Raw genomic sequence first — 57,671 nt, forward strand, 5'->3', positions numbered from 1 at the left:
CAGGTTGCCGTACAACGCGTGGTCACTGACGTTGCCGCCAACCTGGCCGCTATACGACAGCCCCACCGACAGGTTCTTCGTAACGGCCGCATCGACGCCGACCTCGAGCACCGCGGCATCCCGCGCGACCGGCACGCCGACCACGCTGAACGGCGACCCGCCGCTCGCGAACGACAACGTCGAACCCGGCTGCGTATTGCCGAACGCATGCCGCCAGCCGACCGTGCCGTACGCGGTGACCTTGCCCTTCGTCGTGACCGCCACATCGGTCGAAGCCCTCACGCCGAGCGTCGAGAAGCCGAGCCCGCTCGTGCTCGATTCGCCCTGCAGCGCGGCCGCGCCACCGTTCTCCTTGAAGCCGCCGGTGTGCACGCTCGCGTAGGCGAGGCCGACGAACGGCTCGAGCGCGACGTTGCGGATCGCGGTCGAGTAGCCGATCTCGGTGAACACCTGCGTCGCGTTCGCGTCGTAGCTGGCGGTGTCGTGATCGGAGAAGCCGCCGAACGACGGATTGCGCTCGCTGTGCACGCGGTACCACGACTGCGCCAGGCCGCCGCGCACGTTCCACGCGTCGTATCGGCCGCTCGCGTACAGCGCGATCGTCTCGCCGTTCACCTTCGCCGATTCGTTCTGGTCGGTATTGAGCTGGCTGCGCGACGCGCCGCCCGCGATACCGATGCGCCAGTGGCTGCTGACTTCCGCGTCCGTACCGACGACGAAGCCGTACAGGTTGCGATCGATCGACGCCACGTCGTTGCCGTCGAACCGGCTATGCGCACCGTAGATGCGGCCCCATACCGCCGGCTTGAACGACTTCGCCGGCGTGCAGCCGTTCTCCGACGCAAGCCGCCGGTCGAGCGACGCCGCATGATCGTCCGCCGACACAGGTGCCTCGCAGCCGCACAACGCACCGCCCGGTTGCGAGCCGACGCGTGCTCGATCGAGCACAGCATCACGCATGTAACGGCTGTCCGACAGCAGCACGCTGCGTGTGCTCGGATACAGATCGCCGGCCAGTTGCGTGAACGCGCGGTTCGCGGTCGGCGCATCGGCTGTCAGCACCGTATCGAACAGCGGGTTGCCGGCGCCGAGCGTGCCGACCGCGCCCGCCACCAATTGGCCGTCGGGCGTCGTGGCAACCGATGCGAACGGCGTGCCGTTCGGCGCCAGCGACAACAGCACCTGCGACGGGTCGTACTGGAGCGTCGGCGTGAGGAACGCATACGTCGAGTTCACCGCGCTGAATTGCCCTTGCACGCCCGCGCCCGCATTCACGATCGTGTAGAGCTTGCCGGGCTGGTATTGCCCGCTCGCCGCGACGACCTGCACCGTTCCGCCGTTGAGCGCGGCCGAGCCGGTAACGTCGAGGCCGCCGCTTTGTTGTGGCGTGGCGCCAACCTGCAGCGTCGAGCCCGGCTGGAACGTCGCGTTGCCCGCCACCTTCAGCGGCTGCCCGAGCTGCAGCACCGATGCGGTGCCGCCGCCCGCCACCGTGAGGCCGCCGATCGTGCCGGTTCCGGTGACGGTCGCGCCGTTGCCGACCGTTACCGGCGAGCTGGCCAGCGAGCCCGTGACGGCGAGCGTGCCGCCGGTCACGTTCGTCGGCCCGGACAGCGTGTTCGTGCCGCTCAACAGTTGCGCCCCCGTGCCGGCGAGCGTCAGCGGGCCGGTACCCGACAGCGTGCCCGCGAACGTGCTGGTGCCCGCGGTGTTCACCGTCAGCGGCGTGCTGCCGAGGTTCACGTTCGAGCCCGTCGTGCCCGACAGCGCGCCGATCGACTGCGGCGCGGCGGAGCCCGCGAGATTCAGCGTCGCGCCGCTGCCCGCGAGGACCATTGGGCTCGTCGGCGCGAGGGTGCCTGCACCGGACAGCGCGAGCGTGCTGCCGCTGCCGATTGTCGTGCCGCCGGTGTACGTGTTGACGCCGGTCAGCGTCTGCGTGCCGCCGCCCTGCACCGCGAAACCGCCGGTGCCGGCGATCGTGCCGCCGAACGCGCCACCCGCCGGGCCGGCCACGGTCAGTGTGCCGCCGCCGAGGTTCACGGTCGAACCGGCCGCACCGGACAACGCGCTCGCCGTCTGGGGCGTCGTCGCGCCGCTGACGTCGAGCGTGGCGCCATTACCGGCCAGCGTCAGCGCACTGCCGGCCGACAAGCCGCCGTTGCCGCCGACTGCCAGCGTGCTGCCGGTGCCGATCGTCGTGCCGCCGGTGTACGTGTTCGCACCGGTCAGCGTCGTCGTCGACGGGCCGTTCACCGCCAGATTGCCGCCACCCGAGATTGGGCCGCTCAAGCCGAGGTTGTTCGTGCCACCGACCGTCAGCGTCGAGCCCGTGCCGAGGTTCACCGCATTGCCGAGCGTCGTGCCGGCAACGCTGGTCCCGAGCGTGCCGCCGCTGCCGCCAACGCTCAGCGTGCCGCTTCCGAGTGCCGTCGGCGTGCCGGCCACCAGCGTGCCGCCGCCCGTGACGCTGGTGCCGCCGGTGTAGACGTTGGCACCGGAAAGCGTCGTCGTCGACGGGCCGCTGAATGCGAGCGTGCCGCTGCCCGAGATCGTGCCGCTGAGCCCGAGGTTGTTCGCGCCGCCAACTGTCAGCGTCGAACCCGTTCCGAGATTCACCGCGTTGGACAGCGTTGTGCCCGGCGTGCTCGCGGCCAGCGTGCCGCCTGCGCCGCTCGTGTTCAGCGCGCCGGTGCCGAGCGCCGAGCCATTGCCCGCGATCAGCGTGCCGCCGCCCGTCAGGCTCGTGCCGCCCGTGTACGTGTTCGTCCCGGTCAACGTCTCGGTACCCGTGCCGGACAGCGTCAGACTCCCGCCCGCGCCGGCGATCGTGCCGCCGTACGTACCGTTCCCCGTGCCACCCAGCGTCAGGTTGTTGCCACCCAGGTTCACCGTCGAACCCGCGACGCCCGACAGCGTGCCGGTCGTTTGCGGCGTGGTCGCGCCGCTCAGGTCGAAGGTTGCGCCCGCACCGGCCAGATTCACCGGGCTGCTCGACGACAGGCCGCCGCCCGCGCCGATCGCCAGCGTGCCACTGTTGATCGTCGTCGCACCGGTGTATGTGTTGGCTCCCGTCAGCGTTTCCGTCCCCGTGCCCGACAGCGTCAACCCGCCCGTGCCGCCTACGGTACCGCCGAACGTGCCGTTGCCCGAACCACCGAGCGTCAGCGTGTTGCCGCCCAGGTTCACCGTCGAACCGGCTGCGCCCGACAGCGTACCGCTCGCCTGCGGCGTCGTGGCCGCGCTCACGTCCAGCGTCGAACCCGCACCGGCCAGATCGATCGCGCTGCCCGACGACAGGCTGCCCCCCGCGCCGACCGCCAGCGTGCTGCCGCCGCCGATCGTCGTGTTGCCGGTGTACGTGTTCGTGCCCGTGAGCGTCGTCGTCGACGGACCGTTCACCGCCAGATTGCCGCTGCCCGAGATCGTGCCGCCGAGGCCGAGGTTGTTCGCACCACCAACCGTCAGCGTCGAACCCGTGCCGAGATCGATCGCGTTGGTCAGCGTCGTGCCCGCGACGCTGGTGCCGAGCGTGCCGCCCGCGCCGCTCGTGGTCACTGCACCCGTGCCGAGCGCCGAGCCGTTGCCGGCCAGCAGCGTGCCGCCTCCGGTGAGATTCGTGCCGCCCGTGTATGTGTTGTTGCCGGTCAGCGTTTCCGTGCCGGTACCCGACAACGTCAGGCTCCCTCCCGCGCCGGCAATCGTGCCGCCGTACGTGCCGCTGCCCGTGCCGCCGAGTGTCAACGCATTGCCCCCAAGGTTCACCGTCGAACCCGCCACGCCCGACAATGCGCCCGTCGTCTGCGGCGCCGTCGCGCCGCTCAGATCGAGCATTGCACCGGCACCGGCCAGATCGACCGCGCTGCCCGCCGAGAGGCTGCCGCCCGCACCGACCGCCAGCGTGCTGCCATTGCCGATCATCGTGCCGCCGGTGTAGGTGTTTGCACCGGAAAGCGTCGTCGTCGACGGACCGTTCACCGCCAGATTGCCGCTGCCGGTGATCGCGCCACCGAGGCCCAGATTGTTTGCACCACCAACTGTCAGCGTCGAACCTGCGCCGAGATTCACCGCGTTGGTCAGCGTCGTGCCCGGCGTGCTCGCGGCCAGCGTGCCGCCCGCGCCGCTCGTGTTCAGCGCGCCCGTGCCGAGTGCCGATCCATTGCCCGCGACCAGCGTGCCGCCGCCCGTCAGGCTCGTGCCGCCCGTGTACGTGTTCGTCCCGGTCAACGTCTCGGTGCCCGTGCCGGACAACGTCAGGCTGCCGCCCGCGCCGGCGATCGTGCCGTCATAGGTACCGCTGCCCGTGCCGCCCAGCGTCAGGTTGTTGCCGCCCAGGTTTACCGTCGAACCCGCGACGCCCGACAGCGTGCCAGTCGTTTGCGGCGTGGTCGCGCCGCTCAGGTCGAAGGTTGCGCCCGCACCCGTCAGGCTCACCGGCGTCGTCGCCGACAGGCTGCCGCCCGCGCCAATCGCCAGCGTGCCGCTGTTGATCGTCGTCGCGCCGGTGTACGTATTGGCGCCCGTCAGCGTTTCGGTGCCCGTGCCGTTCATCGTCACGCCGCCCGTGCCGGCGATGTTGCCCGCGTAGGTGCCGCTGCCCGAGCCGCCGAGCGTCAGGTTGTTGCTCCCGAGGTTCACCGTCGAGCCTGCCACGCCCGAGATCGCGCCCGTCGATTGCGGCGACGCGGCGCCGCTCAGGTCGAGCGTGGCGCCGGACGCCGTCAGGCTGACCGGGCTGCTTGACGACAGGCTTCCGTTACCGCTGATCGCCAGCGTGCCGCTGTTGATCGTCGTCGCACCGGTGTACGTGTTGGCACCCGTCAGCGTTTCCGTGCCGGTGCCCGACAGCGTCAGCCCGCCCGTGCCGCCGATCACGCCTGCGTACGTGCCGCTGTCCGCGCCACCGAGCGTCAGCGTGTTGCCGCCCAGGTTCACGTTCGTGCCGGTGCCGCCCGACAGCGCACCGGTCGTCTGCGGCGACGTGGCCGCGCTCAGGTCGAGCGTCGCGCCGGCGCCGGACAGGTCGATCGCGCTACCCGACGACAGGCTGCCGCCCGCGCCGACCGCCAGCGTGCTGCCGCCGCCGATCGTCGTGTTGCCGGTGTACGTGTTCGTGCCCGTGAGCGTCGTCGTCGACGGACCGTTCACCGCCAGATTGCCGCTGCCCGAGATCATGCCGCCGAGGCCCAGGTTGTTCGCACCACCAACCGTCAGCGTCGAACCCGTTCCGAGATTCACCGCGTTGGACAGCGTTGTGCCCGGCGTGCTCGCGGCCAGCGTGCCGCCTGCGCCGCTCGTGTTCAGCGCGCCGGTGCCGAGCGCCGTATTGCTGCCCGCGATCAGCATGCCGCCGCCGCTCAGGCTCGTGCCACCCGTGTACGTATTGTTGCCCGTCAGCGTTTCCGTACCCGTGCCCGACAGCATCAGACTCCCGCCCGTGCCGGCGATCGTGCCGCCGTACGTGCCGTTGCCCGTGCCGCCCAGCGTCAGGTTGTTGCCGCCAAGGTTTACCGTCGAACCCGCGACGCCCGACAGCGTGCCGGTCGTTTGCGGCGTGGTCGCGCCGCTCAGGTCGAAGGTTGCGCCCGCACCGGCCAGATTCACCGGGCTGCTCGACGACAGGCCGCCGCCCGCGCCGATCGCCAGCGTGCCACTGTTGATCGTCGTCGCACCGGTGTATGTGTTGGCTCCCGTCAGCGTTTCCGTCCCCGTGCCCGACAGCGTCAACCCGCCCGTGCCGCCTACGGTACCGCCGAACGTGCCGTTGCCCGAACCACCGAGCGTCAGCGTGTTGCCGCCCAGGTTCACCGTCGAACCGGCTGCGCCCGACAGCGTACCGCTCGCCTGCGGCGTCGTGGCCGCGCTCACGTCCAGCGTCGAACCCGCACCGGCCAGATCGATCGCGCTGCCCGACGACAGGCTGCCCCCCGCGCCGACCGCCAGCGTGCTGCCGCCGCCGATCGTCGTGTTGCCGGTGTACGTGTTCGTGCCCGTGAGCGTCGTCGTCGACGGACCGTTCACCGCCAGATTGCCGCTGCCCGAGATCGTGCCGCCGAGGCCGAGGTTGTTCGCACCACCAACCGTCAGCGTCGAACCCGTGCCGAGATCGATCGCGTTGGTCAGCGTCGTGCCCGCGACGCTGGTGCCGAGCGTGCCGCCCGCGCCGCTCGTGGTCACTGCACCCGTGCCGAGCGCCGAGCCGTTGCCGGCCAGCAGCGTGCCGCCTCCGGTGAGATTCGTGCCGCCCGTGTATGTGTTGTTGCCGGTCAGCGTTTCGGTGCCCGTGCCCGACAGCGTGAGGCTGCCTCCGGCCCCGGCGATCGTGCCGTCGTACGTCCCGCTACCCGACCCGCCGAGCGTCAACGCATTGCCCCCAAGGTTCACCGTCGAACCCGCGACACCCGACAGCGTGCCGGTCGTCTGCGGCGTGGTCGCACCGCTGACGTCGAAGGTCGCGCCCGCACCGGCGAGATTCACCGGGCTGCTCGACGACAGGCTGCCGCCTGCGCCGATCGCCAGCGTGCCGCTGTCGATCGTCGTCGCACCGGTGTACGTGTTCGTCCCCGTCAGCGTTTCCGTCCCTGTGCCTGACATCGTCAGCCCGCCGGTGCCGCCGATCGTGCCGGCATAACTGCCGTTGCCGGCGCCGGCCAGCGTCAGCGTGTTGCCGCCGAGGTTCACGTTCGTGCCGGATACGCCGGACAGCATGCCGCTCGTTTGCGGCGATGTCGCCGAACTGATGTCGAGGGTCGCACCGGTACCCGCGAGATCGAGCGGGCTGCCCGACGACAGGCTGCCGCCCGCGCCGACCGCCAGCGTGCTGCCGCCGCCGATCGTCGTATTGCCGGTATAGGTGTTCGCGCCCGTGAGCGTGGTCGTCGACGGTCCGCTGACCGACAGACCGCCGCTGCCCGAGATCCCGCCGCCAAGGCCGAGATCGTTCGCACCGCCAACCGTCAGCGTCGACCCCGCGCCGAGATTCACTGCATTGCCGATCGTCGTGCCCGCGACGTTCGTGCCGAGCGAGCCGCCGGTGCCGGTGACGTTCAGCGCGCCGGTGCCGAGTGCGCTGCCGTTGCCGGCGACGAGCCCGCCGCCACTCAGCGTGGTACCACCGTCGTATGTGTTCGTGCCGGTCAGCGTCGTCGTGCCGCTGCCCGTCTGCGCGAGACTGCCGTTGCCGGAAATCGTGCCGCTCAGGCCGAGATCGTTCGCGCCGTTCAACCCGAGCGTCGCGCCCGCGCCGAGCGTGACCGCGTTGCCGAGCGTCGTGCCGTTCACGCTGGCGCTCAGCGTGCCGTTGCCGGTCACGTTCAGCGCGCCGGACCCGAGCGCGGTGCTGCTGCCGACGCTCAGTCCGCCGCTGTTCAGCGTCGTCCCGCCGCCGTATGTGTTCGCGCCGCCGAGCGTGGTCGTGCCGGTGCCCGACTGCACGATGCCGCCTGCACCGGAAATGATGCCGTTCAGGCCGAAGTCGAACGCGCCGCCGAGATTCAGCGCCGAACCGGTGCCCAGGTCGACCGCGTTCGCGAGCAGCAGGTTGGCCGTACTCGCGCTGAGCGTGCCACCCGCGCCGGTGACGCTGAGCGCGCCCGTGCCGAGCGCCGCGCTGTTGCCGACCGACAGGCCGCCGGCATTCAGCGTCGTGCCGCCCGTGTACGTATTCGCGCCGGTCAGCGCCGTCGTCCCGCTGCCGGTTTGGGCGAGACTGCCGCCGCCCGAAATGATTCCGCTCAGGCCCATGTCGTTCGTGCCGCCGAGCGTCAGCGTCGAGCCCGCGCCGAGGTTCACTGCGTTGCCGAGCGTCGTGCCGGCGATGCTCGCGGCCAGCGAGCCGCCCGCGCCGCTCGTGTTCAGCGCGCCCGTGCCGAGTGCCGATCCATTGCCCGCGATCAGCGTGCCGCCACCCGTCAGGCTCGTGCCGCCCGTGTACGTGTTCGCGCCGTTCAGCGTTTCGGCGCCCGTACCGGACAACGTCAGGCTGCCGCCCGCCCCGGCGATCGTGCCGTCGTACGTGCCGCTGCTCGTGCCGCCCAGCGTGAGGCTGTTGCCGCCGAGATTGACGGTGGAGCCGGCCACGCCGGACAGCGCGCCCGTCGTCTGCGGCAGTCCCGCGCCGCTCAGGTCGAACGTCGCGCCAGCGCCGGCCAGGTTCACCGCACCGTTGGCCGACAGGCTGCCGCCGCCGCCAATCGCCAGCGTGCCGCTGTTGATCGTCGTGCCGCCGGTGTACGTGTTCGCGCCGGTCAGCGTCTCCGTGCCGGCGCCCGACATCGTCAGGCTGCCCGCGCCGCCGATCGTGCCGCCGAACGTGCCGTTGCCCGTGCCGCCCAGCGTCAGGCTGTTGCCGCCCAGGTTCACCGTCGAACCGGCTGCGCCGACCAGGCCACCCGTCGACTGCGGCGACGTGGCCGCGCTCAAATCGAGCGTCGCGCCCGCCCCGGCGAGATCGACGAGGCTGCCGCCCGACAGGCCGCCGCCCGCACCGACCGCGAGCGTGCTGCCGTTGCCGATCGTCGTGCCGCCCGTGTACGAGCTCACGCCGGTCAGCGTCGTCGTCGACGGGCCATTCACCGACAGATTGCCACCGCCGGAAATCGCGCCGGCCAGGCCCAGAGCATTCGCGCCGCCGACCGTCAGCGTCGCGCCCGTGCCGAGATTCACCGCGTTGCCGAGCACCGTGCCGCCGATGCTCGTGCCGAGCGTGCCGCCCGCCCCCGCGACGTTCAGCGCGCCCGTGCCGAGCGCCGACCCGTTGCCGGCGATCAGCCCGCCGCCGCTCAGCGTCGTGCCGCCCGTGTACGTATTCGCACCGAGCAGCGTGGTCGTGCCGGCGCCGGTCTGCGCAACACCGCCGTCGCCCGAGATCACGCCGCCCAGGCTCAGGTCGGCTGCACCGTTCAGGCCGAGCGTCGCGCCTGCGCCGAGGTTCACGGCATTGCCGAGCAGCGTGCCGCTCGCGTTCGTCGCGAGCGTGCCGCCCGCCCCGATCACATTCAGTGCGCCCGTGCCCAGCGCCGAGCCGTTGCCGGCGACGAGCCCGCCGCCGCTCAGCGTCGTGCCGCCCGTATATGTGTTCGCGCCGAGCAGCGTCGTCGTGCCGGTGCCCGTTTGCGCAAGGCTGCCGTCTCCGGCGATCGTGCCGCTCAGGCCGAGATCGGTCGCACCGTTCAATCCCAGCGTGACGCCGGTACCGAGGTTCACGGCATTGCCGAGCGTCACGCCCGGCACGCTCGCGCCGAGCGACGCCGAGCCGTTCACGTCGAGTGCACCGGTGCCGAGCGCCGCGTCGCTGCCGACGAGCAGGCTGCCGCCCGACAGCGCCGTGCCGCCCGCGTACGTGTTGTTGCCGGTCAGCGCTTCCGTGCCGGTTCCGGCGAGCGTCAACCCGCCCGCACCGCCGATGTTGCCCGCGAAGACGCCGTTGCCGCTGCCGGCCAGCGTCAGGTTGTTCGCACCGAGGTCGATCGCCGAACCCGCCACACCCGACAGCGTGCCGATCGACTGCGGCGTGGTCGCGCCGGCGATATTGAACTGCGCGCCCGCGCCGGTCAGGTTGACCGGGCTCGACGCGGCAAGGCTGCCGCCCGCGCCGATCGCCAGCGTGCCGCTGCCGATCGTGGTGCCGCCCGTAAACGTCTCTGCCGCGGTGAGCGTCGTCGTGCCCGGGCCGGTCACCGACAGCCCGCCGGCACCCGAGATGATCCCGCTCAGCCCGATGTCGTTCGCATTCCCAACCGTCAGTGCCGCGCCTGCGCCGAGCTGGATCGCATTGCCGAGCACCGTGCCGCCGACAGTCGTGCCGAGCGAGCCGCCTGCGCCGGTCACGTTCAGCGCACCCGTGCCGAGCGCACTGCCGGTACCGGCAAGGAGCCCGCCGCCGCTCAACGTCGTGCCGCCGGTGTACGTGTTCGCGCCGAGCAGCGTCGTGATGCCCGATCCTGTCTGTGCGAGGCCGCCGTCGCCGCCGATCACGCCGCTCAGACCGAGATCATTCGCGCCGGTCAACGAGAGCGTCGCGCCCGCGCCCAGGTTCACCGCGTTGCTCAATGCCGTGCCGCTCACGGCCGCACCGAGTGCGCCGCCTGCGCCCGCGACGTTCAGCGCACCGGTGCCGAGTGCCGTATTGCTGCCGGCGAGCAGCGTGCCGGCGCTCAGCGTCGTGCCGCCGCCGAAAGTGTTCGCACCCGACAACGTCGTCGTGCCCGTGCCGCTCAGCACGAGGCCGCCGGTGCCGCCGATCGCGCCGCTCAGGCCGAGATCGTTCGCGCCGTTCAGCGTCAGCGACGCGCCGTTCAGGCCGATCGCGTTCGCGAGTGACGCGCCGGCGGCCAGATCCGTGCTCAGCGAACCGCCGAGGCCGCTCACGTTCAACGCGCCGCCGACACCGAGGGCACTGCCGCCTTCGACGATCAGGCTGCCGCCGCCCGTCAGGCTCGCGCCGCCAGTAAACGTGTTCGCGCCGGACAGCGTCGTCGCGCCGGTGCCGCCGAGTGCGAGCGCGCCAGCACCGGCAATCGTGCCGGCCAGGCCGAGATCGGCCGCGCCGTTCAACCCGAGGGTCGCGCCGGCGCCAAGGTTCACCGCATTGCCGAGCACCGTGCCGCTCGCGTTCGTCGCGAGCGTGCCGCCCGTGCCGATCACGTTCAGCGCACCCGTGCCCAATGCCGCTGCATTGCCGGCGACGAGCCCGCCGCTGCCGAGGGTTGTGCCGCCCGTAAACGTGTTTGCGCCGAGCAGCGTTGTCGTGCCCGCACCGGTTTGCGCGAGGCTGCCGTTGCCCGCGATCACGCCGCCGAGGCTCAGGTCGGCTGCGCCGTTCAGGCCGAGCGTCGCCCCTGCGCCGAGGTTCACGGCATTGCCGAGCACCGTGCCGCTCGCATTTGTCGCGAGCGTGCCGCCCGTGCCGGTCACGTTCAGCGCGCCCGTGCCCAGCGCCGCGCCATTGCCGGCGACGAGCCCGCCGCCGCTCAGCGTCGTGCCGCCCGTAAACGTGTTCGCGCCCAGCAGCGTCGTCGTGCCGGCGCCGGTTTGCGCGAGACTGCCGTTGCCGCCGATCGCGCCGCCGAGGCTCAGGTCAGCCGCTCCGTTCAAGCCGAGCGTGGCCCCTGCGTCGAGGTTCACCGCGTTGCCGAGCAGCGTGCCGCCGACGCTCGTGCCGAGCGAACCGCCTGCGCCGCTGACATGCAGCGCGCCCGTGCCGAGCGCCGCGCCGTTGCCGGCGATCAGCCCGCCGCCGCTGAGTGTCGTGCCGCCCGTGTACGTGTTCAGGCCGAGCAGCGTCGTCGTGCCCGTGCCGGTTTGCGCGAGACTGCCGCTGCCGCCGATCACGCCGCCGAGGCCGAGGTCGGCCGAACCGTTCAGGCCCAGCGTGACGCCGGTGTCGATATTGATCGCATTGCCGAGCACCGTGCCGCCGACGCTCGTGCCGAGCGTGCCGCCCGCGCCCGTCACGTTCAGCGCACCGCTGCCGAGTGCCGTGGCGGTCCCGGCGACGATTCCGCCGCCGCCCGTCAGATTCGTTCCCCCCGTGAACGAATTGGCGCCGTTCAGCGCGAGCGAGCCGGTGCCGCTCACGTTAAGCGGGCCGCTGCCGCCGATTGCACCCGACAGCGCGAGCCCGTTTGCGCCGTCGACCGTCAGGCCGCCGGTCAGCGTCACGTTGTTGAGCAGGTTCACGCCGGCCGTGCCGGCCTCGAGCGTGCCGCCGCCGGCGACGATGCCGCCGATGCCCAGCGCGCCGGCGCCATGGACGATCGCGGTGCCGCCGGTCAGCGACGCGTTCGTCGCGGTCGATGCGCCGGTGAGGTCCCACGTGCCGCCCTGTACGGCGAGATTATTGAAGTTGGTGTACGTATCGACCGCGATGGAGCCGTTCGACGCGCTGCCGGTCGCCGTGTTCAGTTGCAGATTCAGCGTATTGTTGCTGCCCAGGCCGGCACCCGCATCGACGCCGAGCCCGACCGACGATCCCGTCATCGCGTTGAACGTGTTCGACACGCCGGCGGCCGCGCCCAGCGACACGTTGCCCGTGACGGTGCCGGCATTGGTAAACGTGTTGCCGGCACCTGCGAGCCCGCTCGGTGCCAGCACGACGGAGCCATTGATCGCGCCGCCGCTCGCGTTGGTGAAATTGACCTGCGCGCCGCCCGACGCGGTGACCACTTGCGCGGTCGGGCCTGCGCCGAAGCCGAGAATGCCGGTCGTGCCGATGATGCCGGCGTTCGTGATGTTCGTCGTCCCGCCGATGCCGTTGTTTACGGTCAATGCGGGCCCGTTGCTCAGCACCCCGCTGGTCGAGCCCATCATCACGCCGGTGCTCGCGTTCGTGACGTTGACCGTGCTCGCGGACGCGACATTGCCGACAACCACGCCATTCGACACGACGCTCAGCCCGCCCAGCGACGGGTCGATCGTGCCGTTGTTGATCAACGTCACGCCGCTACCCATCAGAGACATCGCGGTACCGCCAAACAACGGCGCCACGGAAACGGTCGCGCCCTGGGCAACCGTTACGTTGAGGCCGTTGGTGGCGTTCGTATAGTTGGTGGTCGCACCAGTACAGGTGACGGTGGGTGTCCCGGTGCACGCCGCGAGCGCGTCGGCGGGAATGACGCCGGCGCCAACCAGCGCGACCAGCATGCCGGTCGGAACCAGCAGATTCGGACGTGCTTCCGCGCGCTTCTTATTCGATCCCATGCGCATACGCATAATCACACCTTCCCATAAAGAGAATCGACGACACCGAGCCATTTCTTTCGCGCACTCAAATGCGAAGGAAAATACTTGAACGCGTTATTCGATATTTTTTGAAAAATAGCTTCCCACCACCAATCCGGAACGAATGGCTGGATTAACAACAGGCGAGAATTAATCAACCAGCATTATTTAATCGGCATGTTTTACTTTTACGCCCCCCGCCCGGTAATTTTTTCGCTAATTAAAGTTCACTGTCTCCCGCCAATTGGAATTGCCGTCTGGCGCCGCCGATCACAACGCGTCTGTTTATGTACCTCAAACGGCCCTCGAGCCTGAAGCGCCCGTCCGCAGGGGCGATCCACCCATAAACGAACGCTTAGTTCACCCGTGGAACAACCGGATTTCGATTGTTCCGCATGTCGATTCATCAATAACTGTCACTCGATCCACATATCTCCCGCAATGATCGCGAGTCAAATATAGGCCTGACTCGCAAACGTTTTCCACGGGCCGGAAAACATCTTGTCAAAACTCAACAATCTTTCGCGGATATTTCGCCATTCGTATGCAGTATGTAAATTTCATATTTTAACCAATTGGCCGAGATCGTTAAAAAACGCAAAACATTTCGGTTTTAATACGTCGGGTTTTTCTCCAATCTGCTTTAATTGATTCAGATTCGACGCATTGCGATTTAGTCGTTGCCGGCAATAACAAGGTGTCCAAGGGAGAACTTCACGATGGTGACGTTGAACATCAACAACCGGCCGGCGGAGGTTGACGCCGATCCGTCGACGCCGGTGCTCTGGGTGCTGCGCGACAACCTCGGGTTGACCGGCACCAAGTTCGGCTGCGGGACAGGAGACTGCGGCGCGTGCACGGTGCATGTCGACGGACGGACGGCGCACAGCTGCACGCTGGCGCTGTCGTCGGTGGGGAGCGCGCGCATCACGACGTCCGAACACCTCGCGGACGACGCGGTCGGCAAGGCCGTCCTCGACGCGTGGGTCCGGCACGACGTCGCGCAATGCGGCTACTGCCAGAGCGGCCAGATGATGAGAGCGGCCGGGCTGCTGCGCGGCAACAAGACGCCGACCGATGCGGACATCGACAGCGCGATGGCCGGCAATCTGTGCCGTTGCGCCACCTATCAGCGCATCCGCGCCGCGATTCACGAAGCGGCCAGGGCGCTTGCCTGAGCCTGCCGGGAGACTCCCACCATGCGTATTCGCACCACCGGGCGTGCGGCGAGCACCGCCGCCCTTCACTCCGACGCTTCGCCCGTCACCGGAGCCGCTGCTCCGATGCCCGGCCGGCGCGGTTTCCTGAAGCTCACGATCGCGGCGGGCGGCTGTCTCGCACTCAGCGTCCCGCCGCTGCGCGCCCGCGCCGAAGCCGGCACCGTGCTTCGGACTTCGCCGCCACAAGCATTCCTGATCATTGCACCGGACAACACGGTCACCGTCGCCGTCAACCGGAGCGAGGCCGGCCAAGGCGTCAGCACTGCACTGCCGATGGCGCTGGCCGACGAACTCGACGCCGACTGGCGCAACGTGCGCACCGTGCTCGCGCCGGCCGGCGAGCCGTACAAGGATCCGGTGACCGGTATCCAGATGACTGGCGGTTCGACGTCGATCAACCATTCGTTTACGCAATACCGCGAGCTCGGCGCATCCGCACGCGCGATGCTCGTCGCGGCAGCGGCCCGGCGCTGGAACGTCGACCCGGCCACCTGCAAGACCGCGAACGGAATCGTGACGTCGGGCAGCTACCGCGCGACCTATGGCGAGCTCGCGCCTGACGCGATGGCGATGCCGGTGCCGCAAAACGTGCCGCTGAAGTCGCCCGACCAGTTCCGCCTCATCGGCAAGCCGACTCCACGCGTGGATGCGCGCGCGATGCTCGACGGCACGCTGAAGTACGGGATGGACTGGCGTCTGCCTGACATGATGGTGGCCGTGGTCGCGCGTCCGCCACGCTTCGGCGGCCAGGTCGCGAGCTACAACGCGGCGGCGGCGCGGGCCGTGAGAGGTGTCGTCGAGGTCGTCGAGATCCCGACCGATCGCGGCGGCACCGGCGTTGCCGTGATCGCAAACGGCTACTGGCCCGCCAAGCTTGGCCGCGACGCGCTGCAGGTCACGTGGAAGGACACCGGCTCGACCGTGTCGTCCGTCGAGCAGATGCAGGCGTACAAGCTGCTCGCCGGCACGCCGGGCACCGTCGTGCGCACGGCCGATGTCGGCAACGCACCGCCGGCGGCGACGCACATCCAGAAGGACTACGAATTTCCGTATCTCGCACACGCGCCGATGGAGCCGCTCAGTTGCACGGTCGACGTCGGGCCGCCGAGCTGCGCATGCGGAATCAAGATCTGGGGCGGCTCGTCGATGCAGACGACCGATCGCGCCGCGGTGGCGAAAGCGCTCGGCGTCGCACCGGAGAAGGTCCAGATCTTCACGATGACGTCGGGCGGCGACTACGGACGGCGCTCGACACCGACGTCGGACTACGTGGTCGAAGCGGCGCGCGTATCGGCCGCGTATCTGGCGGCCGGCCACCTGGGCCCGGTCAAGACGATCTGGACGCGCGAAGACGACCTGCGCGGCGGCTACTACCGCCCGATGGTGCTGCATCGCGTCGACATCGGCGTCGACGGCAGCGGCGCCGTGAGGGACTGGCAGCACGTCGTCGTCGGCCAGTCGGTGCTGAAGGGGTCGCCGCTCGAGCGCACGACCATTCGCAAAGCCGGCACCGATCCCGACCTGACCGACGGCGTCGCGAACAGTCCGTACGGATTCCCGATGCAGGTGTCGGTCCATCAGCCGGATGTCGACGTGCCGGTGCAGTCATGGCGCTCGGCCGGCCATACGCATACGGCGTTCGTGATGGAAACGCTCGTCGACGAGCTCGCGCACGCGGCCCGCCAGGACCCGGTCGCATACAGGATGGCGCGGCTGTCCGGCCCGGAGCATGCGCGCCATCGCGCCGCGCTCGCGCTCGCCGTCGACAAGTCCGGTTACGGCACGCGTACGCTGCCGGCCGGACACGCGTGGGGTGTCGCGATGCACGAAACGGCCGGTACGGTCGTCGCGTACGTGACCGAGGTGTCTGTGGAAGCGCAAAAGCCGCGCGTGCATCGCGTGACGGCCGGCGTGCATGCCGGGCGCATCGTGAACCCGACCGGCGCGGAAGCACAGATCCAGGGCGGCGCGCTGTTCGGCCTCGCGACGACGAAGCCGGGTTTCGCGATCGACGTCGATCATGGCGCGGTCCGCAACGCCGGCTTCGCCGACTACCCGCCGGTGCGGATGCAGGAGGCGGCGCCAGTGGACGTGTTTTTCGTGCCGTCGGACGCGCATCCGACCGGCTTGAGCGAAGCCGGCGTGCCGCCGATCGCGCCGGCGGTCGCGAACGGCGCGTTCGTGCTGACCGGCGAACGGATGCGCGCGTTGCCGTTCGCGCCGATGCTGGTCGCATCGACGGCGCCCGCTCTGCCGGCCGCGCCCCCTGTGGAAGACGATCCGTACGCCGACCTGCCGGCAGGCGGCTGCCGGATTCCGCGCAAGGCGAAGACGGCCGCGTTCAAGCCGAAGGTCGAACACAGCCAGGCCGGCGTCGGGCAGCCGAGCGCGGTGCCCAAATTCCTGCGGCCGAAACGGCGCGCCGGGATTCCGTGCATCGATGCGCTGAAGAAGGGGACGGTGACGTAACGTGCAAGCGGCGACACGGACCTGCCGGTGCGTGCGCAAGCCGGGCGCGGCAGGTCCGTCGCGACGTTCGCCGGTTGCGCAGACGGGCGGGTCGGTGGCGCCGGGGCCGCCGTTCCCGCCCTCCGAGTGCCGTCCGGTCAGAACTTGTGCCGGATCCGCGCATGCACGAGCAACTGCTTCGACGTCGACGACAGATCGGCCGCGCCCGGGACAAGTGCCGGGTCGAGCGACGAACCGGTCGCATCGCCGGCAACCCGCTGGTACGCACGCCAGTTGCAGGCGCTCGCCGTGAGCGCGGAGGCCGGGAATGTGCACGTGGTGCCCGACAATCCTCGCGGCGGTGCCGCCGTTCGGCGAGCGGATGCGCATGCTGTCGCTGAAGGAGACCTTCGAGCCGAGCGAACTCGGCATCGTCATGCGCCGCAGCAGTACGCTGAGCGATGCCGCGCGCTGCTTCATCGACTGCCTGCTGCAGGTGATCCGGCGACATGCGCGGTCGGCGCGCAACGAGGATCTGGCGCTGTTCCGCACGCTCACGCTGCTGATCTGACGGCGTACCGGGCAGGCGCACGCGCATGGCGCCTGCCCGGCAGCACTTCCGTATACCTTCGCGCCACATTGCTCTATACTGCCCCCCAGTATCCGGAGCCCACCGATCCCATGCCGCATTCCCCCGAAGAAAAGAAACGCGTCCTGACCCGCGTGCGCCGTGTTCGCGGGCAACTGAACGCGCTCGAGCAGGCGCTCGAGGAGGGGGCGGATTGTGGCCCGATACTTCAGCAACTGGCTGCCATCCGCGGCGCGATCAACGGCGTGATGGCCGGCGTGCTCGAAAGCCATTTGCGCGAGGAATTCACCCAGCTCGCGGACGCCCCGCGGCCCTCGTCCGGATCGATCGACGATATCGTGACGCTCGTCCGGTCCTACTTGCGCTGACCGGTCCAGGTTCGTCGACGTCCGATCCATTCGATGATTCTTTTTTGACAGGATTGCCATGAAATCACGTGCCGCAGTTGCGTTCGAGGCGGGTAAGCCGCTCCAGATCGTCGAAATCGACGTCGAACCGCCCCGCAAGGGCGAAGTGCTCGTCAAGATCACCCATACCGGCGTCTGTCACACCGATGCCTTCACGTTGTCGGGCGACGATCCGGAAGGCCTATTTCCGGCCGTGCTGGGCCATGAAGGCGCCGGCATCGTGGTGGAGGTCGGCGAAGGCGTGACGAGCGTGAAACCCGGCGACCACGTCATTCCGCTGTACACGGCCGAATGCGGCGAGTGCCTGTTCTGCAAGAGCGGCAAGACCAATCTGTGCGTGTCGGTGCGCGCCACCCAGGGCAAGGGCGTGATGCCCGACGGCACCACGCGTTTCAGCTACAACGGCCAGCCGATCCATCACTACATGGGCTGCTCGACGTTCAGCGAATACACGGTCGTCGCCGAAGTCTCGCTCGCGAAGATCAACCCGGACGCAAATCCGGAGCAGGTCTGTCTGCTGGGCTGCGGCGTCACGACCGGCCTCGGCGCGGTCAAGAACACCGCGAAGGTGCAGGAAGGCGATACGGTGGCCGTATTCGGTCTCGGCGGCATCGGCCTCGCAGTGATTCAGGGCGCCAAGCTCGCGAAGGCCGGCCGCATCATCGCGATCGACACCAACCCGGGCAAGTTCGACCTCGCGCGCGTGTTCGGCGCAACCGACTGCGTCAATCCGAAGGACCACGAAAAGCCCATCCAGCAGGTGATCGTCGAAATGACCGGCTGGGGCGTCGACCACAGTTTCGAATGCATCGGCAACGTCAACGTGATGCGCGCCGCGCTCGAATGTGCGCACCGCGGCTGGGGCCAGTCCGTCATCATCGGCGTCGCGGGCGCCGGTCAGGAAATCTCCACGCGCCCGTTCCAGCTCGTCACCGGTCGCCGCTGGCTGGGCACGGCATTCGGCGGTGTGAAGGGCCGCTCCGAACTGCCGGGCATGGTCGAGGAAGCGATGGCCGGCAAGATCCAGCTGGCACCGTTCGTCACGCACACGAAGCCGCTCACCGAGATCAACGAAGCGTTCGACCTGATGCACGAAGGCAAGTCCATCCGGACCGTCGTGCATTTCTGAAACACGCGCAACGGGACCGACTGCAGCAGCCGATCTCGTTGCGCGACGTCGCCGGCAAGCCGCAACGCTTGCCGGCGCGATACGTTCTTCGCCCTCTCCTTCGTCAGACCAACGACGGTCGACGTCACGCGGCCCTCGGCCCGGCGCACGACGCGGACCCGATGCCGCACCTTACGCTACCTGTAGCGATCCGACAACGCACGCGGATCAATCCTGGCGACCGTCCGCACGCGGCGACATCAGGAACGGTGCGTAATGAATCGCGTACGCAACGAACGCGACGATCCAGCAAGCGCCGGACATATCGAGCCAGACCGTGTACGGCACACCCGGAACGAGCGGCCCGAACACGCGAATGACTGCCGCACCGATCACCAGCCAGTAACACAGCTGCTCCCACGGGCCCGCGACGAGCATGCGTCCCGTGTGACCGAGCGCCGTGCGCGTGATCATCGCGATGATTGCGCCGCCGATCGCACCGACGGTGAGCGCGTGCACCGCAAGCGAGTGCGCGACCGCGCCGGCGAACGACAGCGCGAGCAACACGAAGCCGACCGGAATCCACAGGCAGGAGACGTGCAGAATCCACACGATCGGCCGCTTGCCGATGCGCCACGAATGCCATCCAGCAAGGCGCCACGCGTGCAGCACGGCGGTCACGAGCGCGGCGACGATCAACAGCGCATCGGGCGCGCCGAGCGCGTCCGCGAACAGCGTCAGCGCGACCGCCGGGGCCGCGAGCGCGTCCACGATCCTGAAGCGGCGAATCTTGAAGCCGGGGATTGCGTTCGTCGTGAACATCGGCACGATGCGACCGGTGATCACCGCGACGAAGAACACGACCAACCCCGTCGCCGCATAGGCCGCGCGCAGCGCGAGATCGGCGCGCCCCGTCATCACGGATGCATGGAACATCGCGTTCAGCGCGCCGAACAGCAGCAGCGCGACTGGCAGGAACACGTTGTGACGGTTCTTCGCCGAGATGAGCACACGCAACAGCACGACGGCCGTCACCGGCAAAAACAGCGCATCGACGACCGCCGCGAGCACCGCCGGCCCCGACCACACGAGCACGCGTCCGGCCAGCCAAAGCAGCCACAGCGCCGCGAGCGCCGGGCCGCGCAGCGTCTCGCGCGACGTCCAGGCGCGCGTGGCGGTCAGCAGGAAGCCGACCACGATCGCGGCGACGAAGCCGAAGATCATCTCGTGCACATGCCACATGAGCCCGGTCATCGCACCGGCACGCCCCGCGACGGGCGCGCCATGCCAGGCCGCGAGCCATACCGCGACGGCAATGGCCGCGAACAGCGCACCGGTCAGATAGAAAGGCCGCAGGCCAAGCTGCAGCAACGGCAGCGTATCGGGCGTCGACGGCGCCCGCATGGGTTCGCTGATTTTCATGTGCGTCTCCGGCATTCGAGGATGACTTCATTCATCCTAGCGCCGTGACGCGGGAGAGGAGCGGGTGCCCCTACGCGATGCAGTGGCATCGTCCGCGTTCATGACATGCATCAAGGCAGCGCTTCACGTCTGTGCCAGACTTTCAACAGCGCGCCTGTGTTGTGGCTACCTCCCGTCAGCTCCGCACGCGCCGCATCCGGAGCGTGGCCGACGGTGATTCCCCGAACGCGCGCTTGTAGTCGATCGCGAACCGCCCGAGGTGCGCGAAGCCCCATTTCAGCGCGACGTCCGTCACCGATGCAAGCCCCGGTGTCGCGTCGTCGAGCAGTTCGTCGCGCACATGTTGCAGCCGCAACTGGCGCACGAAGCCCATCGGCGTGATGCCGTGACGATTGCGGAATCCGGCGAACAGCGTGCTCGGGCTGACGCCCGCGAGCTCGGCGAGCTGTTCGATCGTCAGCGGCTCGTCGAGATGCGCGCGGATGTATTCCTCGACGCGCCGCACATAGAACGGCGCGAGCGGCGCCGGTGCGGCGCGTGTGCCGTTGCGGGCGCTGTTCGGGTGGCCGTACAGCAACAGGTTGAGCAGCGTCGATTCGAGTTGCTCGAACGCGAGCGGATGGCGCAGCGGATGTCCGTCCGTCGCGATTGCGTCGGCCAGCATCGGCAGCATTTGCGCGAGGCACGCGCCCTGCTGCGACGACAGGCTGAATTCCGGCTCGAACTCCACCGGCACGCGCCGGTCGCCGCCGAAATGCCGCTGCGCATGCCGCTCCATCACCTCGCGCTCGATGCGCAGGATCACTTGCGGACACGCGTCGCCCCACCGCATCCGGAGCGACAGCGTCGGCGACAGCAGCGACGCCACGTCGGGCGACGACACGAAGTGCGCCGCACCGCACTCGATCTCGGCGTCGCCGCGCAGTGGAATCTGCAACAGATAGAAGTGCTCGAGCGGCCCTGGTTCGATCGACACTTCGCCGCCGTAGTCGAGCAGATTCAGCGACAGATTGCCCCAGCGCGCATGATGCATGCGCCCGTGCAGCGCGCGCGAATCGCCGGTCGGCGTAAGCCGATGCGGCTTGAACACGTCCGCTACCCGCGCGCGCACCTCGTCGACGTCATCGGACTGCAGCAGCAGCGTGTCGCGGTTGAAACAGGCAGCGTCATCCAGCCAGCCCGCTCCAGAAAATTGCCCCATCGAAGTTCTCCCGTCGTGCTCGATCGCACCTGCGCCGTGCACGCGTTCCCGATTCCGGGGAATCCCGTCGCACGATCCGGATAGCCTTCGGAGTATCCGGACAGTCCACCTCGTTACACTACGCAAGCCCTGCGCACATCACGCAAGAAGCGGACCGTTCGCGCATCGTAGAAAACTGTGCGGAACTTCCGCATCCGCACATACCCGCAGTGCGCCGCGTTCCGGCCCCGGCGCGGCAGATCGACCCGCAGGTTTCCGGAATTCGCGGATACCGGCCGAAGAAAGCGGATAGAAGCGCACGTTTCGTCCGCCAATACTGGGCCCATGCCAGTCACGAACAGAATGGAGGGACGCATGCAAGGACGACACATCGAGATCCCGTCGGCGGACGGCGGGACGTTTCGCGCATACCTGAGCACGCCGGCCGGCGGCGCGGGGCCGGGCATCGTGCTGTGTCACGAGATCTTCGGCGCGAACGCGACGATGCGCGACGTGGCCGATTACTACGCCGAGGAAGGCTACACGGTGCTCGTGCCCGACCTGTTCTGGCGCCAGGCCCCAGGCGTCGAACTCGGTTACACCGCAGCCGACTTCGACCGCGCGATGACGCTGTACCGCGAGTACGACGAAAACAAGGGCGTCGAGGACATCGCCGCCGCGCTGGCCGTGCTGACGCAACGACCGGAATGCACCGGCCGGGCCGGCGTGCTCGGCTACTGCCTGGGCGGCAAGCTCGCATATCTCGCCGCGTGCCGGCTGCCGGACGTGGCCACCGCCGTCAGTTACTACGGCGTGGGCATCGAGCACGCGCTCGACGAAGCCGCCCATCTGCACGGCCGGCTCGTGCTGCAGATCGCCGCGCAGGACCGCTTCTGCCCGCCCGACGCGCAGCAGCGCATCGCCACCGCATTGGCCGGCCGCGACGGCGTCGAAGTGTACGTCTACCCGGGTGTCGATCATGCATTCGCGCGCGTCGGCGGCGATCATTTCGACAAGGCGGCCGCGGTCATGGCGCACCAGCGCGCAATCGCCGCGTTCCGCGCGGCGCTCGGACCGCACTACGATCTGTCCGCCCTGTGGGAAGAGCACATCCGGCACGAGTTCGACACGCGCAATGTCGACGCCACGATGGCGACGATGGTCGCGCAGCCTTACGTGAACCATATTCCGACGCTCACGGGCGGCGTCGGCTACGACGAGCTCAAGCGTTTCTATACGCATCACTTCGTGCATGCAAACCCGCCGGACACGACGATCACGCCGATCTCGCGCACGGTCGGCGCGAGCCAGATCGTTGACGAACTGCTGTTCTGCTTCACGCACACGACCGAGATCGACTGGATGCTGCCCGGCGTCGCGCCGACCGGCAAGCGCGTCGAGATTCCGCTCGTCGCGATCGTCAAGTTCCGCGGCGACAAGCTGTATCACGAACATATCTACTGGGACCAGGCGAGTGTGCTCGTGCAGATCGGCCTGCTCGACGCGGCCGGGCTGCCCGTCGCGGGCGTCGAAACGGCGCGCAAGCTGCTCGATGAAACCGTGCCGTCGAACCGGCTGATGCAGCGCTGGCACGAGAGCGCGTGATCGGCGGATACGCGGGCGGCGCGCCGAACGCGCGCCGCCGTCACTCAATCATTCCAGGAGATACCCCATGACTTCCCTTGCTGGCAAAGTCGCGATCGTCACCGGCGGCGCCACGCTGATCGGCGCCGCCGTCGCGCAGGATCTGAGCCGCGCCGGCGCGTGCGTCGCTATCCTCGATCTCGATGCGGAAAATGGCGTGCGCGTCGCCGACACGCTCGGCGAACGCGGGATGTTCATCGCAACCGACATCACCGACGACCGCGCGATCGACCGCGCGGTATCGGCTGTCGCCGAACGTTTCGGCGCGATTGATTTGCTGATCAACCTGGCCTGCAGCTACGTCGACAACGGGATCCAGGCCACGCGCAACGACTGGCTCGCAGCGATGGACGTCAACGTCGTGTCGGCCGCGATGCTGGTCAAGGCCGTTCATCCGTATCTGACGCGGCGCGGCGGCGGCGCGATCGTCAACTTCAGTTCGATTTCCGCGCAATGCGCCCAGACCGGTCGCTGGCTCTATCCGACCTCGAAGGCCGCGATGCGCCAGCTCACGCGCAACATGGCGATGGATCTCGCCGCAGACCGGATTCGCGTCAACTCGGTGTCGCCGGGATGGACGTGGTCGCGCGTGATGGACGAGCTAACGCACGGCGACCGCGCGAAGACCGATCGCGTCGCCGCGCCGTTTCATCTGCTCGGCCGCGTGGGCGATCCGTCGGAAGTCGCGCAGGTCGTCACATTCCTGTGCAGCGACGCGGCGAGCTTCGTGACGGGCGCCGACTACGCGGTGGACGGCGGCTACTCCGCGATGGGCCCGGAGCAGGCGGCGCCGGCGATTCCAAGGCTGGCCGAATAATCGTCATGACTCTCTTTTTGCCCATACTTCGCCGCATTTAGTTCGTTATACAAAGGATTTGATCATGAAACGCATCGCTATCGTCGGCGCCGGCCAGTCCGGCCTGCAACTCGGCTTCACGCTTCTCGACCAGGGATATCACGTCACACTTGCGACCAATCGCGACGCGGAACAGATTCGCACGGGCAAGGTCATGTCGAGCCAGTGCATGTTCCACACCGCGCTGCAGATCGAACGCGATCTCGGCCTGAACACCTGGGAAGAAGCATGCCCGTCCGTCGAGGGCATCGGCATCGCGGTGCCGCATCCGGAAGGCAACGGCCGCAAGGCGATCGACTGGTCGTCGCGGCTGACCCGCTACGCGCAATCGGTCGACCAGCGCGTGAAGATGGCCGACTGGCTCGACGCGATTCGGCGCCGTGGCGCGGACGTGCGCATCTGCGACGTCGGCGTGCCGGAGCTCGAAGACCTCGCGCGCAGCCACGATCTCGTACTGCTCGCGGCCGGCAAGGGCGAAATCGTGAACCTGCTGGGCCGCGACGACGCGCGCAGCGCATTCGAACGTCCGCAACGCGCGCTTGCCCTTACCTACGTGAAAGGCATGACGCCGAGCCAGCCGTATTCGCGCGTGCGCTTCAACCTCCTGCCCGGTATCGGCGAATACTTCGTGTTTCCCGCACTGACGACTACCGGCCCGTGCGAAATCATGGTGTTCGAAGGAATCCCCGGCGGTCCGCTCGACTGCTGGGCCGACGTGAAGACGCCCGAGCAGCATCTCGACCGCAGCCTGTCGTTCCTGCAGCAGTACGTGCCATGGGAATTCGAGCGCTGCCGCGACGTCGCGCTCACCGATCCGAACGGAACGCTGTCCGGGCGCTTCACGCCGACCGTGCGCAAGCCCTTCTTCCGCCTGCCGTCGGGCCGCACGGTGTTCGGCATGGCCGATGCGGTGGTCGTCAACGATCCGATCACCGGCCAGGGTTCGAACAATGCGGCCAAATGCGCGAAGGTATACGGCGACGCAATCCTCGCGCGCGAAGCCGAGCCGTTCGACGAAGACTGGATGCACGGCACGTTCGAACGCTACTGGGCTTACGCGCAGCACGTCGTGCGCTGGACCAACTCGTTACTCGCCCCGCCGCCGCCGCACGTTCTCGAGCTGCTTGGTGCCGCCGGCCGGTTGCCATCGCTCGCCGCGACACTCGTCAATGGCTTCGACGATCCGCGCCAGTTCGCGCCGTGGTGGTTCGACCCATCGGCCTGCGCGGCGATGATCCGCGAACACGCCGCACGTTCGGAGTAAGCTACATGGACACCACCGCTACCTGCAATCCGGCCGTCGATCCGCAGCAACTGCGCGCCGCGTTCGGCCAGTTTCCGACCGGCGTCACCGTGATCACGACGTGTTCGCCGGACGGGCGCAAGGTCGGCCTCACCGCCAATTCGTTCTCTTCACTGTCGCTGGACCCACCGCTTGTTCTGTGGAGCCTGCGCAAGGTCGCCCCGAGTCGTCCGGACTTCGTCGCAGCCACGCACTTCGCGATCAATATCCTCGCGCACGACCAGATCGAGCTGTCGCGCCGCTTCGCGACACCCCACGCCGACAAGTTCGACGGCGTGCCGCACGTGGACGCCGATGCGGGCGGCGTGCCCTGTCTCGACGGCGCGAGCGCGCGTTTCGTGTGCCGCAACGTGGGCCATTACGAAGGCGGGGACCATCTGCTGTTCATCGGGCAGATCGAGCAGTTCGCTACGTTCGGAAAGGCGCCGCTCGTATTCCATGCGGGCCAGTATCGCGCGATCTCCGCACATCCCGATCTTTCTTGAGCCGTTTGATTAGTTATACAAATAAATACACAGGAGGTGGTGGTGATGAAATTCCGCTCTCGTCTGCTTGCGATCGCAGGCCTCGTGTTCGTCGGCCTGGCCGGGCACGCACCGGCGCACGCGACCGATCTTCCGTCGGTCAATCTCGGGATGACCAGCTTCCTCGACGGGATGCCGCCGGCCGGCTCCGGCTGGTACGGCACGCAATATCTCGAGTACTACACGGCCGGGCGCGTCAACGACAATGCCGGCAACAAGGTCGGGCTGCCGAAGCAGGACATCGACCTGTTCGCGGGCCTGAGCCAGCTCGTCTACCAGTCGCCGATGACGTTCGGCGGCATGCACCCGGGGCTCGACGTGATCCTGCCGTGGGTGGCCTCCGTGCATACGAACGACGGAATCGGCAACGTCGCGCTGAATTCGCGTTCAGGGTTCGGCGACCTGCTGGTCGGCCCGTTCATCCAGTTCGATCCGGTGATGGGCGCGCAAGGCCCGCGCTTCGCGCAGCGGCTGGAGTTCCAGTTCATCGCGCCGACCGGTGCATACGATCCGGCACGCGCGGTCAATCCGGGCAGCCATTTCTGGTCGTTCGATCCATACTGGGCCGCGACATTGTGGATCACGCCGAAATGGACCGTGTCGTGGCGCCTGCACTATCTGTGGAATGCGACCAATCACGAGCCGGCAACCGCGCTCGGGCCGGACGTGACGTCGACGCAGGCAGGCCAGGCCGTTCATGCGAACTTCGCGACCGAGTATGAAGTCCGGCCCGGGCTGCGGCTGGGCCTCAACGGCTACTGGCTGCGCCAGACCACCGACATGAAGGTGAACGGGCAGGAGGTGTCCGGCACGCGGGAAGCCGTGCTGGGGATCGGGCCCGGCGCGATGGTGAGCTTCTCGCCGCAGGATCACCTGATATTCAACGCGTATTTCGAGGTCCATGCGCGTAACCGGCCGCAGGGTTCGCGGATGGTGCTGCGGTACGTGCATCACTTTCGGTAAGAAGCAAACCCAGCGGCCAATGCGTCCCAGCCATCCGGAAAGACTTGTGCCATGCCCCGCCCGTCACACGCCGTAGATCCGCGCGAGCGCGGCCGCTTCGGCCGCCAGCTCGGCACGCAGGCTCGCCGGTCCGAGCACCTCGACGTTAGGCCCGAACGACCGGATCCACCAGCGCAGCCGCTGGCTCAGCATCGCGGTGCCCTGCACGAACAGTGCATCGTCGGTGCGGCGTGTCGTCTGGTCGAGCGACAGCGGCGCCTCGAGCAGATGGTCGCCTGCCTGATTGACGAACTTGAGCGACAGCTTCACTTCCTTGTCGACCATGAAGTCGAAGCGGCGCTGCCGCTTCACGTAGACCTCGAGCGAGAACGACGCCGGATAGACGAACGATTCGAGCATCGCATCGGCGCGCGAGAGCCGGTCCATCCGGTACAGCGTCGGCTCCGGCTTGCCTTCGGTGGCGCCGACCATGTAGACGAGGCCGCCGACTTCGACGAGGCCGAGCGGCAGCACGATCTTCGGCGTCTCGTTGTCGGCGTTGTGGCGCGGCCGGTACACGATCTGCAACTTGCGTTCCTCGAACAGCGCGCGCGAAACCGCCGCGAAGATCTTCCGGTCGATGGGCGGATAGTGCAGCGAAAAACCGCCGCTCTCGACGGCGACCTTGCCGGTCCAGCGCGCGTACTTGCGCTCCGACTCGCTGACAGGCCGTTCGAGGCGCGCGTCGGCGATCTTGAAGAGCGCGGAGATCGAATCGGCGACGAGTCCCGGAATTTGCCGGGACGAGAACCGCCGCAACGTCTGCAAGGCCAGCGCCTCGTCGAAGCTCATGATCGAACCGGCCTTCGCCGCCATGCCGCTCGCACCGTCCTTGCGGCGCCACACCGATGCCGTGCCTCGCCGGTCGGTCTCGACGAGGCCGCGTGCTTCGAGTTCCGTGAGTCGGCGGTGCACGGTCTTGATCGACGGAAGATCGGGTACGGTCTCCTGCATCCGTTCATACAGGTCCGGCGTGCTGACGTAGTCTGCCTGCGCGCCGGCGTCGGGCAGCAGGCGCATGATGTCGCGATCGAGGTCTGGCATGGGGCGATTCCGGCGCGTGGCAAAAGGAACGTTACGGGTTAACGGCAACCGACCCGATTTCTTGAACCCGACGCTCCGATCAACCGATCGAACCTCAACGGGCTTCGACGGCCATACGCCGTGCGTCGGCATGAACCTTGTCGACGTATTTGGCGAGCAGGGCTGTCGACAAGACGCCGGCGGCAAATGCAATGGCAAACGCTGCAAGACTTTCGAGCGGTGACGGGTAGCCGTTCATGGCACATCCTTGAAAAACGTTGTATAGGCATCGATTTGGTCCGCCGCCGTATCTTCACGGCAGCACGCGGGCCGCATCGACGGAACGGGCGCGGCGACACCTTCAGCACCGAACGACGTGCCGCGACATGCTCCTGATCGCCGGTTCATGACGAACCGGCAAGCCCAACCAACCAGCGCCTCCCCGTCAACTCCGTTCGGTAGCAAGTGACGCGCGCGACGCCGTCGGTCGTGCGTGCCGCCACTTTAATCGCGCATCGGGACAAACGGCGTCCCGAGATCCGCACGACACGCGATTCGCGTCAGGACGCGAAACGGGACACATTTTGTCCCGACGAAGGCACACCATCGGCATCCCATCACTCGTGCCTGCACCCCATGACCCAACCCATCGATAACCCGAACCGCAACCATGCATCGAATGCACGCGTCCTGCCCGACAGCCGACGCGCACTTCGTGTTGCGCTGCGGTTGTGGGGAATCGACGAACGCGACGCGCAAAACTGGCTGCCCGGGCTGCGATCGCGACATCCGCAACTGCACTGGCGGATCGCCCGCGACCGTGCGGCAGCCGGTGCCGACATCGTCGTGCACGTCGTCAAACCGGCGATGCGTCGGTCGGACGGGTTCTGCTGGAACTGTACTGGCGCAAACGCTGCGCTGAGCCGGCCGCTCGATCGCACGCGCGTCGAAATGGTCTTGTTTGCTGGCAACGCAAAGCAACTGCCGCGTCGCCGCGCGGGCCTCTGGCCGATCGCCGGCACGCTCGACACCGGCACGGCGCTCGACGCGCTCGCGCATTGGTTGCGTGCGTCGGCCGCAAGCGGGCCTGACGGACGGATCACCGTGCGGCCGGAGCTGCTCGCACTGATCGCCGCGCGACTCGACACGATGGTGCTGAATCCGGCGCTCCATGTTGCGCGGCGCAAACAGCAGCATCGCGACCAGCACGCCGCCGGCGACGAAAATGAACAAGCCGGCCAGCATCACGGTATGTACTATGCTCAGGTTTTGCATGACAGCCTCGAATCGGTTCGTGAAGCCTGAGACACGCGTCAGACGCGAATCCGGATGATGCGGCGAATCCACAGCATGCCGAATGCCATCGATCCCAGCATCACGCCGACCATCTTGATGCCGGCAGGATCCTGCCAGAGCACCGACAGAAACTCCCGGTTCAACAACGCCATCATGCTCGCGGTGCCGAACGGCAGCAGGCCGAGGATCCAGGCCGACAATCGCCCTTCCGCCGACAGCACGCGAACCTTGTCGAACAGCTTGAAGCGCTCGCGAACCAGGGATGCGATGCTGTCGAGCAGCTCGGCCAGGTTGCCGCCGGTCTCGCGCTGGATCAGCACCGCGATCACGAAGTAGCGCAGGTCGTGGGCCGGCACGCGCGTCGCGAGGTTCACCAGCGCATCGTGCAGCGATACGCCGTAATTGATTTCGTCGAACGTGATCCGGAATTCACCGCCCATCGGATCGGGAAACTCTTCGCCGACCATCCCGAGCGCGCTCGTAAAGGAGTGGCCGGAGCGCAGCGCGCGCGCGATCATGTCGCAGACATCCGGCAGCTGGCGCTCGAGCTTGAGCATGCGCCGGCTGCGATGACGCATCACGTACATCGTCGGCATGCAAGCGGTCAGCAGCGCGATCGGCACCGCGACGATCAGCGGCAACGGCGTGAACAGCAGGATGAGCATCGCCGTCACCGGCAACACCGCGCTGTACACAACGAGCTTCGCCACCGTCCAGTCGAGCCCCGATTGCTGCAGCATGAGATCCACCGACTGCACGCGCGGCACGCGCAGCAACAGACGGTCGAACGGCTTCGATTCGTCGAGCATCCGCTTCTTGAGAATCGAAAGTCGCTCCTGCTGCACGCTGCCGCCGGCCGACATCGCGCGCAGGCGCGACTCGATCCGGCGTGCCGCGGCACCGTGGCGCGTGTTCCACCATTGATAGACGCCTTCGATCGCGAGCACGACCGCGACGAAGGTGAGAATCACAAAACCATAGAAGATCGAGTCCATGAGACCTCCCCGGAATCAGACGAGCGCGCCGTCACTTCGTCTCGTAACGTTGCGCCGGGTCGTACAGTGAATCCGGCAGGTCGATGCCGAACGCCTGCAGCCGCTCGGCGAACTTCGGCCGCACGCCTGTCGCGCAGAAGTGTCCGCGCACCGTCCCGTCGCGATCCATGCCGGTGCGCTTGAACGTGAAGATTTCCTGCATGTTGATGATGTCGCCTTCCATCCCGGTCAGCTCCTGGATGCTGACGATCTTGCGCTTGCCGTCGGTGAGGCGCGTCGCCTGGACCACGACCGAGATCGCCGACGCGATCTGCTGGCGCATCGTCTTCGGCGGCAGCGTCAGGCCGCCGACGCTGATCATGTTCTCGAGCCGCGTGAGCGCGTCGCGCGGGGTGTTCGCATGGATCGTCGCGAGCGAGCCTTCGTGACCCGTGTTCATCGCATTGAGCATGTCGAGCGCTTCCGCGCCGCGCACTTCGCCGAGGATGATCCGGTCCGGCCGCATCCGCAGCGCGTTGCGCACGAGCGTGCGTTGCGTGATTTCGCCCTTGCCCTCGATGTTCGGCGGCCGCGTTTCGAGCCGCAGCACGTGCGGCTGCTGCAATTGCAACTCCGCCGCATCCTCGATGGTCACGATCCGCTCCGATCGCGGGATGAAGCCCGACAGGATGTTGAGCAGCGTCGTCTTGCCGCTGCCGGTCCCGCCCGACACGAGCACGTTCACTTTCGCCCTGGCCAGCGCATCGAGCAGCTCCGCCATCGGCGGCGTGAGGCTCTGATAACTCACGAGGTCGTCCATCTTCAGCGGATTGACCGCGAAACGCCGGATCGACATCAGCGGCCCGTCGATCGCCGACGGCGGAATGATCGCGTTCACGCGCGAGCCGTCCGGCAGCCGCGCATCGACCATCGGGGTCGATTCGTCGATGCGGCGGCCGACCCGCGACACGATCTTCTCGATCACCTTCATCAGGTGCGCATCGTCGTAGAAGGTCACGTCGGTGAGCTCGAGCTGGCCCGCGCGCTCGACGTAGACCTGCCGGTACGTGTTCACGAGGATGTCGGAGATGCCGGGGTCGCGCAGCAGCGCCTCCAGCGGCCCGAACCCGAACATTTCGTCGTACACGTCGATCACGAGCTGGCGTCGCTCGATGTCGTTCGCGGGCAGACGCTCCTCGTCGAGGATGCGCGAGATCAGCGCCGCGATTTCCTGCCGGACCTGTTCCTGCGGCAGGCGCGACAGACGCTCCAGCTCGACGCGTTCGAGCACCGCCAGGTGAATTTCACGGCGCAGCTTCTGGTACGCGTCGCGCACCGACGAATGCGTCCCACCTGCCGGTTCGGTGCCCGCCGCCTGCGGCTGCGTCCGGTACAAGGACATCTGTTCGCGCAATGACATGATGGTTTCCCCGAAAGATTTACATGGACTTGAGCTTCGGCGTGGCCTTTCGGCCGAACAGCCGTGACATCAACGGTTCGCTGCTGGACGTGTCGTGCCGGGTGCGCACGTCCCCCTCGACGATCTGCTTCGCACAGGCCTGCAGCGCACGCGTAACCGCGGCGCTGCGCGCGACGCGCGAGACCGGATGCCCCTGGTCGAGCGCCTCGCGCACGGTGTCGGCGTCGTCGGGTATCGTGCTGCTCGCGTGCAGGCCCAGCACTTCCTCGAGCGCGGTGCGGGACCGTTCGCTCGCGCGCGTCATCCGGTTCACCATCAGCCGCATCTGGTCGGTCGGGTAGCCGAGCGACACGAGAATCTCCAGCAGCCGGCGGCCCGCGCGCACGTGCGGCATCGCCGGCTGCAGCACGAGCTGGATCTGGTCGCTGCGATCGAGCGCGATCATCGACAGCGGATTGATGCTCACGCCGATGTCGACGATCACGAAGTCGTAGCGCGGCGCCGCGACGCCAAGGATCCATTCGAGCGCATCCTCGCGCATCTCCGCAGCCTTGACCGGGTCGCCCGCGCCCGCCAGCACGTGAAAGGTCGGCGTCACGTGCGCGACGCTCGCGTCGAGAAACGCGCCGTCGAGTCGCTCGAGCTGCGCGCACAGCTGCGGCAGCGTCGACGGTGGCGTCTCGTCGCTGACGAGGAACGCGGCATCCGCGAACTGCTGGTTCAGATCGACCAGCAGCACGCGGCGCTTGTGGGTTTCGGCGATCTCGTACGCGACGTTGCTCGCGGCGAAGCTCGTGCCCGCACCGCCCTTGCACGACATGAACGATACGAAGCGCGTATCGTCGCCGTCTCGCCGCGTGCTTTGCGCGGCGGCACGCTCGAGCGCACGGGTCAGCGCCGCGGGATCGAGCGGCCACTGCAGCACGTCGCGCGCGCCGGCGCGCATCGCGTCCAGCAGCACGTTCGGCGCCGCATCGGCCGTCACCAGGATGCAGGTCAGCCCCGGATGCAGCCGGCAGAGCCGCTCGAGCGCCGACAGCTCGGCCGCATCGCTCGTCGCGCCGTCGATCAGCAGGATATCGAATGAATCGAGTCCGTCCGTTCGATGCTCGATCTGGGACGGCCGTCCATGTGCGCGTGTCACACGATAGTGTCCGCTGTCGGTGACCAGCCGCGCGATCTGCGTGAGCCGGGCGGTATCGTCGGCAGCTACGAGGATATTGATCATGGCTGTGCCTCGTCGGTTCGATTATTGACAGGCGGTGCCGCCGGTCGATGAATTCAGGCTTTCCCGCGACAGCGTCGTGGTGAACGGCGGCATCCTGATCGTCATGTTCGCGATCGGAATCATCGTCTTGACCGTGACGTTGGTGATGCTGACGGTGACGAACGAGCAGGAACTTACGTCGCAGCCTGACGGGATGTAGCTCACCGACACGTTCGCGTTCGACAGCATCGGCATCAGCGACTTCACGCGCTTCACGACGCCGGCGGCGTTCACGTCGCAGACGATCGCCGTGCGTGCGCCGAGCCGGATGGCTTCGGTCGCGGTGTTCCAGTAAAACAGCACGCGCCCGAATTCGAAGATGCCGATCAGCAGCATGATCAGGATCGACGCGATCAGCGCGAACTCGACGATCGTCGCGCCGCGTTGGCCGCGACGGCGCGACAGCGGGAAGGGGCGCGCGTTCATGACACCTGCCTCATCACGGTGACGATATTGCCGAAGGTGATCGAGGACAGCCCAGGGTAGGCCGGAATCGGCTGGTACTGGTAGCCCTTTACCTTCACCTCAACGACGTTGATGCTGCCTGTCGCCGTGCCGCTCGCCGCGTTGTTGGTCGAGTCGTACGTCGGCAGGTTGGCGAACTGCGGCGGGTCGGACGCATCGGCGCAATCAGGCGTATGCGCGGCGTCGCAGACGATCACCATCGACGTCGTGAGCCCCGGCACCAGCTCGGTGCCGGCCGAGCCGCACGTGGTGCTGCCGTACACGACGAGGCACTGCGCCTGGGCGAGCGGATACGCGCTGTCGGTCGGCAAGAAGACCGACAGATAGCGCGCCGCGTTGCGCGTCGCCTTGGTGAGGGTCTCGTACTGGTAGATCGCGCGGCCGAACTCGGCCACGCCGGTCGCGAGCACGATCATCGGCATCAGCACGAGCGCGAATTCGACAGCGGCGACACCGCGCATGCGTGACCGGCGAATCGGGAGCCTTTTCATGATCGCGTCTCCTCTATTGAACGAGCATCGGGACCTTGATGCCGGCCGAGCTGCCACTGCCAGGCAGGCCGTGCGTCGCACACGGCGTGGTGCCGGATGCCGTCGAGCCGAGGTATTCGAGATGCGCCACGACCCCGCCCGCGCCGGGGCTGAACGGCAGCGGATCGAGCATCAGCACGCAGTCCCATTGCGTGACGTGCACCTTGCCGCTGCTTCCCGACAGCGTCGAGCAATCGCCTTCGGGTGCGAGCGCGACCCGGCGATCACCGCCGAACGTCTGATAATTGCTCGCCGTCACCGTCCCGTTGGTCGCGATGCCGCTGCCGGCCGGTGGCGCGCCATCGCCCTGGTAGGCCTTGAAGCTGGCGCGATCGAGCACGAACTGCGTGTACGCGTCGCCGACGATGCCGGCGGTTCCCGGCGGCCCGTAGTTGGGGCCGACGTACGCATAGCCGGTGAAGTCCGGCTGGCCGCTCGAGCCGTTGGCGCCGTTCGAATAGATGCCGAACCGTGTGTTCCAGGCGCGCAGCGACGCCGACTTCAGGCCCGTCGAACCGAGGTCGGGCGGCGACGTGATGTTGCAGGTATTGCCGGACAATTCGCTGGCGATGGTCGTCTCGTTCGTCGAACCGTCGAGCGCGGCCCAGCCGAAGTTGCCGGGCCCGTATGTCGTCGACGAGCCGGAAGGCGACGAGATCCAGTCGCCGACCTTGTACGGCGCGGCGGCTGCCGCCCGGCACACGAACACCGGGATCGCACAGGTGGTCTGCCCGGCGCCCACCGTCGCGATCGCGCTCGCCGAGACCTGTGCCGCGTTCGCGACCTGCACGCCCGGGATCGTGTTGAGTACCTCGATGAACCAGTGCGCGATGTTGCTCAACTGCGCCGTGCACTTCACGTACTTGATGTTCGCCGGCGTGGCAACCGCCGTCTTCGTCAGGAACGGATTGGTCAGCGAATCGCTGAACGTGACGTTCGAATCCGTCTGCATCTGCACAGCGTTCTGCTGAAAGAACGCGAAATTCGAGTGGCCGGCGGCAATGCCGTCCGCTTCCGCGACCTGCAGGCTGATGGCCGACGTGAGGTCGCGCGCAGCGGACAGCGCGCATGAGTCGGCGCTGTTCTGAAGTTCGCTGCGCGTGACGTACAGCTTGCCGAGGTCCAGCGCGAGACCGACGAACCCGATCATCACCGCCAGTGCGAGACCGACGATGATCGCGACGGCACCTTGCTGGCGATGCATGCCGCGACGCGTGAGTTTCGGATGACGAGCTGCGCTGGACATGGCGTTCTCCCTGAGCGTGCCTGTGTTATTGCCCCGACGACTTGCCGATCCCGATCACGAATGCATTGGCTTTCGGCTCGGGCTGCTTGAACGACTTGTCGTAGTTGTCGAGCGCGGACGCGGCGGCGCTGCCGTCGACGCCCTGGCGCGAGGCCGCGTGTTCTGCGGCATGCGGATCGATGATCTGGGCTTGCGTGACGGCGCGGACCGAGTCGCCGAAGCGGCTGTCCCACACCGGCGTCGACGACATGCAGCCGGCGAGCGCGAATGCGAGCGGGACGGCGAGCGCCGCGCGGCGCGCGAATACGAGGTAGGCGGATTTCATGAGCTTCCCCTTGGATGGCTTCAACGATCGGTGGACGCGGGTTCGGCATTCGCCCGCGCGATCTGCGCGCGGGTGGCGGCCGGCAGACTGTGCTTCGAACGCGGTGCGGGTTTTGCCGGTGTGTCGGAGCCGGCCGCCGCGAGACGCGCGGCAGTCGCTTCGATGCGCGCGATCCGTGCCGCGCTGGCCGCGTCGGCGTGCGATTGCGATTGCGGCTGCGCGGCAGGCGCCGGTTCGGCGTTCACCGCCCCTGCTGCCGCGGCCGCAGCAGCCGCCGGCTTTTCGGGCTGCGCCGGCACCGGTGCCGGTGCTTCGGCAGGCTGCGGCGCACGCGGTGCGGGCAGCGCAGCGGCCGGTGCGGCCGACTGCGGCGCGGGAGCAGGTGCCGGCGTCTGCGGTGCATTCATCGCCCCATCCGCCGGTTGTGCGCCAGGCTTGCGGACACCCTTGCGGCCTTCCATGTTGCCGGTCGCATACACGTCGGCTTCGTTGGGCTTCGAGAAGCTGTCGGTCGGCAACGGCACGTCGGCGGTCTGCAGCGGCTTCACCAGGTGCGGCGTGATCACGAAGATCAGCTCGGTGCGGTCCTGCTGGAACGACGTGCTACGGAACAGCGCGCCGAGCACCGGCACTTCGCCCACACCGGGAATCGCCTTCAGCGCACCGCTCGCGTTGTCCTTGATCAGCCCGCCGATCGCGAACGATTCGCCGTCGCCCATCTGGACCGTGGTCGATGCGCGCCGGGTCGTGATCAACGGCAGGATCGAGGTGCCGCCGATGTTGGTCGCGCTCAGCGTGACGCCCGTCTGCGACAGCTCCGACACTTCCGGCGCGACCTTCAGGCTGATCCGGCCATTCCCGAGCACCGTCGGCGTGAACTTCAGCGCGACGCCGAACTCCTCTTCCTGCAGCGTGATCGACGACGTCCCCGTCCCGCTGCTTTGCGGAACCGGGATGAAGATCTTGCCGCCGGCGAGGAACGTCGCTTCCTGGCCGCTGATCGTCACGAGGTTCGGCTCCGCGAGGATCTTGACGAGGTTGTCGGTGTTCTGCGCATCGGCCGCGATGCTGAACGGCTTGTTGTTCGCCTTGTTGAACACCGCGCCGCTCGCGACACCCGCGAGCAGGTTGCTGACGAGCGCGCCGCTCCACGAACCGAAGCCGCCCTGGATGTTGAATGCGCTGCCCATCTGATTGATCAGCGTCTTCGACACTTCCGCGACCTTCACCTCGAGCATCACCTGCTGCGGCGACGTGACGGCCAGCATGTTCAGCACGCCTGCGCTCTTTCCGCCGCCCTCGCCGGCGCTGTCGCCGTATGCCCGGGCGATCTGCACTGCCTGCTGCGCGGCCTGCGAGTTCGACACGGTGCCCGCCAGCACGATCGTGCCGGCGGCGGTCGATACGTGAATGTCGCGCTCGTTCGGCATCAGCTGCATCAGCGACGCCTGCAGGCCGCCGGCGTCTGCGCCGACCGCCACGTCGATCACGCGGCATGCGCCGCTGCGGCCCTGCACGATCATGTTGGTCGTGCCGACCGACAGCCCGAGGATGTAGAGCGTCTGCGGCGACACCATCGTCGCCTGTGCGACGGCCGGGTTGCCGATGGTCCGGTTGCGCACCGGCTCCGGCATCGGCACCAGCAGCGACTTGCCGAGCGGCACGCTGACACTGGTCGACTCGCGCACCGCGCCCACGCAATTCGGTCCGCGCAGCGGGCCCGCCGATGCGGCAGGCGCGGCGGCAGGCGCCGGCGCCATGCTGATCGTCATCTGCATCGGCCCCTTGGAGACGGCAGCCGGTGCGCTCGCGCCGCCCTTCATCAGCGCAGCCGATTCCGCGCCTTCCTGGGCCAGCGCGCTGTACACCGTCAGCCACCCCGTACACAGGATCGCGGCCATCATCGTGCCCCGTGCGATGCGCGTGCGCACCGGGCCGGTACCTGAATGTTGCGGATTGATCTTCATTTCGTCTGATCCCCCGAGTGACCGGCGAGCCGCCGGTTGTCGACTTCCAAGGCCGCCGTGCCCTGACGGCGGCCGATCTGGTTACTCTGTTTGTCTGGTGTTTGTTCTACGGCTTCGGAAGCATTTCAGAAGCATTCGACGCTGCCTCGTACCCCGGTCAGCACGCCGACACAATCGCGCCGCGCTTCCGGTGCCGCGTGCGACGCAACGTGCACGCGCACGGTCCGTACGTGTTCGTGAACCGGTGCGGGCGGCGCGTCGGGTACCGGGGCCTTGCCGAGCAGCGTCAGCTTCGTCGCGCCATCGGTCGTCAGCGTCTTCTGGTCGACCTGGTTGCGCAGCACCAGCGACAGCGTGCCGACGCTGCGCGCGAGGTCGAGGCGTTCGGCCTGTTCGGGCGTGACTTCGAGCGTGACCGCGTTGACGACCTTCGGTGCGGTGTCGTCGCGGCTGACCTGCTGCGCAACGGCCAGCACGAGGATGTGCTCGAGCACAATCTTGGAGATGCTCTGCCCGTCCGTCTTGCCCTGCTGTTCCTGCGTGTTGACGATCACGTCGACGTAGTTGCCCGGCAGCGCGAAACCCGCGACGCCGACCACGTCGTTCACGCGCACGGTGATCGCGCGGCTGCCGTCGGCGATCACCGCGGACAGCCCGCCCTTCGTGCCGACCGGCGCGAGCTTCGACTCGATCACCGGCTCGCCGCGCGCGAGGCTCGTGCGCACGACGCGCCCTTCGAGTTCCTTCGTGTCGGTGAATGCGCCGGTCGGCACGCTGCCCGACGGCCAGCTCACCAGGCGGATCTGATTCGGCCCGAGCGGCTCGCCCAGGTTCAGGTCGGTGGTCGCCACCGCGACCGACGTGACCGAGCTGCTGGATGTATTCATCAACCAGCGGGACGCGAACACGACCGCGGCAAGCCCCGCGACCATCGCGACGATCAGCATCATGAGCGCTCGACTGTTTTTCATGGCAATGCTCCTCAACGAATCGTGAAAGAACGGCTCAACCGGTTATGGACGTGCGACTGCCGTGATCGGCAGGTGGCAGATACCCGCCGTCGCGCTCGGGCGCCGTGCCGAAGTAACTGGCCCATGCGTCGTGCAGCGCGTCGTGCGTCACTTCGAGCGGATCGCCTCGATACCGCGCGCCGGCGGCGACGAGGCGCAGCAGATCCATCGGGAAGCATGCGAGATATGCCTTGCCGGTCGGCAGGTGCAGCCGGTGCAGCAGATAGTCGAAGGCGTCCTGTGAAGACACCAGCCCGAGCGACTCGCATGCGGTGTCGAACACCGCGCGGTAGTGGTCGATCGACAGCGCGCCGACGTGAAGCTTGGATCCGAGCCGGCGCAGGAACGCGTCGTCGGCGAACTGCTCCGGCGCGAGGTTGCTCGAGAACACCGGCCAGACGTCGAACGGCAGCACGAATCGGTTGCCGGACTCGAGCGTCAGGAAATCGACGCCGCGATCGAGCGGGCGCAGCCAGCGGTTGAGCAGGTCGCGCGGCTCGACACGCTGGCGGCCGAGATCGTCGATGATGTACATACCCATGTTCGCCTTCATGTGCGGCGGCGCCTGGTAGAAGCCCGCCGCTTCATCGCGGCGCAGGTCGAGCTCGTCAAGCGTCAGCTCGCCGCCGGACATCACGACCGGCCGCTCGCACAGGCGCCAGCGGCGATCGACCGACTGGCCCTCCATTTGCGACGGCGCGTCGACATGCACAAGCGGATCGTGGATCTGGATCACTTCCCCGGCGGCATGGACCGCATACGGCACAGGTACGTGGCCGCCCATCAACGCGCCGAGCCGCTCGGCGAGGAAGGTCTTGCCGCTGCCGGCGGGGCCGTAGATCAGCAGCGGACGGCCGGAATTCAGCGCGGCGGCGGCCGAGTCGAGTATCGACGTGTCCATCACGACGCCTTCGAATACGGCCCACACGTCGTTCTGGGCGACGCGCAGCTTGCGCACCGAATGGGTGGACACGCAGTCGAGATACGCGTCGAGCGTCACCGGCGCGGGCCCGCTGTAGGTGCTGCGCGCGGACTCTTCGAGCGCGGCCACGCGGCCCGCGTCGGTCAGGCGGAACGTCACGTCGAGGTCCGTTTTGCCGCGATGGGTAAGTTCGACCAGATGCTCGCGCACCAGGAACGCGAAGACGTCGTCCAGCACCGCGAGCGGCAGGCAGTGGCGCTCGATCAGGTCGCCGTATGACGGGCGGCCGAGCACCAGCGTCGATTTCAGCACGAGCCCCGCGACGAACGTCTGGCTCAGTCCGGTTTCCTCGAGCGAGCGCGGTGCCGCAGGCAACTGCGTGCCAGGCTTCGTGTGCGCCTCCCGCGACGGCGACGGATGCGGCAGGTGGGTAACCTGCGCGTCGCGCTTCGGTTCGGTGGGGATCGTGTTCATGTACGTGTCATCCTCGTTGCGGGTTCGTCGCGCTAGACGCACGAAACGAACAGCATGCCCAGCGTGCCGGCGGCAATCGCCACGCCATACGGCAACGCGCCGACCGACGCGACTTCCACGGGGCCGTCGGTTGCCCCTGCATACGCGCGCATCGAGCGATGCGCGACGAGCGCCCAGACGTTCGCGCACATCTGGCGCAGGCGCCCGCGCAGCAAAACAAGGCCGATCGCGCCGATTCCGCCGGCCAGAAAGGTGGCCAGCACGATGTAGAAGGTCATCTGTGCGCCGACCCATGCGCCGATGGCCAGCATCAGCTTCACGTCGCCCGCAGCCATCCCGCGCAGCAGATAGAACGGCAGCAGCATGCCGAAGCCGGTCGCCGCGCCGGCAAGCCACGCAAGCGCGCCCGCCTGTACCCCGTGCAGCGCGCACTGGGCGATCAGCGCACCGGCCAGCCCGATCGCGACGAGCCGGTTCGGGATGCGACGGCTCGTGATGTCGGTGCTGGCCGCGACGACGACGAGCACGGTCACGCACAACGGAATCGGGTAAGGCAGCGCGGCAGGCAACATGGCGAACCTCGATTGGCTGTAATGGCCGGGATCACTGACCCAATGCGGTATTGACCGCCGCAGTCACGATCGACGCGATCATGTCGTACGCGTCCTGAACCGATCCTTTCAGGGTGACCACGCTTCCCAGCACGATGGTGGCGAAGACTGCCGCGATCAGCGCGTATTCGATCGATGTCACGCCCTGCTCGTCGTCGATCCATCGCGATACCGCTACCGCACGTCCGCTGGTCCGCATGACAGCCTCCGAATCGGTTGACCACGAGAGCGGGGAGACTCGAGCACTGCACCGGCCGAGTCATCCGCCGTTCGGTCCATTCGACATCTGTTGGTTGAGAGTCCGGCCCTGCACGAGCGACGGGATGGCGACGAACGGGCCGGACCCGCCGTTCGCCGCCCCGCCATTCAGATCGCCGCGTTGAGGTCGTCCGCAATCGTGTTGAAGACGTCCTTGAGGTCGCCCCCGACCGTCGTCAGTGCTGCGACGAGGCCCACTGCGATCAGCGCGGCAATCAGGCCATATTCGATGGCCGTCACGCCTTGCTCGTCTTGGACGAAACCGCGGACTTTCTGGATGAACGTGGACATGGCTATTCTCCTTTCGGACTGCTATGAAAACCCCGTTGTCGCGGATCGACGCGGGGAGCGGGTACTACCGGCACAACAAAAGGATTCGAATGCAGCGCTCAGCGACGCACACGGCAGGGTACGAGCCTCGCTGGGCGAACGATCGTCGGTGAGCTGATGCGAGCGATATGCATGCACGCTGCGATCTGGCGAATGACGCGATCGAGCAGAACGGCGTAATGACCGTCCCGGGCATGAATACGGATTGAACGGATGACGCAAACGCGTCGATACCACTGCGGGTCTTCTTCACGGCATGCAAGCCGCGGCGTGCTCTGGTCTTTCATTTTTATTCCCCAAATGCTGTCATGTGATTCTTGTTGCGCGGACGATGCCGTCGTCTATTCGCTCGGTCGACGTTTCCGGCGGTTTTCAGGACCTGGGCGGCGTATTCCCCGACGCGCCCTCGATCCGTCGCTTTCCGCAGGTGATTGAGTCCGGTTTTGTCAGTCTGTTGCTTCAACCGGTCGTTCATCTCGTCGTCGACTGTCGTGCGGACCTTGACGCAAAGAGCAGGCCAGCCGGAAAGAAACCCAGGCGCAGCAAGGGTTCCGGCGATTTCCCCGTCGGTCGCGTACTGGCGCGATGCACGAAATGTTTCAGATTTGATATACGCATGCCGGCCGGCACCGCCTGCCGGCCGGGCCCCGTCGTGCTGTGCAAGGGCCACAAAAAATTTTCTCGGGACTTTCCCGAATCCATGCAGCCCGTCGCCCGACGCAAATTCCGCACGCCGCCGGACCGGGCAAAAACACGGAATGTTTCAAGCGAGAAACATCATTTGCGCCGATACGGTTTTCTCAGACGTGAAAACCCGTTTTTCAGCCATGTCGCGGTCGAATCGCGATTTCACGATTCAGCCCGTGGTTTGCATCACGCGATTTTTTCTCCAACAATGCATTCACCGGAAAGCGCCATCGAGCGCGAATCGAACCGGATACACGACAACACAAAAAGCTGCGGCAGATCAGGCAGCCTTCACCGCAAACGGGGCATCATGTACACAGCCAATCGTGGAGTGCGCTATCGCGCCAAACGCTGTGCTCAATGGCTGACAGCAGACCGAATCGTTCCATACAGTTGCATCATGCTGCTGCTGTGCGTGGCGTTTCTGATCACCTGGGCTGTCGTAACGGATGCCTTCACATCGCAGACGGCCGCACGTCCGGGCGTCGACTTCTCCGTGTTCTGGACCGCATCGCAGCTCGTGCTGCAAGGCCACGCCGCAGCGATCTACGATCCGGTCTTCTTCTCTCATGCCGAGGTCGCGAGGTTCGGTGCCTATATAGGTCACCAGTCGCTGCCCTGGCTCTATCCGCCGACGATGCTGCTGTTCATCGCGCCGGTTGCCCTCGTGCCTTTCCTGCCCGCGTATTTCCTCTTTTTTGCGGGCAGTCTTTTATGCTACGCGTATGCCGTGCTGCGACTGTCGGGCCTGCGTGCGCACCTGCCTGTTCCGCGCGCTGCCGCGCTCGTCGTGCTGGCCTACTCCGGCGTGTTCGCGTCCGTCCTGTACGGGCAGAACAGCATCCTGACCGCCGGCATCGCGGCACTCGCGCTGCATTTGCTTGGCCGACGCCCGATCGTCGCCGGCATGCTGATCGGGTTGCTCGCCATCAAGCCGCAGATGGCGATGGTGTTTCCGTTCGTGCTGATCGCGACGCGCTCGTGGCGCACCTTCGCGTCGGCGGCGATCACGACCGTGCTGTTCGCGGTGGCCGGCATCGCGCTGACCGGCACGGGAGCGCTGAGCGGCCTGGCTCACGTGATGTCGATCGTGCGCGGCATGCATTTCACCCTTCCTGCCTACTGGTTCGTCTCACCGACGCCATTCGCGGCACTCCGCCTCGCGGGAGCATCGATTCCGGTCGCGCTTGCCGCGCAAACCGCCGTGGGGCTGCTCGCAATCGCTGCCGCCGTTCAAGTGTGGCGCCGCACGGACGACATGCGGCTGCGCGGCGCGGCGCTGGCGGTCGCGACGCTGTTGACGACACCCTATCTGTGGCATTACGAGCTGGCTTGGCTCGGCATCGCGGTCTTCTGCCTGATCGCTCACGGACTCGACGATGGCTGGTTGCCGGGAGACCAGATCGTGATCGTGCTCGCCTGGCTACTGCCGATATTCGAAGTGTTCAACCGGATCACGAAGCTGCCTCAGATCGGCTCGGTCGTGCTGCTCGCCGTACTGTTCATCGTCGTGCGTCGCGCAACTCTCGCCCCGCGGGGTGCGCAATGAAGCCGCCGCTTTCCCTTCTGCACGTCGATTCGGCCATCGACGCGCATCCGGAGCTGCCGATCGCCGGCCCGCGCCGTTTCCCGCACTGGCTCAACCGCGATCGGGTGCGCCTCTATGCGGCAGCGGTACTGCTCACCGAGTTGCTGTTCATCTGCGTGTACCTCGCTCGCGTGTATTGGTCGCACACATCCATTCCCGAACCGCTGGCGCAGGATCTCGCGCCGCTCTGGAGTGCTGCGCGGCTCGCCGCCCACGGACACGGAGTCAGCGCATGGCATTTTCCTTCGCTGTTCGAAGTGGAGAAGCTCGCGATTCCGACGATGAGCGCCGCGGACGGCTCGCTGCCGTGGCTCTACCCGCCCACGATGCTGCTGTTCGTGCTGCCGCTCGGCTGGCTGCCGTACCTGCTCGCGCAGTTGCTGTGGCTCGGCGTCACCTACTCGCTGTTCGTGGCAACGATCCGGGCAACCGTACAGCGCGACACCGCTCTGCTTTGCGCACTCGCGTTCCCCGGCGCGTTTCTCACGGTGCTCGTCGGTCAGACGAGCCTCCTCACCGCGACGATCGCCGGCTGCGGGCTGTTGATGCTGAATCGCCGTCCCGTCGTCGCCGGCATCTGCTTCGGCATGCTGACGATGAAGCCACAGATGGCGGTTCTGTTTCCGCTCGCGCTGCTGTGTGCCGGACAATGGCGTACGCTGACCGCCTGGGCCGCGACGATTGCCGGCGGCGTCGCACTGTCGACGCTCATGTTCGGCGTCGACGCATGGATCGCCTTCGCTCACGGCTTGCACGATGCATACCAGATCGTCGGCGCCGGCCAAGCACGGCTCGCACGCATGCCGACCGTGTTCGTGCTCGCCACGAGCGCGGGCTGGAACACTTCCGTCGCGCTCGGCCTGCAGCTGCTGTCTGCCGCAATCGCCGCGCTCGCCGTCGTGTACTCGTGGCGCGGTGCATGTTCGTATGCGCTGCGCGCCGCCACCCTCGTGTGCGCGTCCCTGACCGTCGGCCCCTACCTGTACGACTACGACCTGACCTGGTACGGGCTCGTGATCGCGTGGTACGCACGCTATGCATGGACGCACGGCTGGCGGCGCTTCGACCGCGAATGGCTGATGCTGCTGTGGGTGATGCCGCTGGCCGGCCTCGTACTGGTGCCTCATCTGTCGTTCCAGTTCATCCCGCTCGTCACGCTGGCGTCGCTGGCGCTGCTCGTCAGCCGGATTGCACAAGAAAGGCACGACATGCCGTCGATGCCCGACGCACGCGACAACTCGACCGAGACCGGCTTCCCGCATCCGGTCCGCTCACACCACCGCCCGGCGCACGGACTGCGCCGCACCGGCCGCCCGACCTTCGGTGCCGGCCGCTGACACGCACGACGTTACAGGGGAACCCATCATGCGCGAACCACTCTACACTCCACTTGTTTCGCTGGTCGTACCGTTCTACAACGAAGGCGAAGCCGTCGAACGCTTTTTCGACGTCGTGATTCCGCTAATGGCCGGCCTCGACGCGATCCGCTTCGAGATCGTTTGCGTGAACGACGGTAGCCGCGACGACACGCTCGAACGCCTGATCCGGGTCAGCATGACCGATCGCCGCGTGCGCGTCATCGATCTCACGCGCAACTTCGGCAAGGAAGCGGCGCTGACGGCCGGCCTCGACGAAGCGGCCGGCGACGCGGTGATTCCGCTCGACGCCGACCTGCAGGATCCGCCGAGCCTGATTCCGGTGATGCTCGAGCACTGGCGCGACGGCGCGGAAGTCGTCGCCGCGAAGCGCAGCAGCCGCGCATGCGATTCGTTCGCGAAGCGCACCGCTGCGGCGATCTACTATCGCGTGCACAACATGCTGTCGGACGTGAAGCTGCCGGAGAACGTCGGCGACTTCCGGCTGATGGACCGCAAGGTCGTAAACGCGTTGCGCAGCCTCCCGGAGCGCCATCGCTTCATGAAAGGACTGTTCGCGTGGGTCGGCTACCAGACCGTGATCATCGAGTATCAACGCGAAGCGCGCAGCGCCGGCCACTCGAAATTCTCCGGCTGGAAGCTGTGGAATTTCGCACTCGAGGGAATCACGAGCTTCAGCACCGTGCCGCTGCGCAGCTGGACCTACATCGGCCTCGGCATCGCCGCGCTCGCATTCCTGTACGGTACGTTCATCGTGGCCCGCACGCTGCTGTTCGGCAACCCGGTGCTCGGCTATCCGTCGCTGCTGTCGGTGACACTGTTCATCGGCGGGATCGAGCTCGTCGGCATCGGCGTGGTCGGCGAGTACATCGGACGCATCTACGACGAATCGAAGCAACGCCCCGTCTATCTGATTCGCCGCCGCTACCAGACGCACGCCAAGGTGATCGAGCTGCCGATCGCGCGCGATGCGCGGCGCCCGAACGCACGCCGCCGCGCGCAGCCGGCCCGCGTGCGGGTGGGTGCGCGCTGAGCTGCGGAGCTGACGATGTTCGAACTGCTTTTTGCCGAGCGCGTGCGGCTCGTGCGCTTCGGCTTGTCCGGACTTGGCTCGACCGCGCTGCACCTGCTGATCGCATCCGCGATGTACGCGCTGTTCGATGCGACTCAGGTGATCGCCAACGCCGTCGCGTTCGTCTGCGCGACAGCGTTCTCGTATCTCGCGAATACGCTGTGGAGTTTCTCGTCGACCGTGCATTCGCGCAACCTGCTGCGCTATCTGACCGCCGCGCTGGCCGGCTTCGCCGAAACGATGCTGCTCGCACGCACCGCCGAGCTGCTCGATGTGCCGCGCGGCTGGGCAATCGTTGCGATTGCGCTGCTGATCCCGCCGACGATGTTCGTGATGCATCGGTTGTGGACGTATCGGTGACGGCACTGGGGTCAGAGTATTCACTGATCGGTCACGAAAGCATCGCGCCGGAGACGACCAACGCCTGCTAGCATGGTGCGTGGCCGGTCCGCATCGGGACGCTGCCGGATCGGTGTCGCGGGGCGTGGTGTTCCGTCGGTCAGCCGCTCCCCGTGTCGGCCGTGCCGAAGCACTTCGGCGCGGACGCTTTCCGCGGCACGCATTGTGCGATGCCACTCACATTCGCCTTCCATCCAGCGCCCGGCTTCGCCGCATGCTGTCGCGCGAGCCGGCGGCACGAGATTCGCCCATGCCCAGGAAAAAATCCAGCCTCTGGCTACGGCCGTTCGATCTGTTTTCCGCCGCCGCGAATACGCGCCCCAAAAGGAAGACGACCAAACCGGCGGCAGTGGCCAAGCGCTCCACCGACATACGGCCCCCGCGTCGCACAGGGCCGGCGCCCGCCGCGCGGACATCGCCGCACCAGGCACCCGGCACGTGGCTGCGGTCGTTTCATTCCGCGCGCCCGGCCGCCGGCCGCCTCGTCAACCATCTCGCCTATGCGCTGTACCTGCCCGCCGCTTCGGCGCCGAGCGATGGCATGCCCGTCGTCGTGATGCTGCACGGCTGCAAGCAGACGGCCGAATCGTTCGCCGCCGGCACGCGCATCTGCCGCATCGCCGAACGCGCCGGGTTTGCCGTGCTGTTTCCCGAACAGGCGAAAACCGCCCATTCGCATCGCTGCTGGAACTGGCATGGCGATGCGTCGCAGTCGGAAGCCCCGGCGATCGCGTCACTGGTCGACGCGATCGTGCAGGCGCGCGGGTTCGACCGCGACCGGATCTACCTGGCCGGCATGTCGGCCGGCGCGGGGCTGGCGGCACGGCTGGCGATCGAGTTTCCCGATCTGTTCGCGGCCGTCGGCCTGCACTCGGGTCCGGCCATCGCGCCGCCGTTGTCGACGATGGCGGCGATGAGCCTGATGCGCCGCGGCCTGCGCGACGATCCGATCGGCATCGTCGACGCCTGCGTCGACGTGCGCGCTTTTCCTGGGATGCCCGCGCTCGTCGTGCATGGCGGGCTCGATACGGTCGTCGCCGAGCAAAACGCGCGGCAGCTCGGCGTCGCGTTCGCGCGGATCAATCGGCTCGTCGACGAGCACGGTGAACTGCGTGCCGGCGAGCAACATACCTACACGCACGACGATGCGGATTACACCGACTATCTGCGCGGCGGCCGGCTGATCGTTCGGATCTGCGTCGTCCGCCGTCTGGCGCACGCGTGGAGCGGCGGCGATCCGCGCGAGGCGTTCCATTCGGCGACGGGGCCGGACGCGACCGCGATGTTCTGGAATTTCTTTCGCAGGCGGCGGCGCAAGCGCGTGCGGTGACAGCGCGTCATTCCTCGGTCATGCCCGCTGCTCGGCTGCCGCCGCCGCATCCGCGCGGCCCTCCATGCGCCGAATCGGCAGTCGAACGCAGAACGTCGTGCCACACCCCGGCTCGCTCGTCACGTCGATCGCGCCGCGATGACGCTCGACGATGCCGTGCGACACCGACAGCCCCAGCCCCGTGCCCTGCCCGACCGGCTTCGTCGTGAAGAACGGATCGAAGATCCGCCGAACGACGTCGGGCGTCATGCCGGTTCCGGTATCGCTGATCGCGATCGTCACCTGTTCGCCGTCGCTCGACGTGCGGATCGTGATTACGCCGCGCACCGGAATCGCCTGTGCCGCGTTGACGAGCAGGTTCATGAACACCTGGTTCAACTGCGACGGAAGGCATTCGACTTGCGGCACGTCGCCGTACTCACGGACGATGTCGGCCTTGTACTTGAGTTCGTTGTGGACGACGTTGAGCGTACTTTCGAGGCCCGCGTGAATATCCACCACGCTCCACTCGCCGCTGCCCGGTCGCGAGAAATCACGCAGGTCCTGCACGATCCGCCGCACCCGCACCGCGCCGTCGATCGATTCGTCGATCAGCGTCACGATCTCGTCGCGCACGTAGTCCAGATCAGACGCGCCACGCATCGCCGTCAGCGCGTCGCGCGTCGCCGGTTCGAGCTGCGCCAGCGCGGCGTCGTGCGCGGCGATCACGTCGAGCAGGCTTCGCACCCACGTTCTCAGCGTATTGAGGTTCGCGCTGATGAAACCGATCGGATTGTTGATCTCGTGCGCGACGCCGGCCGCGAGCTGGCCGATCGACGCGAGTTTTTCCGATTGCAGCAATTGCACATGGGTTTCCTCGAGCGCGCGCAGCAGGCGCCGCTGTTCGTCCTTCTCCTGTTCGAGCCGACTCTGCGCCGCCCGGCGTTCGTCGATCTCGGTCGCCATGTTCTCGCGCGTGCGCTGCAGCATCGCCGTCGTCTGTTCGTAGCGCCGCAACGCCGTTTCCAGCTCCGCGGTACGCAAGCGCACGAGCCGTTCGAGCGTGCCGGTCATGCCGCGCAGAAAGGTCGTGCGCGCATCGAAGCGGCAAACGAGCAGCGTGACGATCAGCGTCGCCATCGTGAACAGCGCGATGGTCGTCGCGAGCCACGGTGCATCGATTCCGTTCGCGGCGCCGCAGCGCGCATCCGGCGCGAAATGCGCGGCCGCCATCGCGGTGTAGTGCATGCCCGTGATCGCGATGCCCATGATCAGCGCGGCGCCGATACGCTGCGTGGTCGCATGGCGCGCCTGTTGCGCGCGCAACGTCTGCGCCATCCAGAGCGCGACGGTCGATGCGATCACCGCGACGCCGATCGACGCCGCGAACAACGCGGGATCGTAGCGAATGCCGGGCGCCATGCGCATCGCGGCCATGCCCGTGTAATGCATCCCGACGATCCCGGCGCCCATCAGCACGCCGCCCGCCAGCAGGCGCCGGCGGCTCAACCGCGCGCGCGTGACGACGTTCAGCGCGAAATACGACACGAGCACCGCGATCGCCAGCGACGCGCCGGTATCCGGCAGCGCATAGCCGAGCGGGATCGGCAGCGACAGCGCCAGCATGCCGACGAAATGCATCGACCAGATTCCGGTGCCCATCGCGGCCGCGCCGCCTGCCAGCCACGCGCGCTTGAGCGTCGGGTTGTCGAGCAGCGAAATGAATGCGGCCAGATCGAGCGCCGTATAGGAGGCCAGTGTCGCGATGACGAGCGACAGCAGGACGAGCAGCAGATTGTAGGTGCCATGCATGATCGAGCGCCCCGGTCGATATGAACGCGTTGCCGCGGCGCGTGACCGATCGCGCGCGACGGCCGAGCAGTCCCGCGCGACGTCAGGCAGGCGGCGTGCCGGCCGGCGCCTGTGTCGACGCCGTGGCGCCGGTCAGCACGAGAATGTCGAACGTCGTGCCTTCGCGCGCCTCGAAACGGCGCACGAGCTCGATCTGGTGCGCCGACATCACGCTGCCCTTCGTCATCAACAGCACCCCGCGATGCGTGCGCAGATCATCGGCGAGCTGCATTCCTTCGCGCAACTGCTCGGACCGGACCTCCGCGACGGACGCCGCGATGCGCAGGCTCGCCGGATCCCGCACCAGTTCGATGAAGCGCGCGACGAGCAACGGGTCGTAACGCACGCCGGCCTGGGAGTGCAGCACGTCGATCGCCTGCTCGACCGAATGCGGCGACCCGATCTCGCCGTTGCGCAACCCTTCGAAATCGCGCGCGATCGCGACGATCCGCGAGCCGAGCGGAATCGCGTCGCCCGCGAGCCCGTCCGGCGTGCCGCGTCCATTGAATCGCTCGTACTGATGCAGCACGATCGACGCGACCTTATGCAATTGCGCGACCGGCGTGAGCACCATCTGCGCACGCAGCGGGTGCTGCTGGAACAGGCTGTGTTCGTCCGTCGTCATCTTCACGATCGGCTTGTGCAACAGCTCGTCGGGCAGCGACAGCTTGCCGATGCCGTGCAGCAGCCCCGCGAAATACACGTCCTGCGCGTGCAGGCTGCTCATTCCCGCCGACAGCGCGAGACGGCGCGCGATCTCGCCGACGCGCATCGCATGCCCGCTCGCCGACCCGCAGCGCATCTCGATCATGCTCGCGCAGACCTGCACCATCGCGGTGAAACTGCTTTTCAGGTCGTGCTGCGCCGCTTCGAGAAACATCACGGTTTGGCCGAGTTCCTCGGTGCGCGCGCGAACCTGTGTTTCGAGTTCCGTGTTGAAGCGGCGCAGCGTTTCGTTCTGCGCTTCGGTCAGCGCGGCCAGCCGGGCGGCCTCGCCACGCAGGCGCCGCTGTTCGAGCGCCTGCTCGATGGTCATCAGCAGGTCGTGATCGTCCCATGGCTTGTTCAGGTAGCGATACACGCCGCCTTCGTTGACGGCCTCCACGATCGACGCGATGTCGGAATAGCCGGTGAGCAGGATACGCATCGTGTCCGGGTACAGCGACCGGGCGCGGGCGAGAAACGCCGCGCCGCTCAGGTTCGGCATGCGCATGTCCGATACGATCAGGTCGACTTCGGTCGACGCCAGGATGTCGAGCGCGGCTTCCCCGCTTTCGGCGGTCAGGATGTCGTAGCGCGCGGGCCGCAACACGCGCTTGAGCGCGGACAGTACGCTCGGTTCATCATCGACCAGCAGGATCGAAGGGATGGCGACCGGGTTGTCGGATGCGGCTTCGGCGATCGTTTCGGGTGATGCATCATTCGTTCCGTTTATCGCGGATGTCGTCATGGCAGGCCTCGGAGCGTTTATCTTCACTACCTCTGTGACATCGGCTCCTGCCGCGCATTCCATATTGGGGAAAACGCTGATTCGCATGACGCGAATCAGCGGTATCCGGCGCACGATCGGCCGCGCGCAAGCCGGTCGTCCGGAACGCGCGATGCGGACTTCCGGTATCGTTGCGGGACGCGTCGATCGTGGCGCGCCCCGTCGCATCATTCACCCCGCATGGAGCATTCATGATTCTGGAAATGGCATCCCTCGAAATCGATCCGTCGCAGGCCGAGCAATTCGAAGCGGCGGTTCGCCAGGCACTCCCGCTGTTCGCCCGCGCGCGCGGCTGCGGCGGCGCCGAGCTCCACCGCGTGATCGAGCGCGACGGCGGCTACCTGCTCGTCGTCAAATGGGACACCGTCGACGATCACATGGTGCATTTCCGGCAATCGGACGACTTCCAGGCGTGGCGGCAACTCGCCGGGCCGTTCTTCAAGAGCCCGCCGCAAGTCGTGCATACGGAAGTCGCGGTGAAGTAACCGACGCGAAACAACCGTCGCCACGCGCCAACCGATCCGTCGCGGACGACGCTGCGTCGGCGCCCTGATCGCCCGCCGTTCCGGCACATCCGATTCCTTGCGAGCCCTTTCATGACCGTCGATCCTTCCGTCCTTTCCGCATTCACCCCGACCGGCAAGCTGCGCGCGTCGATCAATCTGGGCAATCCGATTCTCGCGAACCGCGACCCGGCCACCGGCGAGCCGTTCGGCGTATCGATCGACCTCGCGCGCGCGCTCGCCGAGCGGCTGTCGGCCGAGCTCGAACTCGTCGTGTTCGACGCCGCCGGCAAGTCGGTACAGGCGCTGACCGAGGAACGCGCCGATTTCGGCTTCTTCGCGGTCGATCCGCTGCGCGGCGAAACAGTCGCGTTCACCGAACCTTACGTGCTGATCGAAGGCTTCTATCTCGTGCGCGACGATTCGCCGATCCGAGGCAACGCGGACGTCGACCAGCCGCACAACCGCGTGGCCGTCGGCAAGGGCAGCGCGTACGACCTGTTCCTCTCGCGCGAGCTGAAGGCCGCGCAGATCGTGCGCGCGCCGACATCGCAAGCCGTGGTTGCGACGTTCATCGAGCAGCAGCTCGAGGTCGCGGCGGGCGTGAAGCAGCAGCTCGAGGCCGACGCGGCGAAGACGACGGGCCTGCGCCTGCTCGACGAGCGTTTCATGGTGATCCGCCAGGCGATGGGCGTGCCGAAGAGCCGCGGCGAAGCAGCCGCCGCGTTCCTCGGCGCGTTCGTCGAGGAAATGAAGGCGTCGGGCTTCGTCGCGGATTCGCTGCGGCGGCATGGCATCACGGGCGCATCGGTCGCGCCGCCACGCTGACGGGCACATCGCCGGCTCGCCGGGCCGTGGCGCCCGACGGCCGTGAGCCCGGGTCTCACGCGGGCCGGATTGCCGGCGTACCGGCCGACGACATTCGACGTTCGGGGTCGGGCGGCGGCAATGCGCCGACGCGCGAAGGGTGCGAAAAAAGGTTCCGTGTGGATTTCCGTCGATGTGCTGTTCGCCCCCCTTTACAGCGCAATCGAGCGTAGACCGGCCGCACTGAAGCGTGGTCGCGTGTAACCATGTGCGCGCGCAGGCTGCACGTTTCCGATGCTGACATAAAATAGAACGTACTCCAGACTGAAAAAAGGGGGCCGACATGAGGCGCCTCTATTTCCTCGTACCCGACACGCAGATGGCGAAGGCGATCGTGGATGACTTGCTCCGCGCTCGCATCACCTGGCGCCATATCCACGTTCTCGCCGACCACAGTGTCACACTTGATGAGTTGCCCGAAGCATCTCTCCTGCAAAGCAGCGATGTCGTGCACGCGCTCGAGCGTGGCGTCGCACTCGGCGGCGCAACGGGCGCGCTCATTGGTCTCGTCGCGCTTGTCTACCCTCCTGCCGAGCTCGTGATCGCGGGCGGCGCCGTCGTCGCGTTGACGGTGGTGGGTGCCGGTTTCGGAGCATGGACGGCCGGGATGATCGGCATCGCCGAGCCGAACGCACGACTCGAGCGATTTCGTGAAGCAATCAAGGAAGGCCAGATTCTGATCATGGCCGACGTGCCGGCATTGCGAGAACAGGAAATCGAGCAGATGATCGCCCGGCATTTTCCGAAGGCGGATCTGGAGGGTGGCGAGCCTACGTCACCGGTTTTCCCCTGACACCCGGAAACCGGTCTGCCTGAGTGCCGAGGTTGATCCTTCGGCAAGGAGGTCCTATGGAACTGCACATGCAATCACACCATTGGCAACGGCGCATGCCGGATTGGCTCGCCGCTGCCGTAGCGGGTCTTGCGGGTGGTGCGCTGGTGATCGTGCTCGAATTCTTCTGGTCGACCATGGTGCTCGATGAAAGCCCGTGGCAACCGACCCACAAGATCGCGGCAATGGTGATGGGCCGCGGTGCGCTCGAACAGATGTCGGTGTTCAGCTTCGGCATCGTGGGAACGGCGCTGCTGCTGCACTACGTGCTCGGCGCCATCATGGGGATGATCCTTGCCGCGATCATGGCCCCGTTCCGCTTCGATTCGAGCGTCGGCATGGAGGCCGTCGTCGGGCTGGCTTTCGGGATCGTCGCGTACATATGGAACTTCTACGTGATGACGGCCGTATTCCCATGGTTCATCTCGGAGCGAGGATCCGGTCCCTTGTTGGCCAACCTGCTTTTCGGTGTGGTCACCGCCGTCGTCTACGGCATGCTTGAACGGCGCAAGCAGAACGCGATGCACTGACACGCCGTTTCTTCGCGCCGCGCGACACGGCTGCCTCGACAATCCATGCCGAAGGCGGCCGTCTTGCGCGTCGCCGCGGGAAGTGGCCATCGATCGTGCGATGCGGGTATGGGGGCGTACTTCCCCCCGTGCGCTGCCTTGCACGATGCAAAGGAGCGGACTACCTTTTCCTTAGAGCCGCCGACGACGCTTGGCGAATTGGTCTTGGTGGACTGCCGGCAAAATGTAATACGAAATTCGGCAAGGCGGCACGACGATGCCGGAAGCGCGAGTTGGCGGCTCCGGCGAGTGACGCGCGGCGAGGCGGCCCATGGCGCTTGCGATTGCCCTGATCGTGATCATCGCATTGGCGGTGGGGTTTCACTTTGCCAGTCCCTGGTGGATCACGCCGATCGCGTCCAACTGGGTGCGCATGGACGACATGCTGACGATCACGCTCGTCATCACCGGCGCATTCTTCATCGCGATCAACCTGTTCATCGCAATCGCGCTGATGCGATACCGCCACCGCGGCGGGCATCGCGCGGCCTACGAGCCGCACAACCGGCGGCTCGAATGGTGGCTGATCGGCCTGACCGCCGTCGGCGTGGCGGCGTTGCTGGCGCCCGGTCTCTTCGTCTACGCGGACTACATCCGGCCACCACGCAACGTGCTGCAGATGGAGGTGCTCGGCCGGCAATGGCAATGGCGCTTCCGCTTTGCCGGCCCCGGCGGCAAGCTGGGCACGACGGACGTGCGCTACGTCAGCAACGACAACCCATTCGGCCTGAACCCGGCCGACCCCAACGGCCGCGACAACTACCTGATCGAGACGCCCGAGGTCCACCTCCCGCTGAACCGGCCGATCCAGGTTCTGACACGGTCGCTCGACGTGCTGCACGACTTCTATGTGCCGCCGTTCCGTGCGCGCATGAACATGGTGCCCGGCATGGTGACGACCTTCTGGTTCACGCCGACCAGGGCCGGGCGTTACGACATCCTGTGCGCGCAGCTTTGCGGTCTCGGGCACGCCAGCATGCGCGGCGTGGTGGTGGTGGAAGACGAAGCATCGTTCTCGCGCTGGCTGGCGCAGCAGACCACTTTCGCGCAGCGGCAGCAGGCCGGCGTGGAGGCCGCAGCCGCCACGGCGGGCGGCAGCGCGCAAGCGCTTGCCGACCAGGGCAAGGCGCTCGCGGCAGCCAAGGGCTGTTTCGCGTGCCATACCGTGGACGGCAGCCCGCGCGTGGGTCCGACCTGGAAGGGCCTGTACGGCAAGACCGAAACGATGGCCGACGGCAGCACCGCGAAGGTGGACGAAGCCTATCTGCGCGCGTTCATCCGCAACCCGACGGCCCGCGTCGTGAAGGGGTACGCGCCGATCATGCCGCATTTCGACCTGAGCGAGCAGGAGCTCACCGCGCTCGTGACCTACATCGAATCGCAAGGCGGCCCGGCTGCCAGCAGCGCGGCCAACCGCCAGCCCTAGCGGAGCAGACGCAATGCCCTACGCGCACATCGACCACGTCCCCAAAAGCTTCTGGACCCGCTATGTCTGGAGCCAGGACCACAAGGTCATCGCCGTGCAGTATTCGCTGACGGCCATCGCCATCGGTCTGGTCGGCCTCGTCCTGTCGGACCTGATGCGGTTGCAGCTCGGCTTTCCCGGCAAGTTCAGCTTCATCGACGCCACCCACTATTACCAGTTCGTCACCATGCACGGGATGATCATGGTGATCTACCTGCTGACCGCGCTGTTCCTGGGCGGCTTCGGCAACTACCTGATCCCGCTGATGCTGGGCGCGCGCGACATGGTATTCCCGTTTCTCAACATGCTGAGCTACTGGGTCTACCTGCTGGCCGTGCTGGTGTTGGTGGCAAGCTTCTTCGTGCCCGGCGGGCCGACCGGTGCGGGCTGGACGCTGTACCCGCCCCAGGCCATCCTGCCCGGCACGCCGGGTGTCGAATGGGGCATCGTGCTGATGCTCGTATCGCTGGCGATCTTCATCGTCGCGGCAACCATGGGCGGCCTGAATTACGTCACCACCACGCTGCAGGCGCGCACCCGCGGCATGACGCTCATGCGCATGCCGCTCACGGTGTGGGGCATCTTCATCGCGACCATCATGGCGCTGCTCGCATTTCCGGCGCTGTTCGTATCGGCGGTGATGATGCTGCTCGACCGGACACTCGGCACCAGTTTCTTCATACCGGCCGTGGTGTCGATGGGGCAGTCGCTCAAGCATGCCGGCGGCAGCCCGCTGCTGTTCCAGCACCTGTTCTGGTTCTTCGGACATCCGGAGGTCTACATCGTCGCGCTGCCGGCCTTCGGCATCGCGTCGGACCTCATCAGCACCCACGCCCGAAAGAGCATCTTCGGCTACCGGATGATGGTGTGGGCCATCGTCATCATCGGCGCCCTGAGCTTCGTGGTCTGGGCGCATCACATGTTCATCGCCGGCATGGATCCGTACTTCGGATTCTTCTTCGCGACCACCACGCTCATCATCGCCATCCCGACCGCCCTCAAGGTCTACAACTGGGTGCTGACGCTGTGGCGCGGCGACATCCACCTGACCGTGCCGATGCTGTTTGCCATCGGCTTCATCAGCACTTTCGTGCTCGGCGGACTGACCGGGCTTTATCTCGGCAACGTGAGCGTGGACATTCCGCTGTCGAACACGTACTTCGTGGTGGCGCACTTCCATGTGGTGATGGCCGTGTCGCCAATCCTCGTGGTGTTCGGCGGCATCTACCACTGGTATCCGAAGGTGACGGGCCGCATGCTCGACGACACGCTCGGGCGCGCACACTTCTGGGTTACCTTCGTCGGCACCTACGCGATCTACTTCCCGATGCACTATCTCGGCATCCTCGGCATGCCTCGGCGGTATTACGCGTATGAGGGATACAGCTTCATCCCGCACTCGGCGCAGACGCTCAACACCTTCATCACCGTCGTCGCGCTGATCGTGGCGGTGGCGCAGTTGCTGTTCCTGTACAACCTGGCGTGGAGCCTCGTGCGCGGCGAGCGTGCCGACGGCAACCCATGGCGGGCCACCACGCTGGAATGGCAGACGCCGCAAACGCCGCCGGCGCACGGCAACTGGGGCGACGCGCAGCCCGTCGTCTATCGGTGGGCGTACGAATACAGCCCGCCGGGACAAGCGGAAGACTTCGTCCCGCAAAACCAGCCGCCCGCGACGGCACCCGAACCGGAACCGGCCCGCACGACGCTTCAACCCGGCGAGGCACGCAAATGACCACGCTGCCGCGCACCTTCGTTCCCGACACGCAGCCGCCCGGTTTGCCGAATGCGAGCCGCATCGGCCTGATCGTGTTCATGGCTGTGGCAACGGCATTGTTTTCACTGCTGCTGCTCGCTTACGGCATGCGCATGCGCGAGCCGGATTGGCTGCCCGTCCCGCATCCGGCGCTGCTGTGGTGGAACACCGGCGCGCTCGCGCTGGCAAGCGTTGCCATGCAGCGTGCCCGGCAGTTGACCGTGCACCGCATGGCATTGCTGGTGTGCGGCGGTGTGCTGGCCGCCGTGTTCGTGATCGGGCAAATGGCCGCGTGGCGCATGATGTCGGCGGCCGGGCAGACCGTCATCGCCAATCCTTCCAACAGCTTCCTCTACCTGCTCACCGGCCTGCACGGATTGCACGTGGTCGGTGGATTGGCGGCCTGGGCCGTGACGATCGCGCGACGCAGGCATGGGGATCCGTTCCGGGCTCAACGCGCCATTTCGCTATGCGCCCTCTACTGGCATTTCCTGCTGGCGGTCTGGCTCGTGCTGCTGGCGGCGATGTGGTGGCTCACCCCCGTGTTTGTCGCCGCCATCTGCGGGCCGCTGTATGGAGCCGCGCCATGACCTCGCCCACGCCGCCGCCCGAATCCGCTGCCACTCCGCCCGCCGACGCCGGCCCTGACGGCTGGCGCGGCATCGTCACGGACTGGTCGGCCGATCGCGAAGCCTTCAAGGTGCCGTGGGGCAAGGCGATGATGTGGATCTTCCTGCTGTCGGACACCTTCGTCTTCAGCAGCTTCCTGATCGGCTACATGACTGTGCGTATGTCGACCACGGCGCCGTGGCCCGACACGTCCAAGGTGTTCGGACTCACCGTGGCTGGCGTCGACGTGCCGTTGCTGCTGATCGCCATCATGACGTTCACGCTGATCACCAGCAGCGGCACCATGGCGATGGCCGTCAATTTCGGCTACCGGCGCAATGCGACGCGCGCCGCCGCACTGTTGCTGGCGACCGCGCTGCTCGGCGTGACGTTCGTGTCGATGCAGGCCTTCGAATGGACCAAGCTGATCGTCCATGAAGGTATTCGCCCGTGGGGCAACCCGCTGGGCGCCACGCAGTTCGGCGCGTGCTTCTTCATGATCACCGGGTTTCACGGCTTTCACGTGACCTGCGGCGTGATCTATCTGCTGCTGATCGCACGCAAGATCCTGCGGCCAGGGTTCACCGAGCACGGCAACTTCCAGATCGTCGAGATCGCCGGCCTGTACTGGCACTTCGTCGACCTGGTGTGGGTGTTCATCTTCGCGCTGTTCTATTTGTGGTGAGGCAGGCCATGGACCACACCGATCCCGCCGATCGACCCGACGCCGCGCACGGCCAGCAGCACCCGATCGGCAT

General features: G+C 67.1%; 43 protein-coding genes and 3 pseudogenes (2 of these 46 cut by a window edge). 24 read left to right on the forward strand and 22 right to left on the reverse strand.

Annotated features, from left to right (window positions below; translation table 11 throughout):
* Positions 1-12,711, reverse strand: the 5' portion of a protein-coding gene (locus tag WI26_RS29015) for an autotransporter-associated beta strand repeat-containing protein (protein WP_069228128.1). It extends 15 nt beyond the left edge of the window; the window shows 12,711 of its 12,726 coding nt (coding positions 1-12,711); it begins with the start codon at positions 12,709-12,711; its stop codon lies off the left edge, out of view.
* 728 nt (positions 12,712-13,439) lie between these two features.
* On the opposite strand from WI26_RS29015, the gene WI26_RS29020 reads away from it, so the two are divergent.
* Positions 13,440-13,898 (forward strand): (2Fe-2S)-binding protein, encoded by a 459-nt coding sequence (locus tag WI26_RS29020; RefSeq protein WP_069228129.1) that lies wholly within the window; start codon positions 13,440-13,442, stop codon positions 13,896-13,898.
* 21 nt (positions 13,899-13,919) lie between these two features.
* Positions 13,920-16,409, forward strand: coding sequence for a xanthine dehydrogenase family protein molybdopterin-binding subunit (locus WI26_RS29025; protein ID WP_069228130.1), 2,490 nt, complete (start codon positions 13,920-13,922; stop codon positions 16,407-16,409).
* A gap of 137 nt (positions 16,410-16,546) precedes the next feature.
* On the opposite strand, the pseudogene WI26_RS32515 reads toward WI26_RS29025, so the two are convergent.
* A pseudogene (locus WI26_RS32515) lies at positions 16,547-16,675 on the reverse strand (porin); the annotation flags it as partial.
* 41 nt (positions 16,676-16,716) lie between these two features.
* Between WI26_RS32515 and WI26_RS29030 the strand changes: the two are divergent.
* From WI26_RS29030 to WI26_RS29040, 3 genes and pseudogenes are all read left to right on the forward strand, one after another.
* A pseudogene (locus tag WI26_RS29030) lies at positions 16,717-16,959 on the forward strand (LysR family transcriptional regulator); the annotation flags it as partial.
* Positions 16,960-17,069: 110 nt separating this feature from the next.
* The gene (gene frmR / locus WI26_RS29035; protein ID WP_006753040.1) at positions 17,070-17,345 is read left to right on the forward strand and encodes a formaldehyde-responsive transcriptional repressor FrmR; all 276 of its coding nucleotides are present in this window, start codon (positions 17,070-17,072) and stop codon (positions 17,343-17,345) included.
* Between the two features lie 58 nt (positions 17,346-17,403).
* Entirely contained in the window at positions 17,404-18,513 is a 1,110-nt protein-coding gene (locus tag WI26_RS29040; RefSeq protein ID WP_059510661.1) for an S-(hydroxymethyl)glutathione dehydrogenase/class III alcohol dehydrogenase, read from the forward strand.
* A 207-nt stretch (positions 18,514-18,720) separates the two neighbouring features.
* Here the strand turns inward: WI26_RS29040 and WI26_RS29045 are convergent, their stop codons facing one another.
* Positions 18,721-19,914: an NnrS family protein gene (locus tag WI26_RS29045; RefSeq protein ID WP_069228363.1), complete on the reverse strand. Its 1,194-nt coding sequence runs from the start codon at positions 19,912-19,914 to the stop codon at positions 18,721-18,723.
* Positions 19,915-20,089: 175 nt separating this feature from the next.
* A complete protein-coding gene (locus tag WI26_RS29050) occupies positions 20,090-21,115 on the reverse strand; it encodes an AraC family transcriptional regulator (protein ID WP_069228132.1) in 1,026 nt (341 codons plus the stop codon).
* Positions 21,116-21,469: 354 nt separating this feature from the next.
* Here WI26_RS29050 and WI26_RS29055 point away from each other — a divergent pair, with 354 nt between their 5' ends.
* The 5 genes from WI26_RS29055 (at position 21,470) to WI26_RS29075 (ending at position 26,384) form a co-directional block, all read left to right on the forward strand.
* The gene (locus WI26_RS29055) at positions 21,470-22,699 is read left to right on the forward strand and encodes a dienelactone hydrolase family protein (protein ID WP_069228133.1); all 1,230 of its coding nucleotides are present in this window, start codon (positions 21,470-21,472) and stop codon (positions 22,697-22,699) included.
* A 67-nt stretch (positions 22,700-22,766) separates the two neighbouring features.
* Positions 22,767-23,555, forward strand: a complete 789-nt coding sequence (locus tag WI26_RS29060) for an SDR family oxidoreductase (RefSeq protein WP_069228134.1) — start codon at positions 22,767-22,769, stop codon at positions 23,553-23,555.
* A gap of 64 nt (positions 23,556-23,619) precedes the next feature.
* Positions 23,620-24,858: a styrene monooxygenase/indole monooxygenase family protein gene (locus WI26_RS29065; protein WP_069228135.1), complete on the forward strand. Its 1,239-nt coding sequence runs from the start codon at positions 23,620-23,622 to the stop codon at positions 24,856-24,858.
* Positions 24,859-24,863: 5 nt separating this feature from the next.
* Positions 24,864-25,382: a flavin reductase family protein gene (locus WI26_RS29070; RefSeq protein ID WP_059543240.1), complete on the forward strand. Its 519-nt coding sequence runs from the start codon at positions 24,864-24,866 to the stop codon at positions 25,380-25,382.
* 45 nt (positions 25,383-25,427) lie between these two features.
* The gene (locus WI26_RS29075) at positions 25,428-26,384 is read left to right on the forward strand and encodes a SphA family protein (RefSeq protein WP_069228364.1); all 957 of its coding nucleotides are present in this window, start codon (positions 25,428-25,430) and stop codon (positions 26,382-26,384) included.
* Between the two features lie 63 nt (positions 26,385-26,447).
* Here the strand turns inward: WI26_RS29075 and WI26_RS29080 are convergent, their stop codons facing one another.
* The 16 genes and pseudogenes from WI26_RS29080 to WI26_RS29150 form a co-directional block, all read right to left on the reverse strand.
* Positions 26,448-27,467: a helix-turn-helix transcriptional regulator gene (locus WI26_RS29080; protein ID WP_059543228.1), complete on the reverse strand. Its 1,020-nt coding sequence runs from the start codon at positions 27,465-27,467 to the stop codon at positions 26,448-26,450.
* Between the two features lie 94 nt (positions 27,468-27,561).
* Complete coding sequence (locus WI26_RS32825; protein ID WP_167359276.1) at positions 27,562-27,705, reverse strand: hypothetical protein; 144 nt, start codon at positions 27,703-27,705, stop codon at positions 27,562-27,564.
* An 896-nt stretch (positions 27,706-28,601) separates the two neighbouring features.
* Positions 28,602-28,721, reverse strand: a pseudogene (locus WI26_RS33185) (type II secretion system F family protein); the annotation flags it as partial.
* Positions 28,722-28,759: 38 nt separating this feature from the next.
* Positions 28,760-29,737 carry a type II secretion system F family protein gene (locus tag WI26_RS29090; protein WP_059539261.1) on the reverse strand — a complete coding sequence of 326 codons (978 nt, stop codon included), beginning with the start codon at positions 29,735-29,737 and terminating at the stop codon, positions 28,760-28,762.
* 31 nt (positions 29,738-29,768) lie between these two features.
* Complete coding sequence (locus WI26_RS29095) at positions 29,769-31,136, reverse strand: CpaF family protein (protein WP_069228137.1); 1,368 nt, start codon at positions 31,134-31,136, stop codon at positions 29,769-29,771.
* A gap of 19 nt (positions 31,137-31,155) precedes the next feature.
* Positions 31,156-32,364 (reverse strand): AAA family ATPase, encoded by a 1,209-nt coding sequence (locus WI26_RS29100; protein WP_059539259.1) that lies wholly within the window; start codon positions 32,362-32,364, stop codon positions 31,156-31,158.
* Positions 32,365-32,385: 21 nt separating this feature from the next.
* Positions 32,386-32,829: a TadE/TadG family type IV pilus assembly protein gene (locus tag WI26_RS29105; protein ID WP_059539258.1), complete on the reverse strand. Its 444-nt coding sequence runs from the start codon at positions 32,827-32,829 to the stop codon at positions 32,386-32,388.
* Complete coding sequence (locus WI26_RS29110; protein ID WP_059539257.1) at positions 32,826-33,359, reverse strand: TadE/TadG family type IV pilus assembly protein; 534 nt, start codon at positions 33,357-33,359, stop codon at positions 32,826-32,828. Before WI26_RS29110 ends, WI26_RS29105 begins: the two co-directional genes overlap by 4 nt.
* A 13-nt stretch (positions 33,360-33,372) precedes the next feature.
* On the reverse strand, positions 33,373-34,644 hold the full coding sequence (locus WI26_RS29115; RefSeq protein WP_069228138.1) for a pilus assembly protein TadG-related protein: 1,272 nt from the start codon (positions 34,642-34,644) through the stop codon (positions 33,373-33,375).
* 25 nt (positions 34,645-34,669) lie between these two features.
* Positions 34,670-34,969, reverse strand: a complete 300-nt coding sequence (locus WI26_RS29120; RefSeq protein ID WP_059539255.1) for a hypothetical protein — start codon at positions 34,967-34,969, stop codon at positions 34,670-34,672.
* A 20-nt stretch (positions 34,970-34,989) separates the two neighbouring features.
* Complete coding sequence (locus tag WI26_RS29125; protein WP_069228139.1) at positions 34,990-36,936, reverse strand: type II and III secretion system protein family protein; 1,947 nt, start codon at positions 36,934-36,936, stop codon at positions 34,990-34,992.
* Between the two features lie 125 nt (positions 36,937-37,061).
* The gene (cpaB, locus tag WI26_RS29130) at positions 37,062-37,907 is read right to left on the reverse strand and encodes a Flp pilus assembly protein CpaB (protein WP_059539253.1); all 846 of its coding nucleotides are present in this window, start codon (positions 37,905-37,907) and stop codon (positions 37,062-37,064) included.
* A gap of 34 nt (positions 37,908-37,941) precedes the next feature.
* Positions 37,942-39,342 (reverse strand): ATP-binding protein, encoded by a 1,401-nt coding sequence (locus WI26_RS29135; protein WP_069228140.1) that lies wholly within the window; start codon positions 39,340-39,342, stop codon positions 37,942-37,944.
* A 32-nt stretch (positions 39,343-39,374) separates the two neighbouring features.
* A complete protein-coding gene (locus WI26_RS29140; RefSeq protein WP_069228141.1) occupies positions 39,375-39,914 on the reverse strand; it encodes an A24 family peptidase in 540 nt (179 codons plus the stop codon).
* Between the two features lie 31 nt (positions 39,915-39,945).
* A complete protein-coding gene (locus WI26_RS29145; protein WP_059510636.1) occupies positions 39,946-40,152 on the reverse strand; it encodes a Flp family type IVb pilin in 207 nt (68 codons plus the stop codon).
* Positions 40,153-40,319: 167 nt separating this feature from the next.
* Positions 40,320-40,502 (reverse strand): Flp family type IVb pilin, encoded by a 183-nt coding sequence (locus WI26_RS29150; RefSeq protein WP_059510635.1) that lies wholly within the window; start codon positions 40,500-40,502, stop codon positions 40,320-40,322.
* A 1,036-nt stretch (positions 40,503-41,538) separates the two neighbouring features.
* On the opposite strand from WI26_RS29150, the gene WI26_RS29155 reads away from it, so the two are divergent.
* The 5 genes from WI26_RS29155 to WI26_RS29175 all read left to right on the forward strand — a co-directional run bounded on the left by WI26_RS29155 (position 41,539) and on the right by WI26_RS29175 (position 46,993).
* Positions 41,539-42,777: a glycosyltransferase family 87 protein gene (locus WI26_RS29155; RefSeq protein ID WP_069228142.1), complete on the forward strand. Its 1,239-nt coding sequence runs from the start codon at positions 41,539-41,541 to the stop codon at positions 42,775-42,777.
* Positions 42,774-44,153, forward strand: coding sequence for a glycosyltransferase family 87 protein (locus WI26_RS29160; protein WP_069228143.1), 1,380 nt, complete (start codon positions 42,774-42,776; stop codon positions 44,151-44,153). Before WI26_RS29155 ends, WI26_RS29160 begins: the two co-directional genes overlap by 4 nt.
* A 28-nt stretch (positions 44,154-44,181) precedes the next feature.
* On the forward strand, positions 44,182-45,225 hold the full coding sequence (locus tag WI26_RS29165; protein WP_059594598.1) for a glycosyltransferase family 2 protein: 1,044 nt from the start codon (positions 44,182-44,184) through the stop codon (positions 45,223-45,225).
* Positions 45,226-45,240: 15 nt separating this feature from the next.
* A complete protein-coding gene (locus tag WI26_RS29170) occupies positions 45,241-45,624 on the forward strand; it encodes a GtrA family protein (protein ID WP_059510631.1) in 384 nt (127 codons plus the stop codon).
* Positions 45,625-45,913: 289 nt separating this feature from the next.
* Positions 45,914-46,993 (forward strand): PHB depolymerase family esterase, encoded by a 1,080-nt coding sequence (locus tag WI26_RS29175; RefSeq protein WP_069228365.1) that lies wholly within the window; start codon positions 45,914-45,916, stop codon positions 46,991-46,993.
* A gap of 18 nt (positions 46,994-47,011) precedes the next feature.
* On the opposite strand, the gene WI26_RS29180 is transcribed toward WI26_RS29175, so the two are convergent.
* Both WI26_RS29180 and WI26_RS29185 read right to left on the reverse strand, forming a co-directional pair.
* Entirely contained in the window at positions 47,012-48,784 is a 1,773-nt protein-coding gene (locus tag WI26_RS29180) for a histidine kinase (protein WP_069228144.1), read from the reverse strand.
* Positions 48,785-48,866: 82 nt separating this feature from the next.
* On the reverse strand, positions 48,867-50,273 hold the full coding sequence (locus WI26_RS29185) for an HD domain-containing phosphohydrolase (protein ID WP_069228145.1): 1,407 nt from the start codon (positions 50,271-50,273) through the stop codon (positions 48,867-48,869).
* A gap of 230 nt (positions 50,274-50,503) precedes the next feature.
* On the opposite strand from WI26_RS29185, the gene WI26_RS29190 reads away from it, so the two are divergent.
* The 9 genes from WI26_RS29190 to WI26_RS29230 all read left to right on the forward strand — a co-directional run.
* Entirely contained in the window at positions 50,504-50,797 is a 294-nt protein-coding gene (locus tag WI26_RS29190; protein WP_059539245.1) for an antibiotic biosynthesis monooxygenase family protein, read from the forward strand.
* Between the two features lie 111 nt (positions 50,798-50,908).
* Positions 50,909-51,643, forward strand: a complete 735-nt coding sequence (locus tag WI26_RS29195) for an ABC transporter substrate-binding protein (RefSeq protein ID WP_069228146.1) — start codon at positions 50,909-50,911, stop codon at positions 51,641-51,643.
* 322 nt (positions 51,644-51,965) lie between these two features.
* Positions 51,966-52,475 (forward strand): hypothetical protein, encoded by a 510-nt coding sequence (locus WI26_RS29200; protein ID WP_059510626.1) that lies wholly within the window; start codon positions 51,966-51,968, stop codon positions 52,473-52,475.
* A gap of 56 nt (positions 52,476-52,531) precedes the next feature.
* Entirely contained in the window at positions 52,532-53,044 is a 513-nt protein-coding gene (locus tag WI26_RS29205) for a hypothetical protein (RefSeq protein WP_059510625.1), read from the forward strand.
* A gap of 310 nt (positions 53,045-53,354) precedes the next feature.
* Positions 53,355-54,509 carry a c-type cytochrome gene (locus WI26_RS29210; protein ID WP_059539243.1) on the forward strand — a complete coding sequence of 385 codons (1,155 nt, stop codon included), beginning with the start codon at positions 53,355-53,357 and terminating at the stop codon, positions 54,507-54,509.
* Between the two features lie 13 nt (positions 54,510-54,522).
* A complete protein-coding gene (ctaD, locus tag WI26_RS29215; protein WP_069228147.1) occupies positions 54,523-56,283 on the forward strand; it encodes a cytochrome c oxidase subunit I in 1,761 nt (586 codons plus the stop codon).
* On the forward strand, positions 56,280-56,894 hold the full coding sequence (locus tag WI26_RS29220; protein ID WP_069228148.1) for a cytochrome c oxidase subunit 3: 615 nt from the start codon (positions 56,280-56,282) through the stop codon (positions 56,892-56,894). The genes ctaD and WI26_RS29220 overlap by 4 nt, the downstream gene beginning before the upstream one ends.
* Positions 56,891-57,598, forward strand: coding sequence for a heme-copper oxidase subunit III family protein (locus WI26_RS29225; RefSeq protein ID WP_069228149.1), 708 nt, complete (start codon positions 56,891-56,893; stop codon positions 57,596-57,598). The genes WI26_RS29220 and WI26_RS29225 overlap by 4 nt, the downstream gene beginning before the upstream one ends.
* An 8-nt stretch (positions 57,599-57,606) precedes the next feature.
* A protein-coding gene (locus WI26_RS29230; RefSeq protein ID WP_069228150.1) for a cytochrome C oxidase subunit IV family protein crosses the window boundary here: on the forward strand, positions 57,607-57,671 show its beginning. Its footprint extends 277 nt past the window's final position; the window shows 65 of its 342 coding nt (coding positions 1-65); it begins with the start codon at positions 57,607-57,609; the stop codon falls past the right edge of the window.

The organism is Burkholderia diffusa, from assembly GCF_001718315.1.
GTDB lineage: Bacteria > Pseudomonadota > Gammaproteobacteria > Burkholderiales > Burkholderiaceae > Burkholderia > Burkholderia diffusa_B.

Excerpts from the sequence above, each read along its gene's own strand:
- WI26_RS29075 (WP_069228364.1), top strand. The coding sequence starts at position 25,428 with ATGAAATTCCGCTCTCGTCTGCTTGCGATCGCAGGCCTCGTGTTCGTC.
- WI26_RS29120 (WP_059539255.1), bottom strand. The coding sequence starts at position 34,969 with ATGAAATCCGCCTACCTCGTATTCGCGCGCCGCGCGGCGCTCGCCGTC.
- WI26_RS29060 (WP_069228134.1), top strand. The coding sequence starts at position 22,767 with ATGACTTCCCTTGCTGGCAAAGTCGCGATCGTCACCGGCGGCGCCACG.
- WI26_RS29045 (WP_069228363.1), bottom strand. The coding sequence starts at position 19,914 with ATGAAAATCAGCGAACCCATGCGGGCGCCGTCGACGCCCGATACGCTG.
- WI26_RS29155 (WP_069228142.1), top strand. The coding sequence starts at position 41,539 with ATGTACACAGCCAATCGTGGAGTGCGCTATCGCGCCAAACGCTGTGCT.
- WI26_RS29200 (WP_059510626.1), top strand. The coding sequence starts at position 51,966 with ATGAGGCGCCTCTATTTCCTCGTACCCGACACGCAGATGGCGAAGGCG.
- WI26_RS29020 (WP_069228129.1), top strand. The coding sequence starts at position 13,440 with ATGGTGACGTTGAACATCAACAACCGGCCGGCGGAGGTTGACGCCGAT.
- WI26_RS29140 (WP_069228141.1), bottom strand. The coding sequence starts at position 39,914 with ATGTTGCCTGCCGCGCTGCCTTACCCGATTCCGTTGTGCGTGACCGTG.
- WI26_RS29205 (WP_059510625.1), top strand. The coding sequence starts at position 52,532 with ATGGAACTGCACATGCAATCACACCATTGGCAACGGCGCATGCCGGAT.
- WI26_RS29105 (WP_059539258.1), bottom strand. The coding sequence starts at position 32,829 with ATGAACGCGCGCCCCTTCCCGCTGTCGCGCCGTCGCGGCCAACGCGGC.
- WI26_RS29145 (WP_059510636.1), bottom strand. The coding sequence starts at position 40,152 with ATGCGGACCAGCGGACGTGCGGTAGCGGTATCGCGATGGATCGACGAC.
- WI26_RS29185 (WP_069228145.1), bottom strand. The coding sequence starts at position 50,273 with ATGACGACATCCGCGATAAACGGAACGAATGATGCATCACCCGAAACG.
- cpaB (WP_059539253.1), bottom strand. The coding sequence starts at position 37,907 with ATGAAAAACAGTCGAGCGCTCATGATGCTGATCGTCGCGATGGTCGCG.
- WI26_RS29040 (WP_059510661.1), top strand. The coding sequence starts at position 17,404 with ATGAAATCACGTGCCGCAGTTGCGTTCGAGGCGGGTAAGCCGCTCCAG.
- WI26_RS29100 (WP_059539259.1), bottom strand. The coding sequence starts at position 32,364 with ATGATCAATATCCTCGTAGCTGCCGACGATACCGCCCGGCTCACGCAG.
- WI26_RS29150 (WP_059510635.1), bottom strand. The coding sequence starts at position 40,502 with ATGTCCACGTTCATCCAGAAAGTCCGCGGTTTCGTCCAAGACGAGCAA.
- WI26_RS29025 (WP_069228130.1), top strand. The coding sequence starts at position 13,920 with ATGCGTATTCGCACCACCGGGCGTGCGGCGAGCACCGCCGCCCTTCAC.
- WI26_RS29190 (WP_059539245.1), top strand. The coding sequence starts at position 50,504 with ATGATTCTGGAAATGGCATCCCTCGAAATCGATCCGTCGCAGGCCGAG.
- WI26_RS29195 (WP_069228146.1), top strand. The coding sequence starts at position 50,909 with ATGACCGTCGATCCTTCCGTCCTTTCCGCATTCACCCCGACCGGCAAG.
- WI26_RS29065 (WP_069228135.1), top strand. The coding sequence starts at position 23,620 with ATGAAACGCATCGCTATCGTCGGCGCCGGCCAGTCCGGCCTGCAACTC.
- WI26_RS29180 (WP_069228144.1), bottom strand. The coding sequence starts at position 48,784 with ATGCATGGCACCTACAATCTGCTGCTCGTCCTGCTGTCGCTCGTCATC.
- WI26_RS29090 (WP_059539261.1), bottom strand. The coding sequence starts at position 29,737 with ATGGACTCGATCTTCTATGGTTTTGTGATTCTCACCTTCGTCGCGGTC.
- WI26_RS29225 (WP_069228149.1), top strand. The coding sequence starts at position 56,891 with ATGACCTCGCCCACGCCGCCGCCCGAATCCGCTGCCACTCCGCCCGCC.
- WI26_RS29115 (WP_069228138.1), bottom strand. The coding sequence starts at position 34,644 with ATGTCCAGCGCAGCTCGTCATCCGAAACTCACGCGTCGCGGCATGCAT.
- WI26_RS29125 (WP_069228139.1), bottom strand. The coding sequence starts at position 36,936 with ATGAAGATCAATCCGCAACATTCAGGTACCGGCCCGGTGCGCACGCGC.
- WI26_RS29165 (WP_059594598.1), top strand. The coding sequence starts at position 44,182 with ATGCGCGAACCACTCTACACTCCACTTGTTTCGCTGGTCGTACCGTTC.
- WI26_RS29220 (WP_069228148.1), top strand. The coding sequence starts at position 56,280 with ATGACCACGCTGCCGCGCACCTTCGTTCCCGACACGCAGCCGCCCGGT.
- WI26_RS29175 (WP_069228365.1), top strand. The coding sequence starts at position 45,914 with ATGCCCAGGAAAAAATCCAGCCTCTGGCTACGGCCGTTCGATCTGTTT.
- WI26_RS29070 (WP_059543240.1), top strand. The coding sequence starts at position 24,864 with ATGGACACCACCGCTACCTGCAATCCGGCCGTCGATCCGCAGCAACTG.
- WI26_RS32825 (WP_167359276.1), bottom strand. The coding sequence starts at position 27,705 with ATGAACGGCTACCCGTCACCGCTCGAAAGTCTTGCAGCGTTTGCCATT.
- WI26_RS29135 (WP_069228140.1), bottom strand. The coding sequence starts at position 39,342 with ATGAACACGATCCCCACCGAACCGAAGCGCGACGCGCAGGTTACCCAC.
- WI26_RS29095 (WP_069228137.1), bottom strand. The coding sequence starts at position 31,136 with ATGTCATTGCGCGAACAGATGTCCTTGTACCGGACGCAGCCGCAGGCG.
- ctaD (WP_069228147.1), top strand. The coding sequence starts at position 54,523 with ATGCCCTACGCGCACATCGACCACGTCCCCAAAAGCTTCTGGACCCGC.
- WI26_RS29055 (WP_069228133.1), top strand. The coding sequence starts at position 21,470 with ATGCAAGGACGACACATCGAGATCCCGTCGGCGGACGGCGGGACGTTT.
- WI26_RS29080 (WP_059543228.1), bottom strand. The coding sequence starts at position 27,467 with ATGCCAGACCTCGATCGCGACATCATGCGCCTGCTGCCCGACGCCGGC.
- WI26_RS29210 (WP_059539243.1), top strand. The coding sequence starts at position 53,355 with ATGGCGCTTGCGATTGCCCTGATCGTGATCATCGCATTGGCGGTGGGG.
- WI26_RS29050 (WP_069228132.1), bottom strand. The coding sequence starts at position 21,115 with ATGGGGCAATTTTCTGGAGCGGGCTGGCTGGATGACGCTGCCTGTTTC.
- WI26_RS29170 (WP_059510631.1), top strand. The coding sequence starts at position 45,241 with ATGTTCGAACTGCTTTTTGCCGAGCGCGTGCGGCTCGTGCGCTTCGGC.
- frmR (WP_006753040.1), top strand. The coding sequence starts at position 17,070 with ATGCCGCATTCCCCCGAAGAAAAGAAACGCGTCCTGACCCGCGTGCGC.
- WI26_RS29160 (WP_069228143.1), top strand. The coding sequence starts at position 42,774 with ATGAAGCCGCCGCTTTCCCTTCTGCACGTCGATTCGGCCATCGACGCG.
- WI26_RS29110 (WP_059539257.1), bottom strand. The coding sequence starts at position 33,359 with ATGAAAAGGCTCCCGATTCGCCGGTCACGCATGCGCGGTGTCGCCGCT.